Annotated in this window: 31 protein-coding genes, 1 rRNA gene and 1 pseudogene; 26 read left to right on the top strand and 7 right to left on the bottom strand. The window is 63.0% G+C overall.

Annotated elements, in window-relative coordinates; all coding sequences use genetic code 11:
- The first annotated feature begins 673 nt into the window (after positions 1–673).
- Positions 674–10,435 carry a calcium-binding protein gene (locus tag A7X65_RS39960; protein WP_063694896.1) on the top strand — a complete coding sequence of 3,254 codons (9,762 nt, stop codon included), beginning with the start codon at positions 674–676 and terminating at the stop codon, positions 10,433–10,435.
- 148 nt (positions 10,436–10,583) lie between these two features.
- On the opposite strand, the gene A7X65_RS39955 is transcribed toward A7X65_RS39960, so the two are convergent.
- The 3 genes from A7X65_RS39955 to A7X65_RS39945 form a co-directional block, all read right to left on the bottom strand.
- Positions 10,584–10,937 (bottom strand): hypothetical protein, encoded by a 354-nt coding sequence (locus A7X65_RS39955; protein WP_063694895.1) that lies wholly within the window; start codon positions 10,935–10,937, stop codon positions 10,584–10,586.
- Between the two features lie 213 nt (positions 10,938–11,150).
- Positions 11,151–12,080 (bottom strand): response regulator transcription factor, encoded by a 930-nt coding sequence (locus tag A7X65_RS39950; protein ID WP_063694894.1) that lies wholly within the window; start codon positions 12,078–12,080, stop codon positions 11,151–11,153.
- Entirely contained in the window at positions 12,070–15,438 is a 3,369-nt protein-coding gene (locus A7X65_RS39945) for a hybrid sensor histidine kinase/response regulator (RefSeq protein WP_063694893.1), read from the bottom strand. Before A7X65_RS39945 ends, A7X65_RS39950 begins: the two co-directional genes overlap by 11 nt.
- Before the next feature lie 171 nt (positions 15,439–15,609).
- Here A7X65_RS39945 and urtA point away from each other — a divergent pair, with 171 nt between their 5' ends.
- The 8 genes from urtA (at position 15,610) to A7X65_RS39905 (ending at position 23,355) form a co-directional block, all read left to right on the top strand.
- A complete protein-coding gene (gene urtA / locus A7X65_RS39940; RefSeq protein WP_063694892.1) occupies positions 15,610–16,869 on the top strand; it encodes an urea ABC transporter substrate-binding protein in 1,260 nt (419 codons plus the stop codon).
- A 165-nt stretch (positions 16,870–17,034) separates the two neighbouring features.
- Positions 17,035–17,961, top strand: a complete 927-nt coding sequence (urtB, locus tag A7X65_RS39935) for an urea ABC transporter permease subunit UrtB (RefSeq protein WP_027557089.1) — start codon at positions 17,035–17,037, stop codon at positions 17,959–17,961.
- Between the two features lie 24 nt (positions 17,962–17,985).
- Entirely contained in the window at positions 17,986–19,125 is a 1,140-nt protein-coding gene (gene urtC / locus A7X65_RS39930) for an urea ABC transporter permease subunit UrtC (protein ID WP_063694891.1), read from the top strand.
- A gap of 10 nt (positions 19,126–19,135) precedes the next feature.
- Positions 19,136–19,891, top strand: a complete 756-nt coding sequence (gene urtD, locus A7X65_RS39925; RefSeq protein WP_063694890.1) for an urea ABC transporter ATP-binding protein UrtD — start codon at positions 19,136–19,138, stop codon at positions 19,889–19,891.
- 12 nt (positions 19,892–19,903) lie between these two features.
- On the top strand, positions 19,904–20,593 hold the full coding sequence (gene urtE / locus A7X65_RS39920; protein WP_063694889.1) for an urea ABC transporter ATP-binding subunit UrtE: 690 nt from the start codon (positions 19,904–19,906) through the stop codon (positions 20,591–20,593).
- Positions 20,594–20,619: 26 nt separating this feature from the next.
- Positions 20,620–21,849, top strand: a complete 1,230-nt coding sequence (fmdA, locus tag A7X65_RS39915; RefSeq protein ID WP_063694888.1) for a formamidase — start codon at positions 20,620–20,622, stop codon at positions 21,847–21,849.
- Positions 21,850–21,916: 67 nt separating this feature from the next.
- On the top strand, positions 21,917–22,267 hold the full coding sequence (locus A7X65_RS39910; RefSeq protein ID WP_063694887.1) for an FmdB family zinc ribbon protein: 351 nt from the start codon (positions 21,917–21,919) through the stop codon (positions 22,265–22,267).
- Positions 22,268–22,314: 47 nt separating this feature from the next.
- The gene (locus A7X65_RS39905; protein ID WP_063694886.1) at positions 22,315–23,355 is read left to right on the top strand and encodes an aliphatic amidase; all 1,041 of its coding nucleotides are present in this window, start codon (positions 22,315–22,317) and stop codon (positions 23,353–23,355) included.
- A gap of 97 nt (positions 23,356–23,452) precedes the next feature.
- Here A7X65_RS39905 and A7X65_RS39900 read toward each other — a convergent pair whose 3' ends face one another.
- Positions 23,453–24,967, bottom strand: coding sequence for an ATP-binding cassette domain-containing protein (locus tag A7X65_RS39900; RefSeq protein ID WP_063694885.1), 1,515 nt, complete (start codon positions 24,965–24,967; stop codon positions 23,453–23,455).
- Between the two features lie 1,079 nt (positions 24,968–26,046).
- On the opposite strand from A7X65_RS39900, the gene A7X65_RS39895 reads away from it, so the two are divergent.
- The 15 genes from A7X65_RS39895 to A7X65_RS39825 all read left to right on the top strand — a co-directional run bounded on the left by A7X65_RS39895 (position 26,047) and on the right by A7X65_RS39825 (position 52,686).
- Positions 26,047–28,032 carry a tetratricopeptide repeat protein gene (locus A7X65_RS39895; RefSeq protein ID WP_167358349.1) on the top strand — a complete coding sequence of 662 codons (1,986 nt, stop codon included), beginning with the start codon at positions 26,047–26,049 and terminating at the stop codon, positions 28,030–28,032.
- Between the two features lie 40 nt (positions 28,033–28,072).
- A complete protein-coding gene (locus A7X65_RS39890; RefSeq protein WP_156528461.1) occupies positions 28,073–37,954 on the top strand; it encodes a DUF3060 domain-containing protein in 9,882 nt (3,293 codons plus the stop codon).
- A gap of 18 nt (positions 37,955–37,972) precedes the next feature.
- Positions 37,973–39,415: a tetratricopeptide repeat protein gene (locus A7X65_RS39885; protein WP_063694883.1), complete on the top strand. Its 1,443-nt coding sequence runs from the start codon at positions 37,973–37,975 to the stop codon at positions 39,413–39,415.
- A gap of 274 nt (positions 39,416–39,689) precedes the next feature.
- The gene (gene otnK / locus A7X65_RS39880; RefSeq protein ID WP_063694882.1) at positions 39,690–40,976 is read left to right on the top strand and encodes a 3-oxo-tetronate kinase; all 1,287 of its coding nucleotides are present in this window, start codon (positions 39,690–39,692) and stop codon (positions 40,974–40,976) included.
- Positions 40,973–41,620, top strand: coding sequence for a class II aldolase/adducin family protein (locus tag A7X65_RS39875; protein ID WP_063694881.1), 648 nt, complete (start codon positions 40,973–40,975; stop codon positions 41,618–41,620). Before otnK ends, A7X65_RS39875 begins: the two co-directional genes overlap by 4 nt.
- A gap of 11 nt (positions 41,621–41,631) precedes the next feature.
- Positions 41,632–42,420, top strand: a complete 789-nt coding sequence (locus A7X65_RS39870) for a shikimate dehydrogenase family protein (RefSeq protein ID WP_063694880.1) — start codon at positions 41,632–41,634, stop codon at positions 42,418–42,420.
- 110 nt (positions 42,421–42,530) lie between these two features.
- Positions 42,531–43,634: an ABC transporter ATP-binding protein gene (locus A7X65_RS39865; RefSeq protein ID WP_063694907.1), complete on the top strand. Its 1,104-nt coding sequence runs from the start codon at positions 42,531–42,533 to the stop codon at positions 43,632–43,634.
- Positions 43,634–44,509, top strand: a complete 876-nt coding sequence (locus tag A7X65_RS39860; RefSeq protein ID WP_082885254.1) for an ABC transporter permease — start codon at positions 43,634–43,636, stop codon at positions 44,507–44,509. Before A7X65_RS39865 ends, A7X65_RS39860 begins: the two co-directional genes overlap by 1 nt.
- A complete protein-coding gene (locus A7X65_RS39855) occupies positions 44,506–45,300 on the top strand; it encodes an ABC transporter permease (RefSeq protein ID WP_063694879.1) in 795 nt (264 codons plus the stop codon). Before A7X65_RS39860 ends, A7X65_RS39855 begins: the two co-directional genes overlap by 4 nt.
- A 29-nt stretch (positions 45,301–45,329) precedes the next feature.
- Positions 45,330–46,397 (top strand): extracellular solute-binding protein, encoded by a 1,068-nt coding sequence (locus A7X65_RS39850; RefSeq protein ID WP_063694878.1) that lies wholly within the window; start codon positions 45,330–45,332, stop codon positions 46,395–46,397.
- A gap of 45 nt (positions 46,398–46,442) precedes the next feature.
- Complete coding sequence (locus A7X65_RS39845) at positions 46,443–46,787, top strand: N,N-dimethylformamidase alpha subunit family protein (RefSeq protein WP_063694877.1); 345 nt, start codon at positions 46,443–46,445, stop codon at positions 46,785–46,787.
- Between the two features lie 95 nt (positions 46,788–46,882).
- Positions 46,883–49,045 (top strand): N,N-dimethylformamidase beta subunit family domain-containing protein, encoded by a 2,163-nt coding sequence (locus A7X65_RS39840; RefSeq protein ID WP_245324082.1) that lies wholly within the window; start codon positions 46,883–46,885, stop codon positions 49,043–49,045.
- 108 nt (positions 49,046–49,153) lie between these two features.
- Entirely contained in the window at positions 49,154–50,797 is a 1,644-nt protein-coding gene (locus A7X65_RS39835) for a N,N-dimethylformamidase beta subunit family domain-containing protein (RefSeq protein WP_063694905.1), read from the top strand.
- 21 nt (positions 50,798–50,818) lie between these two features.
- Positions 50,819–51,691: a transketolase gene (locus A7X65_RS39830; protein ID WP_082885253.1), complete on the top strand. Its 873-nt coding sequence runs from the start codon at positions 50,819–50,821 to the stop codon at positions 51,689–51,691.
- Entirely contained in the window at positions 51,688–52,686 is a 999-nt protein-coding gene (locus A7X65_RS39825; RefSeq protein WP_208608653.1) for a transketolase family protein, read from the top strand. The genes A7X65_RS39830 and A7X65_RS39825 overlap by 4 nt, the downstream gene beginning before the upstream one ends.
- Positions 52,687–52,697: 11 nt before the next feature.
- Here the strand turns inward: A7X65_RS39825 and A7X65_RS39820 are convergent, their stop codons facing one another.
- Positions 52,698–53,420: a GntR family transcriptional regulator gene (locus A7X65_RS39820; protein ID WP_063694875.1), complete on the bottom strand. Its 723-nt coding sequence runs from the start codon at positions 53,418–53,420 to the stop codon at positions 52,698–52,700.
- A 258-nt stretch (positions 53,421–53,678) separates the two neighbouring features.
- Between A7X65_RS39820 and A7X65_RS39815 the strand changes: the two genes are divergently transcribed.
- Complete coding sequence (locus A7X65_RS39815) at positions 53,679–54,938, top strand: aminotransferase class III-fold pyridoxal phosphate-dependent enzyme (protein ID WP_156528458.1); 1,260 nt, start codon at positions 53,679–53,681, stop codon at positions 54,936–54,938.
- A gap of 47 nt (positions 54,939–54,985) precedes the next feature.
- Here the strand turns inward: A7X65_RS39815 and A7X65_RS39810 are convergent, their stop codons facing one another.
- Both A7X65_RS39810 and A7X65_RS43765 read right to left on the bottom strand, forming a co-directional pair.
- The gene (locus A7X65_RS39810) at positions 54,986–56,365 is read right to left on the bottom strand and encodes an L-serine ammonia-lyase (RefSeq protein ID WP_063694874.1); all 1,380 of its coding nucleotides are present in this window, start codon (positions 56,363–56,365) and stop codon (positions 54,986–54,988) included.
- A 60-nt stretch (positions 56,366–56,425) separates the two neighbouring features.
- A pseudogene (locus tag A7X65_RS43765) lies at positions 56,426–56,925 on the bottom strand (gamma-glutamyltransferase); the annotation flags it as partial.
- A 508-nt stretch (positions 56,926–57,433) separates the two neighbouring features.
- On the opposite strand from A7X65_RS43765, the gene A7X65_RS39800 reads away from it, so the two are divergent.
- A 16S ribosomal RNA gene (locus A7X65_RS39800) occupies positions 57,434–57,671 on the top strand; the annotation flags it as partial.

Below are 57,671 nucleotides of genomic sequence, written 5' to 3'. Positions count from 1 at the left end.
CGATCGAGTCGACCCGGCCGGAGGGAGTTTCGGATATAGCGGCGTGACTTCCGGCGGATCGTCGCCGGGCATTCTCTATCGCGCATTGTGGAAGAGTGTCGGCCAGAGCGACGGGTTCTACGAAAAATTCTACGCACGCTTTGGCGCCTGGTTGGCGACCGGAGCTGTCGGGCAGGGGTTGGATGCGACAGCGCAGAATGATCAGCTCTCGGTGCATTCTGGCGTCGTCAAGCTGGGCTTGCAGGTTGTTCGCGACGCGTTGGGCGTTCAATCCAATGGCTCTGTCATCACCGATGTCGGCATGAATGTATTTGGCGCGGGTGATGCCAACGGCCCAACTGCTGGATACATTCGCATCGATCTTGGTGACATTGACGCCGACCCTGACGATCCAACGCAGCAGGAGACGCTATCCGGTTCTTTAACCCAGGCTTATGGGGTCCGTGACATCAATACGGCGGTTGCAGAGGCTGTCGCGACAGATCTTGTGGACGCAGGGATCGGATTTACCAACGCCGCAATGACGACAATCATTGGGGCGACCAGGAATGAAGTACGCGATGGCTCCAAGGCACTGTCGAATGATTGGAGGATTCTGATCGCGCAGGCTGGGAGCGCAGACGGAGCTATTGCTTACGATGCGAAGCAAGCGGGTGACTCTGGCGACACGTCGTTGTCCCACGTTGTGCTTGGTGGAACGGGAGCCGACGATATCAAAGGCTCAACGGCCGGCGACTATCTTGTCGGCGGCGACGGCAACAACAAGTTCGAGAGTGGCGGCGGAAGCGACGTTATTGTCGGGGGCAAGGACAAAGACACCTACACGGCGCATTCTGGCGGTGCCGCAGACTCGGTCGTCTTTCTGGGCGGTGCCGGCAACGAGGATACGGCCATCTATGGCAGTGATTTCTCCGGGCAGACGCTGACCGTTACATACTCGAAGCTGCAATCCGTTGATCCCTATGCGGGCATAACAGTGCAAGCCGGCGGTCAGGGCCAGGCTGACACGCTGATCGGAGTGGAGACCGTCAAGGTAACCGAGGCCAATACCACGGTTCAAATCAAGGATGATCTCTCCAATCTCAAGACGAAGGTCAAGTTCGAAGCAGATAACGTCCTCGGCAGCGGCAAAGCCACGGTCGATTTCAGCTCTTTGTCAAAAGGAATTTCGCTTTTCTCGATCGGAGACTTGATCCGTTACGGCAATGCGCTCTTTGACGAGTTCTCGAAATTCAAGCTGACGTCCCAGGACGACACTGTCAAGGAAACCGACGACGGATTGACCATCGATCTCGGTGGCGGCAACGACACGGTGAAGACCACCGGCGCTGGTACGATTATTCACACCGGCAGCGGCAGCGACAAGATCGAGATCTCTCATAATGGCCAGTTGCTGATAGAGGACGCAAGCACTGACGACCGAATGACGTTCAACGGAGTGGTGCTCACCGGTGGCGTGCAGTGGGGAACTGAAAGTAAGTACGCTTACGGCAACGGCGTGGGCTACGGCCGAAACCAGCAGGGTGACCTCGTCATCGTTGATGCGCTGGGCAACGAAACCTTCATCCCCCACTTCAACTTCACGACCGACGCGTCAAGCAACCTGACCGCGGGCCTGTTCGTCATCCAGGTCACTTACCGGATCGAACGCAGCAACGGCTGGACCGCCGGCTTCGAGACTGCTGCCTCGGCCCTCACGGCCATGAAGAAGATCGCCCAGGCAACGACTGGCAAGTTGCGGAACTGGACCGATCCGCTGGTCCTCGATCTCAACGGCGACGGGGTGAATCTGTCCTCCATGGCCGGCAACAACGCCTCGTTCGACGTCGACAAGGACGGCTTTGCCGAACGCGTCGGCTGGGTGCGCGGCGGCGATGGCATGCTGGTGCGCGATCTCAACGGCAATGGCAAGATCGACGACATCGGCGAGATGTTCGGCAACGACCAGACGCCGGGCTTCACGCAGCTCGCGACGCTCGACGGCAACCATGACGGCAAGATCAGTGCGCTCGACGACGGCCTTGCCGATTTCAACGGCGACGGCGTCGTCGATGCGAGCGACACCTTCGCCACGCTGAAGGTCTGGGTTGACGCCAATGAGGACGGCAAGACCGATGCGGGCGAGTTGAAGTCGCTGGCTTCGCTCGACATCGTCTCGATCTCGACCGGATCGACTGTCACCAACACGACCGACAGCGGCAACATCATTGCCGCTACCGGTACGTTCGTGCGCGGCGACGGTACCACCGGCACGATCGGCGAGGTGAAATTCGATACCGACAACACCCACACCACCTGGCAGGGCGACAGCTCCGTCAGTCCCGACGCCGCAAGCCGGCCCGACCTCAAGGGGTTTGGCACGCTGACCGATCTGCACGTGGCGATGACGCTCGATCCGGATCTGGTCCAGACGGTCGACGCGGCGCTGCCGTCCCTGAACACGCTGTCGCTTGCGAGCTTGCGCGAGGCCGCCCGGACCATCCTCTACGCCTGGGCGGGCGCCGTGCCGGTGCCGGCAGGCACGCCCGGCACCGAGGCGACGCAGGACTTCTGGTTCGTCGGTGACGTGACCCGAACTGGCGGCATCGCCTACGACTTCCTGGTCAAGAAGGGCGAGTACGGGACTGCCGGTGGGCAGAACGTGCCTTACTACGGCTATGCGAGCGGGCAACCCGTCTACAATGCCGAGAAGACCCTCGTCTATGGTCATCCGACCATCGACATGGTCCTGGCAAGTCCCCCGGCGCAGGGCAGTTGGACCAAGCTCACGGCGCAGGACATCGCTTTCCTCGAGCGCTACACCGGCCTCGATCTCGGCTTCGTCATGAGCGACAACCCGAGTTCCGACGCGGTTCACGTGGTTGCGGACGGTCTCACGGCTTCGTGGAACACCCTGAACAAGCTCGCCGTCCGCCTTGCGGCGCAAGGTCCTCTGGCGCCGTTCTTCGCCGGGATCACCTACGACGTTGCGAGCGACACGTTCCGCCCGAGCACGGACCATCAACTGGTGCCGATGCTGGAGGCGATCTTCCACGCCGCCCCCGCGACGGCCAGCGGCGCGCAGGATTTCCTTGCGCAGTGGCACGACATCATCAACGTCGTGCTGCCCGATTTCCAGCGCGACAACGAGGGCCATCAGCTTACCGACGCGTTCCTGTTCCAGAACCTGGTCGGCGCTTATGAGGACGTGCCGCTTGCGATCTCGCTGCAGCAGGCGGCCGCGATCTTCGACATCCCGGCCTCCGAGATCAAGACGGGTAGCGGGACGCTCGCCGGCAACGACACCAAGACCGACCTGTTCTATCTCGACTCCACCAATCAGTTGGCGCAGGGGCAGGGTGGCTCCGATGCCTATATCGTCGGGTACAATTTCGGCCACGACGTCATCCAGGACGTCTGGCAGGGATTGGGGCAGAACCAGGAGGACAGCATCTGGTTCTCCCACCTCAACGTCTCGGACCTGACTTTCACCCGCGACGGGTTCGATCTCCTGATCACCCAGAACGGGACCAGCAACCAGATCCGCGTGGTCGATGAATTCGCCGGCCGCAGGCCCGGCCTCGTCACCGCGTTCCAGGATTTCGACAAGCAGATCGAGATCATCAAATTCGCCGATGGCACCACCTGGGACCAGCTCGACATCGCCAAGGCGATCGGCATGCCGTCCCATGCGACCGACGACAATCTGATCGGAACGCCCGACGTCGATTTCCTCAATGGTGGCGCCGGGACTGACTTCATGTCCGGCGGCGATTCCGGTGATCACTACTTCTTCGGCCTCGGCTACGGCCACGACACCATCGAGGACAGGGAAGTCTGGGTCTGGCAGGCCTCGAACGACTACGTGCATTTTGGCGCAGGGATCACCGAGGATGACGTTACGTTCCAGCGCGTCGGCGTCAGCGACGATCTCCGGGTCTCGATCAACGGTACCAGCGACGCCCTGACCGTCACCGGCCAGTTCAGCGTCGCCTATGGGCTCCTCAACACCCAGCAGGACAGAATCGAAATCTTCACCTTCGATGATGGCAGCTACATCGGCTGGGAAGACATCATCAAGGCTCTGGACGCCGCTGCCGGCACGGCGGGCAACGACACGATCACCGGCTTCAACTATGACGACCTGCTCGATGGCGGTGCCGGCAATGATTTCATGACCGGTGGCAACGGCAACGACACCTATGTGTTCGGCCGGGGCTACGGCTCGGATACGATCGAGGACCGGGTCAACTACATCCTGAGCGGCACCGACGATACCGTGCAGTTCAAGGAAGGCATCTCCCGGAGCGACCTGACCTTCCACCACGACGGCAATACCAGCGATATCAGGATCACGATCAATGGTACCGACGACAGCCTGATTGTCCGGGGCGAATTCTCCATCATCTACGGCCTGATCGCGACGATGGACGACCGGATCGAGAACTTCACCTTCGCCGACGGCACCGTGCTCGGATGGCACGACATCCTGCTGCAGGTCGATGACGAGGCCGGAACCAGCGGCAACGACACCATCTACGGCTTCGGCTATGACGACACGCTGCAGGGCCGGGGCGGCGACGACTACCTTTACGGCGGTCAGGGCGACGATACTTACGTTTATTCCCGCGGCGACGGGCACGATACGATCTACGACCTCGCCGATGCGCAAGGACCGGAGTTCGACACGCTCGTGCTGCACGGCATCAACCCAGCCGACGTCTCGTTCACCCGCGTCAATTACAGCGACGTCGCGCTGGTCTTTGCCGAGAGCGCACCGGGCGTCGGCGATGGCGGCTCCGTAGTGCTACAGGGTGAGCTCGACAATTGGTTCGCCCAGGGCGTCGAGCAGGTCGTGTTCGACGACGGCACGGTCTGGACCCAGAGCGATCTCCGCGTGAAGGTGCTGGCGCAGGCCACCACGCCAGGAAACGACACGATCGTCGCCTTCAACACCAACGACGTCATCGAGGGCGGCCACGGCGACGACACCATCAGCGGCGGCGCAGGCGACGACACCTATATCTACACGCGCGGTGACGGCAACGACTCCATCACCGAAGTGTTCCTCGGCAACTACAGCAGCTACGATACGCTGAGACTGCGCAACATCGATCCGGCCTCGATCAGGCTGGTGCGTAACGGCAACAGCAACGACGTGACGCTCCAGATCGCGGAGAGCGCGCCGGGCGCGGGCGATGGCGGTTCGATCCTGCTGAAGGACGAGCTCAATGGAGGGCTCGCCGCCGGCGTCGAGCAGATCGTGTTCGACGACGGCACGGTGTGGAACCAGGACCAGATGCGCGTTCGCGTGCTGGCCGACGCTACGACCGACGGCAACGACACGATCTACGGCTTTGCGACCAACGATACGATACGTGGCGGCAAGGGCGACGACGTCCTCTACGGCGCGCCGGGCGACGACACCTATGTCTATTCGCACGGCGACGGCAACGACACCATCTATGAGGTCTGGCTCGGCAATTACAGCAGCTTCGATACGTTGAGGCTGCAGAACATCGCGCCATCGGCGGTTCACCTGACGCGGAACGGGGCCGACATGACGCTCGTCATTGCCGAGAGCGCCCCCGGCGCCGGCGACAGCGGCTCGATCCTGCTCACGGACGAGGAGACCGGAAACCAGACCTCGGGCGTCGAGCAGATCGTGTTCGACGACGGCACGGTGTGGACCCAGGCCGATCTGCGCGCGATGTGGCTGGTGCAGGAGACCGCGTCGACGGACACGTCGATCACGGGCTTCAGGACCAACGACATCATCGTCGCGGGCACGGTGGACCGCTCGCTGCATGGCGCCGGCGGACAGGATACCTATGTCTACAGCTCGTCGGGCGGCAATGTCGTGATCGACGATCCCGGCCGTCTTCAGTCCGAGCTCGACCTGACCGACATTGCGTCGACGGACGTCAGCCTGTCGCGGCCGGTGGCCAATAGCGGCGCCAATCTGGTGATCACGGTCAACAGCACGGGTAAGACGATTACCATTCTGAACGAGTTTACGACGTCCGGAGGCCTGCGCGCGATTTCCTTCTCCGACGGGGTGATCTGGAACCCCGACCAGGTCAAAGCCGTCCTCGCAGGCGGCAGCGGTGACCTCTATGTGTTCAACCGCGGCGACGGTGCGGTGACCATGGACCAGACGGTCGCCAGCGTCCGGCTCGGCAGCGATATCTCGCCCGATGACATCATCCTCCAGGCCAACGGCCGCGATCTCCTGGTCAAATTGCGGGGGACGACCGACAGCCTCACGGTCTACGGCGCGTTGACCGCCAATGCGTGGGGCGTGACGAGCACGCTGTCCTCGCTGAAGTTCAGCGACGGCACGTCGCTGGCCCTCGGCCAGCCGAGCGCCGGACACGGCCTGCCGCTGACCTTCACCTGGGTGCTCAACACCGCCAATTTCGACATGGTTGGGTCAATCTACGGCACCAACGTCTACGAGGTGACGGCCCCCGGCAAACTGAACTTCGCTAATGTCAGCGCGGTCGGCGGCACCAACATCGTCAAGTTCGACAAGGGCGCGCAGAACCTGATCGTCGACACCCACAATTTCGCCGGCAGCCTAGCGCTCGGCCCGCAGATCTCGGCGGAGGACGTCTACTGGCAGACCGACACCTGGGGCAACATGTTCATGAAGCTCCGGGGTGACAACGCGGACAGCATCGCCATTTGGGGCGATCTGCAGCTCGCGAACGGCGTCGTCACGAGTGCGATCAAGACCGTGACGTTCGGTGACGGGACCGTTCTGGACACCAGCCATGGTCCGGCCGCCTTCACCTGGCTCGGTAACACGGCGAACTTCAACATCACCGGCTCCAATTTCGGGACCAACATCTACGAGGTGACCGTTTCCGGCCACATCAGCTTCACCAACGCGGCCGCAGCCGGCGGTACGAACATCGTCAAGTTCGACAAGGGAAGCCAGAACCTCGCGGTCGAGGCCAATAACTTCAGCGGCATCCTCGACCTCGGGCCGCAAATTTGGGCTCAGGACCTGTACTGGCAGACCAACCAGTGGGGCGATCTGATCCTCAAGATCCGCGGCGACGACGCCGACAGCATCAACGTCTGGGGTGACATGCACCTCACCAATGGCGTCGTGACGAGCGCGATCAAGACGGTCAAGTTCGCTGACGGTTCTTCGCTGGACATCAGCCACGGACCCGGCGTCTTCACCTGGCTCGGCAATACCGCGAACTTCACCATCACCGGGACCAATCTCGGCACCAACGTGTACGAGGTCAGCGTCGGCGGCCACATCAACTTTGCCGATGCGGCCGCGGCCGGCGGCACCAACATCGTGAAGTTCGACAAGGGAGGCCAGAACCTCGCGGTTCAGGCCAATAACTTCAGCGGCATTCTTGATCTTGGCCCGCAGATCGCAGCCCAGAACGTGTACTGGCAGAGCAACGGCTACGGCGACCTGATCCTGAAGATCCGCGGCGACGATGCCGACAGCATCAACGTCTGGGGCGACATGCATGTCACGAATGGCGTCCTCACCAGCGCGATCAAGACGGTGAAGTTTGCTGACGGGACGGTGCTCGACATGAGCCACGGTCTCTCGAAGTTCACCTGGCTCGGCAACACCGCGAACTTCAACATCACCGGGACGACGTTCGGGACCAACATCTACGAGGTCACGGCGGCGAACGGGAAGATCAACTTTGCCGATGCCGGCGCAGTCGGCGGCATCAACATCGTGAAGTTCGACAAGGGCGGCCAGGCGCTGAACGTCCAAGCCAACAATTTCAGCGGCGAGCTGGACCTCGGTCCGGCCATCTCGGCGCAGGACGTGTATTGGCAGAGCAATGGCTACGGCGATCTCATCATGAGGCTCCGTGGTGATGACGCCGACAGCGTCAATTTCTGGGGCGACCTGCATGTCGTCAACGGCGCTTTGACGAGTGCGGTCAAGACCGTCAAGTTCAGCGACGGAACCGTGCTGGACATGAGCCACGGTCCTTCCAACTTCAACTGGCTCGGCAATACCGCGAACTTCACCATCACGGGCACGACATTCGGGACCAACATCTACGAGGTCACCGCGGCCAACGGAAAGATCAACTTCGCCGATGCCAGCGCCGTCGGCGGCATCAATATCGTCAAGTTCGACAAGGGCGGCCTTGCGCTGAACGTTCAGGCCAACAATTTCAGTGGCAAACTGGACCTCGGTCCGACCATCTCGGCGCAGGACGTCTATTGGCAGACCAACGGCTACGGCGACCTGATCCTCAAGCTGCGGGGCGATGATGCCGACAGCATCAACGTCTGGGGCGACCTGCATTTCACCAACGGCGTCGTCACCAGCGCGATCAAGAACGTGAAGTTCAGTGACGGCACCGTTCTGGACATGAGCCAGGGACCGTCCGCATTCACCTGGATCGGCACCGCCAACAACTACAATCTCGTCGGCAGCAACATGCGCTCGAACGTGTTCGAGATCACGCAGGGGAACGGTGCGATCAAGTTCGGGAATGCCAGCGCAGGCGGGGATGGCAACAATACGATCAGGTACGACAAGGGCGACGGCTTGGCTGACGTTCAGCTCAATGGCGGCAAGGGCGTCGTGGCGCTCGGCAGCAACGTCTCGGTGCAGGACGTCATCCTGGGCTCGAACAGTGCCGGCGACCTGATCGTCAAATTCCGTAACGACACGACCGACGCGATCACCATCCACAACGATCTCGTCTTCGGGAACGTCAATTCCTACGGGATCAGCGCCATCCAGTTCGCTGACGGGACAGTCTGGGACTACACGTTCATCGCGTCGAACGCCTGGATCAGGGGGACGGCGGGTAACGACTCGATCGGCCTCCCGGCAAACGCCGCCACGGTCGATACGGGGGCGGGCGATGACACGTTCAGTGTCTCGGGCAATGGCTCCGACCGCTTCGTGTTCGGCGTAGGCTCCGGTCACGACCTGCTCGACAACCCCGGCAACGGCTACCAGCGTACCGACGTCCTGGATCTCACGGGGCTTCTGCCGTCCGATATCGTGCTGTCGAGGTCGGGCAACCAGCTGATCGTGAAGATATCCGCGACTGGCGAGACGTTCACGGCGCTCTGGCAATTTTACGCCGATGGTCTCAGTTACGGCATCGGCTCGATCAAGTTTGCGGACGGGACCATCTGGGATCGGACGGCGATTGCGGCGAATGCCTGGGTGCGCGGCACCTCCGGCAACGACTCCCTCACGCTTCCGGCCACCGGCATCACCGCCGATGCCGGTGCGGGCGACGACACGATTTCGGTCTCCGGCAACGGCTCAGACCGGATCATCTTCGGTTCGGGATACGGCCATGACGCGCTGACGAACCCGGGTTCGGGCTACAACCGGGACGACACGCTGGTCTTGAAGAACCTCAATCCCGCTGACGTCCAGCTCAGCCGGAACGGAGATGCCATGCTCGTCAAGGTGCTGGCGACCGGTGACACGTTCAACGTGAACTTCCAGTTCTGGGGAGACGGCAGCCAGATCCAGGGGATTACGCATATCCAGTTTGCGGACGGAACCCTCTGGGACCGGGCGACGATCGCGGCGAACGCCTGGATCCGGGGTACTTCCGGCAACGACTCCCTCACGCTTCCGGCCACCGGCTACACGGCCGATGCGGGAGCGGGCGACGATACGATCTCGGTCTCCGGCAACGGCTCCGACCGCATCGTCTTCGCCAAGGGATACGGTCACGACACGCTGACCAATCCCGGCTCGGGCTACAGCCGCGACGACACGCTGGTGCTCAGCGACATCAACCCGTGGGAGGTGCAGTTCAGCCGCAGTGGCGATGCCATGACGCTGAGCGTGCCGTCGACGGGGGATTCCTTCCGCGTGAACTTCCAGTATTGGGGCGACGGCAGCCAGATCCAGGGGCTCACGCACATTCAGTTCGCGAACGGCAGCAACTGGAGCAGGTCGAACCTGGTCGATGCCACGTCGACCTTCACCTGGACGGGAAGCGCGGCGAACGCCACGCTCACTGGAAACGACTACGGCGCGAACGTCTTCCAGTTCGGTTCGGGGGCGGAGACGGCCTATGGCGGCGCCAGAAGCAATGTGTACCAGGTCACCACGAGCACGGGCCAGGCGCAGATCAATCTGTCGGCCGCGACCGGTTCGAAGAACGAGATCGACTTCCTCAGCGGTATGACCGATCAGAATCTGTGGTTCGAGCAGGCCGGCAATGATCTCAAGATCGATCTGCTTGGCTCCAATACCAGCACGACGATCAGCAATTGGTTCTCGGGCAGCGCAGGTTCGATGCAGGCGATCACGGCTGGTGGTCTCAAGATTGACAGCCAGATCTCGCAGCTGGTGCAGGCGATGGCGACGTATTCGGCGAACAACACCGGATTTGACCCAACCAGCGCGAGCATTCATGTGCTGCCGAACGATACGGCCCTCCAGGGCGCGGTCACGGCGGCCTGGCACGCATAGCAAGACGAAGGCACCACGCCCGTTGGGCGGGGTGCCTTCTCCAATGCCTTGTGAGGCGAAGGCGCGATGCGCAAGTCGCGTACGGCTGCGCGGTCGGTTGGCGTCAGCAGGCTGGAGCTATATGGCGACCGGCTGACAGTTCGACAGTTTACACCGCGTCTGCCGGCACAAAACAGCTGATGATGATGTTGCCGCGGTGATGCACGTACCACACGACGGCCTGGCCGACCGGATTGCCGCGATCGCGGATGATGGCCCGCTCGGGTACAGCCATCCACTGTCCTTCAATCGGGACCCAATAGGTGCCGTCACGATAATCATACTCGGTACGATGACCATCCGAGATGTCGCAGCACGGCACGCCGTTCGGCGCGGTCACGGATTTGAACCATGCGCGGATGTCAGGCGGGACGTTGTCGTATTGTCCACGGTCGAAGGCGAGCGCCGTGCCATTCAGCGTAGAGACGAACACCCAGAGAGCGACCTGCACGAGCTGTCGCATCCGATCCTCCACTGCCTGTCTTATGTCTTACGCACCGTTGGTGAGCACGATTCGACGTTAGCGTGATTAAGCCTGAGCTCAGCCGCTGTTGCATGCTCAAAAAGTGAGCGTTCCAGGGGGCGGGGATGGTGCGACGCAAAACTGGCGCTTGGCTTCGCTCCGCGGTCAGGCAGTGTGTCTGACAACCTCAGATCAGATCAACGGAATGCGTTTCTACGAATTGCGCCGGTTTGCGTTGACCGCGATCGCCGCCGCCGCCGTGCGGTTCTCGACGCCGAGCTTGGCATAGATCTGCTCGAGATGCTTGTCGACGGTGCGTGGAGAGAGGCCCAGGATCTGCGCGATGTCGCGATTGGTTTTGCCTTTCGCCAGCCAGGACAGCACTTCGCTCTCACGTGTCGTCAACCCGAGCTCACGCGGGAATTCCGCCGGCGAGTCTGTGCCTGTGTCCTTTGCCAGCCGCAGCAATAGTTCGTTCGGGCCGAGCTTGCCCACATATTGCAGCCGAAGCTGCTCGTTGGCGGTAGACGACGCCATCGCGACAGTCTTCGAGGCGGCTTTGCCTTTCTGGATCTGATCGATCCATTGCGGTATCGGGTCGGGCAGAACCAGGTTATCGTCGGCATCGACCGCGAGGGCATCCGCCAGCAGCTTCTGCGCCTGCGGCGTGGCCCACTTGATCTTGCCGGCATCGTTCACCGCGAGCAGATAGCGGCCGGAGACGTCGTGCGCTGCGCGCGCACTCTGGGTCAGCCGCGCGTTGGCAAGGTGGACGCGAATGCGTGCCAGTATCTCCTCAATCGCGATCGGCTTGGTGACATAGTCGACGCCGCCGGCTTCGAGCCCGCGCACGATGTGCTCGGTCTCGGCCAGGCCGGTCATGAAGATGATCGGCACGCCGTCGAGGCCGGCATCGCGCTTGAGCCGCTTGCAGGTCTCGAACCCGTCCATGCCTGGCATCACCGCATCAAGCAGCACGATGTCTGGCGTGATCTGGTCGACGATCCGCATCGCGGATAAGCCATCGAGTGCGACCATCACGGTCATGCCTGCGCCATCGAGTGCATCGGTCAGGAGCCGGAGCGTCTCGGGAGAATCGTCGACGACGAGGGCGACGTCGCGTTTTTTGGGGTCAGTGATCATAGCTGTGCAGGGTTTTCAGCGTCGCCATGTATTGGTCGAGATCGAAACGGTCGAGCAGTGCGCGCATATGGGTGACGAAGTCGGCGTGCTCCGGCAGCTCGGTGCCGATTTCGTCGAGCTTGAGCTGGATCGCCCGGACATAGCCGAGCCGGCCAAGATCGATCAGCTCTTCGACATATTTCCCCGGAGGCCGCGAGCCGCTCTCCGGTTTCCACAGCGGCGCCGGCGCCTGCTCGGCGTCGTACTGCCAGTCGAGCTTGAGCAATTGGCGGATGGTTTCCAGCAGCCGCGGGATGTCGATCGGCTTCATCAGATAGCCGTCGTGGAACGGCTGTGCCAGCGGCGCGCCATGCGCTTCGAGCGCGCTTGCCGACACCATCAGGATGCGCGCGGTGTGATGGCCGTTGGCGCGCAAGGTCTCTGCCACCGTCCAGCCGTCCATGCCCGCCATGGAGATATCGAGCAGGAACAGGTCGGGCCGGCAGTGCTGCGCCAGCGCGAGGCAGCCGGGACCATCGGGGGCGCTGAGCAGGATGAAGCCGAGCGGCGCCAGCACCTCGCGCAGGAGATCGCGATGCGTCGGGTCATCGTCGGTGATCAGGATCGTCTTGCGCGGGCCGAGATAGCCGTAGATCGGCGCCTCCACCGGTGCATCGCGCCGGGGATTGGTGACCTCGGAGAGCAGGAGCTTCACGCGGAAGGTCGCGCCGGTCCCGACCGTGCTCGTCACCTTGATGTCGCCGCCCATCACGCCCGCGAGCAGGCGGCTGATCGTGAGACCCAGGCCGGTACCGGTCTGCGGCTGCGCCACGCCGAGCGCGCCGCGCTCGAAGGGGGCGAAGATGCGTTCGAGATCGTCCTGCCGGATGCCGGGGCCGGTATCGACGACCTCGAATTCGGCGACGGGGCTGCGATAATGCACGACGAACTTGACGCTGCCGGTCTGCGTGAACTTGATCGCGTTCGACAGCAGATTGATCAGGATCTGCCGCAACCGCTTCTCATCCGCATAGACCACGACCGGCAGAATCGCCGGCCGCTTGAACATGAAGTCGATGCCCTTGGCTGCAGCCTGCAGGCGGAACATGCCGACGAGCTGATCGAGGAAATCGTTGAGGCGAACCTCGTCACGGGAGAGGTAGAGCCGTCCGGCCTCGATCTTGGAGATGTCGAGGATGCCGTCGATCAATCCCGACAGATGATCCGCGCTGCGGCGGACCACGCGAACCTGATCGCGCGGCCGCGCCTGCAGACTGTTGTCCTGCTCGAGCAACTGCGCATAGCCGGAGATCGCGTTCAGCGGGGAGCGAAGCTCGTGGCTCAGTCCGACCACATAACGGCTCTTGGCGAGGTTGGCGGACTCCGCGACCTCCTTGGCGCGCTGCAATTCGGCGTCGGTGCGCTTGTGCGCGTCGATCTCCTGGATCAGCAGCGTGGTCTGTCGCCGCGTTTCCTCCTCCGCTGCGCGACGGCTCTGCTGCGCAAGCACGAAAAGCCAGGCAACGACTCCGATGATGATGATCAGCGAGAAGAACACTTTCCATAGCACGTCAGCCAGCAGTGCGTCGGCATGCACGGTCGCTGAGGTCTGCAGGTACACCAGTCCGAGCACGAGCCCTACGAGCCCGGCCGAGACAGCGAATACGCCGATATACTGGCCGAACTGCGAGTTGATCCGGGTATGGATCGTCTCGGGCAGCATCTTGCCGAGGGCTTCCGACACCTGTGCACCGGCCCGAGCGTGCGGCTTGCAGAGGTCATGACAGCGGGCGTCGAGCGAGCAACACAGCGAGCAGATTGGTCCGGCATAGGCGGGGCATGATGCCATGTCCTCTGGCTCGAACGAATGCTCGCAGATACAGCATTGGATGGCCTCGACGTTCTGCCAGCCCCGCTTCGGCTTCCGGGCGATGTAGTACTTGCCGCCGGTGGCCCAAGCGATGAGCGGCGCGGAGACGAAGGCGGCTGCGAGGGCGACGAAGGCCGACAGCGCCTTCGCTGTCGGGCCAAACACGCCATAGAACGCGCTGATCGAGGCAATGGTCGCGATCGTCATGGCGCCGACGCCGACCGGGTTGATGTCGTAGAGATGGGCGCGCTTGAACTCGATTTGCGGTGGACGCAGGCCAAGCGGCTTGTTGATGACGAGATCGGCGACCAGAGCGCCGACCCATGCGATCGCAACGTTGGAGTAGAGCGCCAGTGTCTGCTCGAGCGCCTTGTAGACACCGATTTCCATCAGGAGCAGCGCCACCACGACGTTGAACACGAGCCAGACCACGCGACCGGGATGGCTGTGCGTCAATCGTGAGAAGAAGTTCGACCAGGCGATCGAGCCGGCATAGGCGTTGGTGACGTTGATCTTGACTTGCGACAGGATCACGAAAGTGCCGGTCAGCGCCAGCGCGAGGTCCGGCTGTGACAGCACATAGCGAAAGGCTTCGAGATACATGTTGGCCGGCTCGGCAGCCTGTTCGAGCCCGACGCCATGGCTCAGCGCGAAATAGGCCAGGAAGGAGCCGACCAGCAATTTGAGCGCGCCGAAAACGATCCAGCCGGGGCCGGCGCTGAGCAGGGCGATCCACCAGGAGGTTCGAGAGGTACGGCGGTCGCGCGGCAGGAAGCGCAGGAAGTCGACCTGCTCGCCGATCTGCGCCACCAGCGAGAACACCACCGACGCTGCGGTACCGAACAGCAGGAGATCGAGATGCCCGTTGGGATCGCCATGCTCGCCGGCGAATGTCCGCCACTCTGTAAACGAATGCGGATTGGCCCAGGCGATCGCCAGGAAGGGGAGCACGTGCAGGACGATCCAGATCGGCTGTGTCCACAGCTGGAAGCGGCTGATCAGGGTAATCCCGTGGGTGACCAGGGGGATGATGACGATGGCGCTGATGAGATAGCCGAGCGGGCGGGGGATTCCGAAGCACAGCTCCAGCGCCGCGGCCAGAATGACCGCCTCAAACGCGAAGAAGATGAACGTGAAGGACGCGTAGATCAGCGAGGTAATGGTCGAGCCGATATAGCCGAAACCGGCGCCTCGGGTCAGCAGGTCGATATCGGTGCCGCATTTTGCGGCATAATAGGCAATCGGCAGGCCACAGAGGAAGATGATGACGCTGACCACCAGAATGGCGGCGATTGCGTTGGAGGCGCCGTAGTTCAGCGTGATGGTGCCGCCGATCGCTTCCAGCGCCAGAAATGAGATCGCACCAAGTGCGGTGTTGGCGACACGGGCGGCGGACCAGCGCCGTGCGCTCTTGGCGGTGAAGCGCAGCGCGTAGTCTTCCAGCGTCTGGTTGGCGACCCATTGGTTGTACTGGCGCCTGACGCGGTCTATTCGCTGCCGCCCTGCCACTCGAACCCCACTTCCGAAACTGTCGCCGGATCCCTCGCAAATCCCGTACCAAAAGCCTACGTCGGTATTTTGCGGTGCAGTATACGCGATCTTGCGTATGCTTGCGCTGCACAAATTCGAGCCATCCTCACGGCACCAATCGCGTGTCCTCGAACAAAAAGTGGGGTGCTCATGTCAGACGAAGCCAACAAGGGCCTATTGTCGCCGCTCCGGCGCAAATTATTGATGGGAATGGCGGCCGTGCCGGCCGTCACCATGCTGCCGCGGGCGTCCTTCGCCCAGGCCCCGGCGACCTCGGCGGTCAACACCACGGGTCTTGCGGTCACCGACACCGAAGTGACGGTCGGTATCCTGCATTCGGCGACCGGTACCATGGCGATCTCCGAGACCGGGTCGATCGAGGCCGAAAAGCTCGCCATCGAGCAGATCAACGCCGCCGGCGGCGTGCTCGGGCGCAAGATCAAGTTCATCCAGGAAGACGGCGCCTCCGATTGGCCGACCTTTGCGGAAAAAGCCAAGAAGCTCCTCGTCAACGACAAGGTCGCGGCGATCATGGGTTGCTGGACTTCGGCCTCGCGCAAGGCGGTGCTGCCCGTGATGGAGCAGTACAACGGCATGCTCTACTACCCGACCTTCTATGAAGGTCTCGAGCAGTCCAAGAACGTGATCTACACCGGCCAGGAAGCCACCCAGCAGATCCTCGCCGGCCTGAACTGGATCGCCAAGGAGAAGGGCGCCAAATCGTTCTTCTTCATCGGCTCCGACTACATCTGGCCGCGGACCTCGAACAAGATCGCGCGCAAGCATGTCGAGAACGTGCTGAAGGGCAAGGTCGTCGGCGAGGAGTACTACGCGCTCGGCTCGACCCAGTTCAACTCGGTCATCAACAAGATCAAGCTGACCAAGCCTGACGTGATCTTCACCGACGTCGTCGGCGGCTCCAATGTCGCCTTCTACAAGCAGCTGAAGGCTGCCGGTATCGACCTCTCCAAGCAGCCGCTGCTGACGATTTCGGTGACCGAGGACGAGATCGACGGCATCGGCGGCGAGAACATTGCGGGCGCCTATGCCTGCATGAAGTACTTCCAGTCGCTCGACAATCCCAACAACAAGGCGTTCGTGCCGGCCTTCAAGAAGGCATGGGGCGAAAAGACCGTGATCGGAGACGTCACCCAGGCTGCCTATCTCGGCCCGTGGCTGTGGAAGCTGACGGTCGAGAAGGCGGGCTCGTTCGACGTCGACAAGATCGCGGCGGCCTCGCCCGGCGTCGAGTTCAAGGGCGCGCCGGAAGGCTATGTGCGCATCCACGAGAACCATCATCTCTGGTCGAAGACCCGCGTCGGTCGCGCCAAGCTCGATGGCCAGTTCGAGCTGATCTACGAGACCGCAGATCTGGTCGAGCCGGACCCGTTCCCGAAGGGCTACCAGTAAACGCGCGGAATTTCCCGCAAGCTTCCCCAGCAAGAGCTCCCTGGCGTGGATTGCAAGTCCATGCCCACGACCCCCGCGTCGCGATGTCAATCGCGACGCGGGACCCTCGGACGCGGGACGCTGTTCCCCGGACGCGCGACGCTGTCCCCTCGACGGAGAAACCAGATGTTCGGCGACTATTCGATTGGCGACCTCGGCTCGATCTTCGTCATGCAAGGCTTTGCCGGCCTGATCCTGTTTTCCGTCTACGTGCTGATGGCGCTCGGGCTCGCGATCATCTTCGGCCAGATGGGCGTCATCAACATGGCCCATGGCGAGTTCATGATCCTGGGCGCCTACGTGACCTGGATGACGTCGAACTTCTTCCAGTCCTATCTGCCCAGCCTGTTCAGCGGCTACTTCTTCCTCGCCATGATATTGGCCTTCCTGGCCTCCGGCGCGCTCGGAATGCTGGTCGAATGGGTGTTGATCCGGCACCTCTACAAGCGCCCGCTCGACACGCTGCTTGCGACCTGGGGCCTGAGCCTGATGTTGCAGCAGGCCTATCGCTCGATCTTCGGCGCGCGCGAGGTCGGCGTCGAGCTGCCGCAATGGATGCTCGGCTCGCTGCACGTCACCGACTCGATCGAGGTGCCGATCAACGGCGTCTTCGTGATGGGCCTGACGGTGCTGATTACGATCGGCGTCGCCTACATCATGTTCCGTTCGCGCTGGGGCCGCCAGGTCCGCGCCGTCGTGCAGAACCGCATCATGGCGGGCGCCGTCGGCATCAACACGGCCAAGGTCGACCGCTACACCTTTGCACTCGGCTGCGGCATCGCCGGCGTCGCAGGCAGCGCCTTCACCATGATCGGCTCGACCGGGCCGACGTCGGGGCAGCTCTATATCGTCGATACCTTCCTGGTCGTGGTGTTCGGCGGCGCCGCCAGCCTGCTCGGCACCATCGCCTCCGCCTTCTCGATCTCGCAGACCCAGTCGACGCTCGAGTTCTTCATGTCGGGCTCGATGGCGAAGGTGCTGACGCTGCTCGCGGTGGTCGGAATTCTGATGCTGCGGCCGCAGGGGCTGTTTGCCCTCAAAGTCCGCAAATAAACGGAAGTGCAGGGGGCTAGACTCATGAACGACAGTCGTTTTGCCACGCGATCTGAGTTGATCGGCATCCTGGTGCTCGCGGTCTTTCTGGTCGTGATCCTGCCGCTCTGCCTCGACGTCTTTCGCCTCAACCTGGTCGCCAAATATCTCACCTACGCCTTCGTGGCGCTGGGGCTGGTGATCTGCTGGGGGTACGGCGGCATCCTGAGCCTGGGGCAGGGCGTATTCTTCGGCCTCGGCGGCTACTGCATGGCGATGTTCCTTAAGCTCGAGGCGTCGAGCGTCGAGAACACCAAGATCCAGTCGACGCCGGGCATTCCTGACTTCATGGACTGGAATCAGATCACCGCGCTGCCGTTCTTCTGGAAGCCGTTCCACAGCCTGACCTTCACCATCCTCGCCGTCATCCTGGTGCCGGGCATCTTCGCCCTGATCATCGGCGCTGCGATGTTCAAGCGCCGCGTCGGCGGCACCTACTTTGCGATCATCACGCAGGCGGTCGCTGCGATCCTGACCATCCTGATCGTCGGGCAGCAGGGCTACACCGGCGGCATCAATGGCATGACCGATCTGCGCACCCTGAAGGGATGGGATATCCGTCCCGACCACGCCAAGGTCGTGCTCTACTTCTTTGAGGTCGGCCTGCTGTTTGCCTGCATCTGCATCGCCCAGCTGGTGCGTCACTCCAAGCTCGGACGGATCCTGGTGGCGATGCGCGACCAGGAGGACCGGGTTCGGTTCTCCGGCTACAGCGTCGCCAATTTCAAGATCTTCGCCTTTTGCATCGCCGCGATCTTTGCCGCGATCGGTGGCGCCATGTTTGCGCTCAATGTCGGCTTCATGTCTCCGTCCTTCGTCGGCATCGTGCCGTCGATCGAGATGGTGATCTACACCGCCGTCGGTGGCCGGCTCTCGATCCTCGGCGCGGTCTACGGCACTCTTCTGGTCAACTTCGCCAAGACCAGTCTCTCCGAGTCCTTTCCCGAGCTCTGGCTGTTCGGCCTGGGCGGTCTGTTCATCGCCGTGGTGCTCGCCTTCCCGAACGGCCTTGCCGGCATCTGGGGAGATTACGTCCAGCCGCGCATCGGCAAGCTGATGGGCACACGCAAGCCGAAGGCTGGCTGGACCGACAATTCGGTCGCCGACGGCGCACCGGCAGAGTGAGGAGGATTTCATGCTCGTCGGACATCAGCCCAAGCCCTTCCTGCTCTCGGTCGAAGGTCTCACCGTCTCCTTCGACGGCTTCAAGGCGGTCAACGATCTCTCCTTCTACGTCGAGGAGAACGAGATCCGCGTCATCATCGGCCCCAACGGGGCGGGCAAGACCACCGTGCTCGACCTCATCTGCGGAAAGACCAAGGCGACGTCAGGCTCGATCGAATTCCGCGGCAAGGACCTGACCAAGCTGAAGGAGAACCAGATCGTCAAGGCCGGCGTTGGCCGCAAGTTCCAGACACCCTCGATCTACGACGACCTCACGGTGTTCGAGAATTTGGAGATCTCCTATCCGCGCGGCCGCACCGTGTTCGGCGCGCTCACCTTCACGCGCGATGCTGCCGTGCGCGACCGCGTCCATGAAGTGGCCGAAATGATCTTCCTGAAGGACCGTCTCAACATGAGCGCGGCGCTGCTCAGCCACGGTCAGAAACAGTGGCTCGAGATCGGCATGCTGCTGATCCAGGACCCGGACCTGCTGATGCTCGATGAGCCCGTCGCCGGCATGAGCGTCTCCGAGCGCGCCAAGACCGCGGAGCTGCTCAACCGTATCATCAAGGACCGCTCGGTGCTGGTGATCGAGCACGACATGAAGTTCGTGGAGGACATTGCCCACAAGGTCACCGTGCTGCACCAGGGCCAGATCCTCTCCGAGGGCACCATGGAGAAGGTGAAGAACGATCCGAAGGTCATTGAAGTGTACCTCGGTCACTGAGGAGCGACATCCATGCTGACAATCAATGATCTCCACGTCGCCTATGGCCAGAGCGAGGTGTTGCACGGCCTCAATGTGCAGGTCGCGCCCAACGAGATCGTCGCGATCATGGGCCGCAACGGCATGGGCAAGACCACGCTGATGAAGTCGCTGATGGGCATCGTGCCGACGAAGAGCGGCAAGGTGACCATGGACGGCACCGAGCTCGGCTCGCTGCCGAGCTACGACCGGGTGGCAAAAGGCCTCGCCTATGTGCCGCAGGGTCGCATGATCTTCTCGGCCATGACGGTGAAGGAGAACATCGAGACCGGCCTCGTCGTCTCCGGCGGCTCGGAAGTGCCCGCTGACATCTACGAGCTGTTTCCGGTACTGCTGGAGATGAAGGGCCGCCGCGGCGGCAATCTCTCAGGCGGGCAACAGCAGCAGCTTGCCATCGCTCGGGCACTCGCCACCAAGCCGAAGGTGCTGCTGCTGGACGAGCCGACCGAGGGCATCCAGCCGTCGATCATCAAGGAGATGGCGCGTACGCTGAAGCGCATCCGCGACGAGCGGGGGCTCTCGATCGTCGTCTCGGAGCAGGTCCTGAGCTTCGCGCTCGACATCGCCGACCGCGTGCTCGTCATCGAGAACGGCGAGATCGTGCGTGACGATCCGCGCGACAGCGTCGATGCCGCGCAGATCTCGAAATTCCTGTCCGTTTAACCGCGTAAACCAAGGGGAGCATCTCGATGCCAGATACATTGATCAAGGTCGATCTCACCAAGTCGGCCTATGAAAACGACAAGATCCACAACCGTTGGCATCCGGAGGTTCCAATCGTCGAGTGGGTCAGCCCCGGCGACGACTTCATCATCGAAACCGTCGACTGGACCGGCGGCTTCATCAAGAACAACGACTCGGCCGACGACGTGCGCGATATCGACCTGTCGATCGTGCACTTCCTGTCCGGCCCGATCGGCGTCAAGGGTGCCGAGCCCGGCGACTTGCTGGTTGTCGATCTGCTCGACGTCGGCCCTCTCAAGGAGAGCCTGTGGGGCTTCAACGGCTTCTTCTCCAAGCAGAACGGCGGCGGCTTCCTGACTGATCACTTCCCGCTGGCGCAGAAGTCGATCTGGGACATCAAGGGCCTTTACACGTCGTCGCGCCATGTGCCCGGCGTCAACTTCGCCGGCCTGATCCACCCCGGTCTGATCGGCTGCCTGCCGGATGCCAAGATGCTCGCGGCCTGGAACGCGCGCGAAGCTGAGTTGATCGCGACCAACCCGACCCGGGTCCCGGGCCTTGCCAATCCGCCGTTCGCGCCGACCGCCCATGCCGGCCAGGCCAAGGGTGACGTCAAGGCCAAGATCGGCCTCGAAGGCGCCCGCACGGTGCCGCCGCGCGAGCATGGCGGCAATTGCGACATCAAGGATCTGTCGCGCGGCTCGAAGATCTATTTCCCGGTCTATGTGCCCGGCGGCGGCCTCTCGATGGGCGATCTGCACTTCAGCCAGGGCGACGGCGAGATCACCTTCTGCGGCGCCATCGAAATGGCCGGCTGGCTGCACATCAAGGTCGACGTCATCAAGGACGGCGTGGCGAAATACGGCATCAAGAATCCCGTGTTCAAGCCGTCGCCGATCACGCCGAACTACAAGGACTATCTGATCTTCGAGGGTATCTCGGTCGACGAGGCCGGCAAGCAGCATTACCTCGACGTCCACATTGCCTACCGCCAGGCCTGCCTCAACGCGATCGAGTATCTGAAGAAGTTCGGCTACTCCGGCGCCCAGGCTTATTCGATTCTGGGCACCGCACCGTGCCAGGGCCACATCTCCGGTGTGGTCGACGTGCCGAACGCCTGCGCGACGCTGTGGTTGCCGACGGAGATATTCGACTTCGACGTGATGCCGTCGTCGGCAGGGCCGATCAAGCACATCACGGGCGACATCCAGATGCCGATCTCGCCCGACAAGTAGCGCCTGCGCAAAATGGATGCGGGGCGGTGCGCCCCGTATCCGACGTGCAATAGCGAAGGGAGCGACGATGCCTGTCTATGAATATCTCTGCAATGATTGCGGCCCGTTCACCGACATGCGGCCGATGGCCGAATGCGACGACCCGCAGGACTGTCCACGCTGTGAGATGGAATCGCAGCGCGTAATCCTGACCGCGCCGGCGTTCTTCTGCATGCCCAGTGACAAGCGCAAGGCGCACGCGACCAACGAGAGCAGCAAGCATGCGCCGAAGACGCTCGATCAATACAAGGCCGCGCATGGTCCGGGCTGCGGCTGCTGCGGGACCGGAACGAAGAAGAAACCGGGGCGGCTCGTGACCAAGAGCAAGAGCGGTGCCGTCGGCTTTCCGACTGCGCGGCCCTGGATGATCAGCCACTGACGCAGCCGACTGAAAGACAAAGAACCAGAAATAGAAGGGCGTTCCAAATGCTTCACGGTGACATCTCCTCCAGCAACGACGTGGTCGGAGTCGCGGTCGTCAATTACAAGATGCCGCGGCTACACACCAAGGCCGAGGTGCTCGACAACGCCCGCAAGATTGCCGACATGGTCGTCGGCATGAAGCTCGGTCTGCCCGGTATGGATCTCGTGATCTTCCCGGAATATTCCACCCACGGCATCATGTACGACTCCAAGGAGATGTACGAGACCGCCTCGCAGGTGCCGGGCGAGGAGACAGCGATTTTCGCCGAAGCCTGCCGCAAGGCCAAGGTGTGGGGCGTGTTCTCGCTGACCGGCGAGCGTCACGAGGAACATCCGCACAAGGCGCCCTACAACACGCTGATCCTGATGAACGACAAGGGCGAGATCGTGCAGAAATATCGCAAGATCATGCCCTGGGTGCCGATCGAGGGTTGGTACCCCGGCAAATGCACCTATGTCTCCGACGGCCCGAAGGGGCTGAAGGTCAGCCTGATCATCTGCGACGACGGCAATTATCCGGAGATCTGGCGCGATTGCGCGATGAAGGGCGCGGAGCTGATCGTGCGCTGCCAGGGCTACATGTATCCGGCCAAGGAGCAGCAGGTGATGATCTCCAAGGCGATGGCCTGGGCCAACAACGTCTATGTCGCGGTCGCCAATGCCGCGGGCTTCGACGGCGTCTACTCCTATTTCGGCCACTCCGCGATCGTCGGCTTCGACGGACGCACCCTGGGCGAGACCGGCGAGGAGGAATACGGGATCCAGTACGCCGGCCTGTCGAAGAGCCTGATCCGCGATGCCCGCCGCAACAATCAGTCGCAGAACCATCTCTTCAAGCTGCTGCACCGCGGTTACACCGGTATGATCAATTCCGGCGAGGGCGCAAAGGGCCTCGCGGCCTGTCCCTATGACTTCTACACCAAGTGGATAGCCGATCCCGAAGGGACGCGCGACATGGTCGAGGCGCTGACGCGCCCGATGGTCGGCACCGAGGAATGCCCGATCGACGGCATTCCGAACGAGAAGTCCGGGACGAACTATTAGATCGTCCTGCGGGGCCTCGGCTAGGCGGCGACCGGGGGGCGCCGCTTAGCCGCTTTCGCTGTGTCGCACGCCAGCCATTGGGCCGGCAACGCGGGCTTCAATTGGACATCAGCTTCTCGAAGACCGGCGCCGGGTCATCGACCTCGGCAAGCCGCTTGCCGGTGATGACCCAAATTCGTGTCGCCACGGCCTGGACAAAGGCTCGATCGTGGCTGACCAGAAGGCAGGCCGCACCGTGTTCGATCAGCTCGCTCTCCAGCATGTCCTGGCCCTCGATATCGAGATGATTGGTTGGCTCGTCCAGCAGATAGAAATTCGGCTGCGCCAGCCGTAGAAGCAGCATTGCAAGCCGCGCTCGCTGGCCCCCCGAGAGACGCGTGAGGGGTGCGGTTTGGGCGTCGATGCCGACCCCGGCGCTTGCGAGCTGGGAACGCGTCAGATGATCCGGAAGATTGCTCAGACGCTTGACCGCCTCCCAAGGCGTCGCAAACGCGTCGAGCTGGGACAGCGCCTGATCGGAGTATCCCAGCTTGAGGCTCGTCGCCCCTCGCATGTCCGGATCCGATCCCGTGAGGGCTGCCCGTAACCTTTCGACCAGCCTCGTCTTGCCGGTGCCGTTGGCCCCGAGCAGAACGACCCGGTCCCCGTTCTCGATCCAGCTCGGTCCGATACGGAACAGGAGTCTCCCGTCCGGCGTGGTGATCGCCGTATCGCTGATCGTTACCAGCGCCTTGGCGTGGCTGCCACTATTGGTCAGGCGGATCGTTCCTGCCGAGCGCTCCAGATGAGCTGGTCGGGCGCGCTCTTCGAGCTTGTCGGCCCGCTCGGAGAGCTGCTTGGTCTTCACCACCAGCAGGTCGGACCCGGAATTGATTCCGATGTTCTTGAGCTTCGCCGCTTGCTGCCGGAGCGCCTTGACCTTGCGCATATCGTTCTCGAACCGCCTTTCTCGCGCAGCGTCGCGTTCTTCCAATGCCTGCACGGCGCGAGAATAGGGCAGGGCGAAATCGGCGCTTTCCTGCGGGCGCAGGAATAGCGTGCGGTTGGTCACGTCATCGAGAAAAGCCCGGTCATGGCTCGCCGTGACCACGGCGCAGTCGCGCGGCAAGGCGGCGAGAAACGTCTCGAGCACACCGATCCGACCGATGTCGAGATGGTTTGTCGGCTCATCCAGCAGGAGTAGATCTGGCTCGATCACGGCGGCTCGCGCCAGGAGCATTGTCCGCTGCCAGCCGCCGGACAGGCCGCGAACGGCGCGGCCCCTTGTGGACTCCTCCACCGCGAGATCATCGAGCAGGACATCGACGCGCCAGCTCTCAGTCTCGGCAACCTCGGGCGCGAGAGCATCGCGCACGGCGTCATAGAAGCTGAGGGATTGGAGCCGTTCGGGTGGATCTTGTGGGGCGACCGCGACGACCAGCCCGCGCAAGCGGGTGACGGTTCCGGTCGTTGCATCGTCCTCGCCCGCCAAAATACGAAGCAGGGACGACTTGCCGCGTCCATTGGCGGCGACAAGGCCAAGGCGATCGCCTTTGGCGATCGAAAAGCTCAGTCCGGTAAAGAGCTGCTCGGTTCGAGTCAGGGAAGCGTCTTTGATGGCGATCAGGGTCATTGCAGTCTCATGAAGTCAGTGAGCGCGACAAAACGCGCAGAAGCGGCTGACAACGAGACGGCGATGCGCTCCCTGGTCAGCCCCGCGAGATCAGACGCGGGGCGGAGACAGGTCCGCGGGTTGGATTCTGAAAGGTGAAACAGGTCACTGGTTCTTGCACGCCTTCAACCCCAGGATATGAAATATTAACGACTCAATCGGGGTGACGCAAGGCGAACGTCCTTGCAGCCGATGATGTTCGCTTCGTCATGTCGCTGTCAGGCCGTTCGATGCGGCCAATCCTTCCCTCCAACGGCTCGGCTTCGGCGCTGCCGCGATTGAAGGGCTGCAGGGTAGCGGTGCTCTCTCGAAAGCAAGGCACCACGCCAAATGGTAAGCTGGAGGCGAACTCAACGTGGACGTTGGTCTGGAGACAGAAGCATCTGTCGCTCGCCTTGGCGCGTGAGGTGGTTGGCTGCATATGCCTGCGAGGATTACCCCACATCGCTCGGGCCGAGCTGACGTTCAGTGCCTCACAAGAGATCCAGATCAAGTTTCCTGGTGCACGGAAAAATCCAAACGCGAGAATGCGCGCGCGATGGCGGATTTCGTTTTGTTGCCAAATCAGTTTCTTATCGCGAGCGAATTAATTGACTCCGATCTTGCGCCGAAGGTGGTCATCGATCGCAAGGAGTCTCCGCGTCGATCGCCGACACTCTCCGCGTGTGAGAATCTTTCTGAAAATTTCCGAATGCATCTTGCTCTCTTTCCGCGGTTGCGACATTCTGACTTCGCACACGCAGGTAGAGGCAGTGAGGGAAGTTGATCGGCTTGGAATGAATGTTTCTCTCTCCCTCTCTCTCGCACATGTAGCGGCCGCGATCGGATAGCGATACTCGCCCGGCCGCTCCTGCGGGCTTCTAAAACAATCAAAAGCAGAAATCTCGAGTCAGCTGGTGCTGACGCGCGGACGCTCGACTGCGTCCAGGTTCGCTCAAGGTTGTTGCAGGATGATCCGGCGCGGGGCGCGAGCGAAATGCGATAGCTGGTCAGCGTTCAGGCGCCCCTACGTCATCTCATCGACGATGGGTCACATCGTAATGTATGTTGAAGGACCGTCAGGTTTTGTGTCGTTCGAGGCCGGTCTTGCGCACCATCGCGCAGGCCGCCTTGCGCAGGCCGAGACGATCTATCGGCGCATCCTGGCATCCGAACCGAATCATGCGGATAGCATTCACCTCCTGGGGGTCGCGTCGTTCCAGGCTGGTGACGCCGCGAGGGCGCTTGAGCTCATCATCCGTGCCGTCAGGCTCCAGCCGGGCAACAGCGTCTATCACGGCAACATGGCGGCCGTTCTGCGCGCGCTCGGACGGCTGGACGAGGCCATCGCGAGCTACCGGGACGCGTTGTTCTACAAGCCCGACAATCCGGATGCGCAGAACCAGCTTGCCATCCTGCTCGGTGAACGCGGCGACCTCGCGGGGGAAGAAGCGCATTACCGCTTCGTGCTGCGTTATGCGCCTGATCATGTCGACGCCCGCTTCAATCTCGCCAACCTGCTGGTGAAGCGAAAGCATTTCGACGAGGCGATCAACGAATTCCGCCAGTTGCTGCTGCAGAAGCCGGATCATGCGGCGGCTCATAGCAATCTCGGCGCCGTGCTGTTCGATCTCCGCGCCTTCGAGGAGAGCGAGCGCTGCTATCGGGAGGCCTTGCGCCTCAATCCCACATTCGCGCAGGCCTACAACAATCTCGGCATTCTTCTCGCCGCCTTGGGGCGCCACGACGAAGCAGAGCTTAGCCTTCGCGAGGCCTGCAAGCTCAACCCGGGCTTCCCCGAGGCCTTGAACAATCTCGGCGATCTGCTGCGAGTCCGCGGGCGATCGGATGAGGCGGAAGCATGCTGCCGCGAGGCGTTGCGTCTGAAACCGGACTATGTTTCCGCGCAGCTCAACCTGGGCAACGCGCTTCGCGAGTCCGGCCGTTTTCAGGAAGCGGAGCCGTGCTATCGCACGGCGCTCGATCACAATCCGGTCTGGCCGGAGGCGCTGAACAATCTCGGCAGCCTGCTGTTCGATCTTGGACGGCCTGACGAAGCCGCCCGAAGCATCCGGACCGCGCTGGCGCAGAAGCCGGATTATCCCGACGCCCATACCAACCTGGCGATCACGCTGCTGCTCGATGGCCGGTTCGACGAGGGTTGGCGGGAATATGAGTGGCGTTGGAAGCAGGAGAAGAACAAGCCTCACCTGCGTGGCTTCAGCCAGCCGCTCTGGGACGGCGGAGACATCGGCGACCGGGTCCTGTTGCTGCATGCCGAGCAGGGTCTTGGCGACACGCTCCAGTTCTGCCGCTTCGTGCCGGACATCGCCGCAGGGCGGCGGGTCGTTCTCGAGGTGCAGCGGCCGCTGGTGCCGTTGCTGGCGGGGCTGCCGGGAATCGCGCGCATCGTCGCCCATGGTGATCCGCTGCCGGCATTCGATGTGCATTGCCCGCTGCTCAGCCTGCCGCTTGTGCTCGGCACCACCCTCGAAACCATACCGCGGAAGACGTCCTATCTCCGGGCCGATCCGCAGCGCGCGGCTGCCTGGCGCCAGCGGCTCGGACATCTCGACGGCCCGCGCGTCGGTCTCGTCTGGGCCGGCAATCAGGCGATGGGCGCCGATCGGCGCCGGTCTATCCCGCTCGAGCGATTTTCAGCGCTGGCGGACCTGCCGGGCGTGAGCTTCGTCTCGTTGCAGAAGGGGCCGGCGGCCGGCGAGCCGACGCCGCCCGGTCTGTCCTTGCACGATTGGACCGAGGATCTCCACGACTTCGGCGAGACCGCCGCGCTGGTCGAGGCGCTCGATCTGGTCGTCAGCGTCGATACCGCGGTGGTGCACCTTGCGGGCGCGCTCGGTCGGCCGGTCTGGTTGCTCAACCGCTTCGACCGCTGCTGGCGCTGGTTGCTGAACCGCGACGACAGCCCCTGGTACCCGACGCTGCGGCAATTCCGGCAGGCCGAGCCCGGCGACTGGGGCGGCGTGCTCCAGCATGTGCGCGCCGAGCTCCAGAAACTCAGTTTGACCCGAACCACCGTCCAGTGACCGCCACGCACCCAGATTTTGCAATTCAGGAAATGAAGTCATGACAACGACAGTGACGAGCACCGTTTCGAACACGAGCCTCACGGTTTCCGCCAATGACCAGAGCCTCATTCTGATCGGAAACAGCGATGTCGTGACCGTCACCGGCATAAGCGACAGCGTCACCATCACCGGCGTTGCCGATACGGTCATCGCCAGCTCGACGCAGGTGACGCTGACGGGCACGGCCTCCAGCGCTACCGTGATCGGTGCCGGCAATATCGTGACCGTTACCGGAACAAACGACTCGGTGACGCTGTCGGGCGCGCTGGATACCCTGGTGGCCAGCTCGTCGGCGGTGACGCTGACTGGGACGAGCACCTCGGTGGTGGTGACGGGTGACGCCAATGCGATCGTTGTCGCCGGAGCAAACGATACGCTGACCGCGGGCGGCGGCACGATCGCGATCAACGCCGCGGGCGCCGTGTTGACGACCACGGCCGACACGAAGCTGACGCTGGGGAACGGCGCGAGCGCGACTGTGAACGCGGTCGGGTTCGTGGACCAGGTGACGCTGGGTGCGTCGAATACGTTCATCCTCGCCAACAACGGCGATGGCGTCCACATCCTGGCCACCGGAGCGACCGGCACGGGCGACGTGATCACGGCCAGCAATGTGTCGGTGGACTTTACCGGCGTGAACACAGGAACGACGTTGATCAACAATTCGATCACGGGCGTCCATGATCAGGTGACCGTGAGCGGCAGCAAGCAGGCCGTGACCGTCAACGGTGTTCCCTTTGGGCAAATATTGGTCAGTGGCTCCAATGACAGCCTGACCGTCAATGCCGGCGGAGCAGCCGGCAGCGTGCTGGTCAGTGGCACGAATGACACTGTGAACGTGACCAACACCGCGGTGACCCTGACGGGCACGTCGTCCGCCTTGACCATAACTGGCGCCAACAACACCGTTCAGGTGACGGGACCGAGCGAGACTGTCAATCTGGCGGGCACGAGCAGCTCGGCGGTGGTGACAGGCAGCCCGGTCGCGATCTACGTCTCAGGCACGAACGATACGTTGACGGCGGGAGGCGACGCGATCACGCTGACCTATGGTTCGTCGGCGTTGATTGACGCCACGGGATTGGCCGATCAGGTGACCCTGAGCGGAAACAACCGCCTGACGCTGACCAACAACGCTGCGGGCAGCAGCATCACGGCCAGCGGCAACGACACGATCACCGCAAGCAATGCGGCGGTGACGTTCCTGGGAGCGAGCGGCGTCGCGACAGCAGCCACGCTGACCGGATCCAACGATCAGGTGACGGTGACCGCGAACAGTCTGGCAGTGGTGGTCAATGGGGCTCCGACCGGCCTCGTGGTGGTCAGCGGGAACGACGACAGCGTGACGATCAATGCCGGCGGCGTGAGCGGCAACGTGCTGGTCACCGGCCTGCGCGACGGCGTCGCTGCGTCCAACACGGCGGTGACGCTGGCGGGGACGTCATCCAGCCTGTCAGTGAGCGGCGTCAACAACACGGTTCAGGTGACCGGAGCGAGCGAGCAGGTGACGCTGACGGGCACAAGCAGCTCGGCGGTGGTGACCGGCTCGCCGGTTGCGATTTACGTGACGGGCACGGCCGACACGTTGACGGCGGGAGGCGACTGGATCGCGCTGACGAGCAGTGCTTCGGCGACGGTGGATGCCCAGGGAATGGTCGATCAGTTCGCCCTGTACGGCAGCAACAGCCTGACTCTGATCAATAACGCTGTCGGCACCACCATATCGGCCGGCGGCAATCAATGGATCAGCGCAAGCAACGTCTCTGTGAATTTCACAGGAGCGGCCACCCCGTCAGGCGCCACGCTGACAGGATCGAACGATCAGGTGACCTTAAGCGGGAGCAGCGAGGCGGTCACCATCAACGGTGCCACGAGCAGCGTGCTGGTCGGTGGATCCAAGAATGGCGTCACACTCAACACCGGTGGGGCGAGCGCCAGCGTCGCGATCACCGGTACCGACGACCAGGTGACAATCAATGCTGGTGGCGCGAGCAGCAACGCAGTGGTCAGCGGCGTGCGCGGTACCGTCCTTGCGAGCAACACGGCGGTCACACTCACGGGAACGGGTTCCAGCGTCTCGGTGGGCGGCACCAGCAACACGATCGCGGTCACGGGGACGAACGAGAGCGCCACGGTGTCGGGCTCGTCGAACACGGTGATCGCCAGTTCGTCGGCGCTGACGATGTCGGGCACGAGCACTTCCGCGGTCGTGACGGGGACAGGAAATGCAATCACCATTGCGCAGGATGCAAGCGTCGCACTGACAGGAAGCGGTAACACGATCTCGCTGGCGGTCGGCTCTACGGCGACGATCGATGCCGCAGGAATGACCGACCAGATATGGCTCAGCTTTTCCGACAGGCTGACGCTGATCAATAATGCGGCGGGCTCGACCATCACGGTTTCCGCCAACTATGGCTACAGCTATTACGATATCATCAACGCCAGCAATGCGTCGGTGGTGTTCGCCGCTACCGGCCATAGCGGCTACCCGGCGGTCATGACCCTGACCGGCGACAATGATCAGGTGACGGTGAGCGGGACTTATCAGAGTGTCACCATCAACGGCGTTCCTGCCGGCCCGGTGATCGTCACCGGCTCCAACAACTGGGTCCAAGTCAACGCGGGCGGCGTAAGCGGCACCATGGTTGTGAGCGGCGTAAACGATGCGCTGTACGTGAACAACACGACGGTGACGCTGTCGGGAACCGGATCCAGCGTGTCGCTGAACGGCACCAACAACACGGTTCAGGTGACGGGATCGAACGAGGGGGTCGTGCTGGCAAGCTCGAGCAGCTCGGTGGTGGTCACGGGGATGTCTGCTTCGATTGTCGTTGCCGGCACGAGCGAGATGGTGACAGCGGGAGGTGACGCGATCACGCTGACGTTTGGTTCTTCGGCGCTCATCGACGCCGCGGGATTGGCGGATCAAATTACCTTGTACGGCAGCAACTGGCTGCAGCTGACTAATAATGCGGCAGGCTCGAGCATATGGTCCGGCGGCAATGACGTCATCCTCGCAAACAACGCGTCGGTCGTGTTCGGCGCAAGTGGCGCACACGCCACGCTGACCGGCTCGAATGATCAGGTGACGGTGAACGGAACGAACTCCGCGGTGACGGTCAATGGGGCTCCGGTCGGTCCCGCGCTGATCGGCGGGTCGGGCAACAGCGTGTTGATCAATACCGGCGGCGCAAGCGGCAACGCGGTCGTCAGCGGAGGCAGCGACGTCGTGGTGATCAACACCGGCGGCGCGGCCAGCAATGTGACGATCAGTGGATCCTACGACCAGGTGACGGTCAATGCCGGGGGCGCGAGCGGCACTGCGCTGGTCACTGGCACGAACGAAACACTGGTTATGGCCAACACGGCGATAGCGCTGGCGGGGGCGGCGTCCGGCGCGACGCTCTACGGCGCCAACAACACGGTTCAGGCGTTGGGAACCAGCAACTGGCTGGTCTTGGGAGGAACGAGCAGCTCGGCCGTGGTGACGGGCACTATGACGGCCGGGATTGCCGTTACAGGAGCAAACGATACGCTGACCGCCGGCGGCAGCACGATTGCGCTCAATGGATCGGGCGCTGTATTGACGACGACCGCGGCGACGACCGTAACTCTGGCGAACAGTGTTCTTGCAACGGTGGACGCCGGCGGGTTTGCCGATCAGGTGACCATCGGAGCCGGCGACAGGCTGACGCTGACCAACAACGGGGCAGGCACGACCGTCACGGCCACAGGCGGTGGCGATACGATCGCGGTCAGCAACGCTACCGTGACGTTCGGCGGCAATGGCGCGGGTGTCGCCAGCACGCTCAACGGGTCGAACGACCAGGTCACGTTGAGCGGCACGAGCCAGGTGGTGACCGTCAATGGTACGCCCAATGGCCCGGTCGTGGTCAGCGGCACCAAGGACAGCTTGACGATCAACGCTGGCGGGGCGAGCGGGAACGTCGTGGTCAGCGGCGTGAACGACACGATCAGTGTGACCAATACGGCGGTGACCCTGGTATCGGGATCGTCCGGGACCGTGATCACCGGAACCGGCAACTCGATCTCGACGAGCGGCATCGGGGTCAGCGTCACGTTGACCGGTGCAAACCAGAGCCTGAACGCCACAAGCAGCTTTGTGACCTTGACGGGAACGAGCAGCTCGGCCGTGCTGACGGGCGCGGGAAATGCGATCCTCGTGACGGGGGCGAACGACACGCTGACCACCACCGGCGGCGCGATCACGCTCAACGCGACAGGCGCCGTGGTCACGTCCACCGCGGCGGCGACCGTAACCCTGGCGAGCAGTGTCGCGGCAACGGTGGATGCCGGCGGCTTTGCCGACCAGGTCACGCTTGCAGCGAACGACGCGCTGACGCTGACCAATGCCGCGGGCGCGACGATCACGGCCACCGGCACCGGCGATTCGATCGCCGCCAGCAACGTCACGGTGTCGCTGTCGGCAAGCTCGGCGACCCTCGCGGTGACCGGAAGCAACGATACGGTGGTCGTGACCGGGACCAAGGATACGCTGACGCTCTCTGGCGTGTCGGAGAAGGTGACAGCGAGTTCAACCACGCTGAGCCTGACGGGGACGAGTAGCTCGGCCGTGGTGACGGGAACGGGCAACACCATCGTCGTCGCGGGCACGAACGATACGCTGACCGCCGGGGGCGGCACCATCGCCGTCAACGCGACGGGCGCTGCGGTGACGACGACTGCGGCGACGGCGCTCACCTTTGCCAGCGGTTTGGCCGCGTCGGTGAATGGCGGCGGCTTTGCCGATCAGGTGACGCTCGGGGCGAGCGACACGATCACGCTAAGCAACGCTGCGGGCTCGGTGATCACGGCCACCGGGACTGGTGACGCGATCAGCGTGAACAATGCCGCAGTGACGCTGACGGCCAGCTCGGCGACCCTTGCCGTGGCCGGAGCGAGCGATTCGGTGGTCGTAACAGGCACGAAGGACATTGTGACGGTGTCCGGGACGTCGAACACCGTGACCGCCACCTCGACGACGGTCACGCTGAGCGGGACCGGCAGCTCGGCCGTGGTGTCGGGTACGGGGAATACGATCGTCATTGCGGGTGCGAACGACACGTTGACCGCCGGCGGCGGCTCGATCGCGATCAATGCGACCGGCGCCGTCGTGACGACCACCGCAGCGACGCCCGTGACCCTGGCAAACGGTGTTGCCGCGACAGTCAATGCAAGCGGCTTTGCCGAGCAGTTCAGCCTCGGGGTGAACGGCGCGCTGACGCTGACCAACGCCGCGGGCTCGACGGTGACAGCCACCGGGACCGGCAACGGGGTCGCCGCCAGCAACGTCGCGGTCACACTGTCCGCGAGCTCGGCGGCCCTGTGGGTGACGGGATCGAGCGATACGGTGGTCGTGGCCGGAACGAGCGATACGGTGACGGTGTCGGGAACGTCGGACACAGTGGTGGCAAGCTCGACGGTGGTGACGCTGACCGGAACCAGCAGTTCGGCCGTGGTGGCCGGGACGGGCAATGCGGTCGCCGTTACGGGGGCAAACGACACGTTGACCGCGGGGGGCGGCACGATCGCAGTCTATGCGACGGGCGCCGTGCTGACGACCACCGCGGCCACGACCATTGGCCTGGCGGATAGTGTGGCCGCAACGGTGAACGCTGGCGGCTTTGCTGATCCGGTGACGATTGGAAAGTACGACACGCTGACGCTCAACAACAATGCGGCAGGCACTGTCATCACGGTCACCGGCGGCGGCGATACGATCGCCGCCAGTAACGCCGTGGTGACGTTCAGCGGCGACGGCAAAGGTCTCGCCAGCACGCTGACCGGGTCGAGTGATCAGATCACGCTGAGCGGCGCAAGTCAGGTCTTGACCGTCAACGGGGCACCCAATGGCCCGGTCGTGGTCAGCGGAGCCAACGATGTCCTGACGATCAATGCCGGCGGTGCGAGCGGAACGGTGCTGGTCAGCGGCACGTCGGACGTCCTGAATGTCACCAATACGGCGGTGACGTTGTCCGGGAACGGGTCCAGCGCGACGGTAAACGGATCCGGCAATTCGGTGGTGGTGACGGGAACGAACGACGCCCTCGCGGTGTCCGGATCCTACGTGCCGGTGACGGCAAGCTCGACGGTCATCACGCTGATGGGAAACAGCACATCGGCGGTGGTGTCGGGGACGGCAAACGCGATCTACGTTACGGGCACGAACGACACGCTGACGGCGGGCGGCGGCGCAATTGCGCTCAACGCGACGGGCGCGGTGCTGACGACCACCGCGGCCACGGCCGTGACGCTGGCAAGCAATATTACCGCGACGGTGGATGCCGGCGGCTTTGCCGATCAGGTCACGATTGGGTCCAACGACGCGCTGACGCTGGTCAACTATGCCGCCGGCACCGGACTCACGGTCAACGGCGGCGGCAATACGATCGGCCTCAGCAATATCGCGGTGAACTTCAGCGGCAATGGCGCGGGAGTTGCCAATACGCTGACGGGATCGAACGATCAGGTCACCCTGAGCGGCACGAGCCAGATCGTCACTCTCAACGGGGGCGCGAATGGGCCGGTGCTGGTCAGCGGCACGGGCGATACGCTGACGGTCAATTCCCCTGGCTCCGGCGGAACCTTCGTGGTCAGCGGCGTGAGCGACACGTTGACGATCAATGCCGGTGGAGCGAGCGCGACGGTTCTGGTCAGCGGCAGGCAGGACGTCCTCAATGTCACCAATACGGCGGTGACGCTGTCCGGAACCTCGTCCAGTGCGACGGTGAAGGGCGAAGGAAATACGGTTGTCGTCACCGGAACGAGCGACTCGGTCACGGTGTCCGGATCGTTCGTGCCGGTGACGGCTAGCTCGACGGCAATCACACTGACCGGCACGAGCAGCTCGGCCGTGGTGACGGGTGGCGGTGACACGATCGTCGTCACGGGCGTGAACGATACGTTGACCGCGGGAGACGCCACCGTGGCGCTCAATGCCACGGGCGCGGTGCTGACGACGACTGCGGCCACATCGGTGACGCTGGCGAGCAACGTCGCAGCCGCCATTCATGCGGGGGGCTTCCTGAATCGGGTGACGCTGGCCAGCAACGATACGGTGGTGATCGATGATCCCGCCAATTTGTCGTTCGTGACCGCCACGGGCGGCGGAGATACGATCAACGTCGACAATGCGAACGTCATCTTCAGCGGCAATGGCGGGGGCGTCACTAACGTTCTGAACGGCGAGAACAACGTCATCGTCGTGAGCGGCAACAACGAGCTCGTCGTCGCCAACGGCGTGCCGTTCGGGTCGGTCCTCGTCAGCGGGTCCGACGACGTCGTGACGATTAATGCCGGAGGCGTGAGCGGAACGCTCCAGATCACCGGCACGCGCGACCTGGTCAATGTCGACAACACGGATGTGACATTGATCGCAACCACCTCCACCGCGACCGTGAACGGGTCCGGCGACCATGTCACGGTCCTCGGAACAGGCAACGCGCTGACTGTCTCGGGCACATCGAATGCTGTGACGGCAAGCGGGACGGCGGTGACGTTGACCGGCACCGGCAGCTCCGCCGTGGTGACGGGGGGCGGGGACGCCATCGTCATCGCGGGCGTGAACGACACGTTGACCGCGGGGGGCGGCACGATCGCCGTCAACGCCACGGGCGCCTCGGTGACGACCACCGCGGCGACGGCGATAACGCTGGCAAGCAATATCGCGGTGACCCTGGATGCCGGCGGCTTTGCCGACCAGGTGACGCTCGGCGCGAACGATACGCTGACGCTGCTCAATGGCGCCAACACGGTCCTCAAGGCGACCGGCGGCGGCACGATCGCCGCCAGCGGTGCCGTGGTGACGTTGTCTGCGAGCTCGGCGACGCTCGCCGTCACCGGGTCCAGTGACACGGTGGTGGTGACCGGGACGGGCGATGCGGTGATCATATCGGGGGTATCGGACACCGTTTCGGCGAACTCGACCGCGGTGACCCTTACCGGAACCGGCAGCTCCGCGGTGGTTACCGGAACGGGGAACGCGATCGTCGTTGCGGGTACCAATGACACGTTGACTGCGGGAAGCGGCACGATCGCTGTCAACGGCACGGGCGCGGTGGTGACGACCACCGCAGCGACGGCGATAACCCTGGCAAGCAACATCGCCGCGACGGTGGATGCCGGTGGCTTCGCCGATCAGGTGACGCTCGGCTCGAACGACACGCTGACGCTGCTCAATGCCGTCGCCGGCACGCACGTCAAGGTGACCGGTACTGGCGATGCAATCACGGCCAGCAATGCCGGCGTGACACTCACGGGAACCAGCAGTTCTGCCGTCGTGACGGGAACGGGCAATGCGATCGTCGTTATTGGCGTCAACGACACGCTGACCGCGGGAGGCGGCACGATCGCGCTCAACGCGACCGGCGCCGTGGTGACGACCACCGCGGCCACGAGCGTAACCCTGGCGAGCAACGCTGCCGCGACCGTGGATGCCGGCGGCTTTGCCGATCAGGTCACGCTCGGGGCGAATGACACGCTGACGCTGCTCAATGCCGGCGCCGGCACGCACGTCAAGGTGACCGGCAGCGGCGATGCGATCACGGTCAGCAATGCCGGCGTGACGCTGTCGGGAACGGGTAGCTCCGCCGTGGTGACGGGAACGGGGAACGCGATCGTCGTCGCAGGCACCAACGACACGCTGACCGCAGGAAGCGGCACGATCGCCGTCAACGGCACGGGTGCCGTGGTGACGACCACCGCGGCGACGTCCATGACCCTGGCGAACAATGTCGCGGCGACGCTGAATGCCGGTGGCTTTGCCGACCAGGTGACGCTCGGGGCGAACGATACGCTGACGCTGCTCAATGGTGCCAACACGGTGGTGACAGCCACCGGCACCGGAGACACCGTCGCCGCGAGCAATGCCGTGGTGACGCTGTCGGCAAGCTCGGCGACGTTCGCCGTGACCGGCTCCAGCGACACGGTGGTGGTGACGGGGACGGGCGATACAGTGACCGTATCGGGCGTCGCGGAGAGCGTGACGGCGAACGCGACGGCGCTGACACTCACCGGCACCGGCAGCTCCGCCGTGGTGACGGGAACGGGGAACGCGATCGTCGTCGCGGGTGCCAGCGACACGCTGACGGCCGGGGGCGGCACAATCGCGCTCAATGCGACAGGTGCCGTGGTGACGACCTCCGCGGCCACAGCCGTAAACCTGGCGGACAATCTTGCCGCAACGGTGGATGCCGGTGGCTTTGCCGATCAGATCACGCTCGGCGCGAACGACACGCTGACACTGATCAACAACGGTGCCGGCACGAGCATCAATGCGACCGGCAGCGGCGATGCGATCACCGTCAGCAATGCCGGCGTGACCCTGTCGGGAAGTGCGTCCAGTGCGACGGTGGTCGGATCGGGCAACACGGTGGCGGTCACGGGCACGAACGATACGCTGACGGCCACCGGTGACGGCAACACGCTGGTCGCCAGCGCCGGCGTCACCACGCTGATCGGCAACGGCGATCAGACCATCTATCTCGCCGGAAACGGCGACACGACCATCGACAACAGCGCGTCATCGAGCTCGCCGAGCGGCGAGCTCGAGCTCCAGGGCGGCGTGAACCACGACAGTCTCTGGTTCGTGCAGTCCGGCAACGACCTCGTGATCGATGTCATGGGGACGACCCGGCATATCACCGTGGCAAACTGGTTCAGCGACCAGAGCAACCAGCTCGAGGATATTCTGGCCGCGGACGGAATGAAGATCGACAGCGGTGTCTCGCAGCTCGTCCAGGCCATGGCGACGTTCGGACAGAACAACCCCGCGTTCGATCCGACTGCCGTGACCAACAGCCAGATTCCCAACGATCCCACCCTGCAGACGGCAATCGCTGCCGCCTGGCATTCATAAAGCGAGTCTGAGAACCCGATGACTGTGCGTGTCGATCAGTTCCCGGAGGTTCAGGGCGTTGTATCCGAACCTCCGGTCCAGGCCCGGAATCTCTCCGTAGGGGAGGTTCTCGGGCAGGTGACCGAATTGGTCCAGGCCAAGAAGTATGACGAGGTCCACGCACTGCTCCAGAACGCCATAGGTCAGCATCCGAACAACGGCGATCTGATCAACGCCAATGGCTATGTGCTGACGGCGATGAAGCGACAGTCCGATGCGCTGAGATGGTATCGGGACGCCCTTGAGTTCAGTCCGATGGGCTCCGGCATTTGGAACAATCTGGGCACCGCGTTCAAGCATCTCAAGTTCTACAATGTCGCGATCGCCTGCCACCAGCGGGCGATCGCGCTTTCGAGCAATGAGGCTTTTCTTCATCACAATCTCGGCCTGTGCTACGCGGAAGTCGGACAGCACGGAGAGGCCATCATGGCCTTCGACCGGGCGCTGGCGCTGCAGCCGGATTTTCACCTCGCCCGATGGGACAGGGCCCGCAGCTATCTTCATCTGGGAAATTATCGAAAGGGTTGGGCGGATTATGAAGTCCGTCTCGTTTCCGGTCAGATCCCCGCAAGGTCGGTGTCCGGTCGCCAATGGACAGGAACCCCGTACGCCGGCAGCCGGCTCCTCGTGCTCGCCGAGCAGGGGTTCGGCGACACGCTGTGGGCGCTGCGATACCTGCCGCGGGTGAAAGGATTGGGCGGCGAGCTGATCGTTGAATGCCAGCCGGCGCTCTGCTCCCTGGTCGCCTCTCTTGGCGTTGCCGACCGGGTCGTTGCAAAAGGTGAGCCGTTGCCGGAGGCCGACTACTACTGCTCCTTCTGCAGTCTTCCCGGACTTTTCACACCGGATCTGTCCCTGCTTCCAGCCCAACCCTATCTTTTAAAACCGGCGGAGCGAGAGGCAAAATTCGAACCCTATCTTCGCAAAGGAGCAGGTTGCCTGAAGGTCGGTATCGTCTGGTCGGGCAGCGTGACATTCGAAAGGAATGCCGAGCGCGCCATTTCCCTCGAGCGCCTTCTGCAGAGCGTCGATTTTCCGGGCGTGCAGCTCTACAGCTTGCAAAAGGGATCGCCCGAGCAGGAGCTGCAAGGCGTCGAGCTGCGCAGGCCGATCATCGATCTCGCACCCGAGTTGAAGGATTTTGCAGATACGGCAGCCGTCGTCGCGAACCTTGACCTGGTCATCATGACGGACAGCGCTGTTGCCCACCTTGCTGGCGGGCTCGGCGTCCCTGTCTGGATCTTGCTGGGCCATTCGGCGCATTGGCTGTGGCTTCTCGATCGTGCCGATAGTCCCTGGTATCCATCGGCTCGATTGTTCCGCCCCCGTATCGAGGGCGACTGGGATCATGTTCTCGACAACCTCGCCATCGAGCTGATGAAGTTGGCGACCGTCAAGGTGCCGTTGTCCAGCGTCGGATAGCCCCGTGACGAGCTTGCCGCTGCTCCCCGTTGAATGATCGACCACAGATGTCGTCGAGCGATTTGTCGGCGCCAGCCAGAAGGTCGGTCGGTACGCGTCGGCAGATCCCGGCGGGATTTCCGTGGCTGATGACTGCGGCGTAGATTCTTAAGCTGACGCTCGGCCTCCTCGAAATCGAACCCTGCAGGCTCGCCCGCTTCCGAAGAACTTGTCTTGCAATATTTGATATATCATGTATCAAGTTTCTGCGGGTTCTGGGAGGCCTTTCGGGCGAATGACCAAGCCGATCTTTGGGGTGATAGCGGACGATCTGACCGGCGGCATGGAAACGGCCGCCATGCTGATTGCTGCCGGCATCGATTGCGGCTTTGTGACTGACCCCGACCTGGTTGCCAGCCTCGGAGATTCTCCCGCCATTGTGGTTGCACAGAAGACGCGCGTCATTCCCGCGGACCAAGCCGTCGCCAAGACCGAGAGCGCGGCGAGGGCGCTGCTTGCGCGAGGCGCGAGGCAGATTTTCTTCAAGTATTGCGCAACGTTCGATTCCACCGACCGGGGCAATATCGGTCCGGTGTCGGACCTGCTGATGCAACTGTCAGGTGCGGAATACACCGCATTCTGTCCGGCTTCTCCTGCGCTCCGACGGACCGTCTACAACGGCCATCTGTTTCTCGGCACCGAGTTGATCTCGGAATCGCCCAAACGCAACGATCCGCTGACGCCAATGACCGATCCGGATCTGGTCCGGGTTCTGCAGCGGCAGACCCCAACCAAGGTCGGCCTTTTGGCTCACCCACTCTTGGATGCGGGGCTCGATCACCTGAAACGCGCGATCGCGGAGGAGGCGGCGCGAGGTGTCCGCTACTTCATTGCGGACACAATCTACGATCGCGACCTCGCGATGCTTGCCGCGCTCACCAGTGATTGGAAGCTGATGACCGGTAATGCGACAATCGTCCAGCACTATCCGGAGATATGGAGGACGCAGGGGCTCATCCCGACGGCGAAGACGCGACCGAGTCTGCCTGCGGTCGGCGGAGCCGGCGTCGTTCTTGCTGGGAGTTGCGCCGAGCGGACATTGGAGCAACTCGCCGAGTTCGAGAAACGCCATCCCGTGCTCCGTATTGATCTTCTCAAGGCGGGTGGCGTCGAGTCGGTGGTTGCTGCCGCGCTCGACTGGGCACGGCCGCGGCTGGAAAACGGTCCAGTCGGCATCGCTACGTCGGAGTCTTACGCCGCCGTCAACTTGGCCCAGCAGCGATATGGCCGCGAAGGCGCGGCGCAACTCGCTGAAAGCATCCTTGGTCGACTGGCCGTCTCGCTTCGTAGCGCTGGCGTGCGGCGCTTCGTCGTGGCCGGCGGCGAGACGTCCGGCTCTATCGTCGATCACCTCGGCATTCGGCGCCTGCGAGTCGGTCCCTATGGCGGGCCCGGCATCGGCACGGCCGTGACCGAAGAAGACGATCCGGTCGCTCTCTGTCTCAAATCGGGCAAGCTGGGTCCGGTCGACCTGTTCACGAGAACACTCGAATCCATGCTGCATCCGGAGGGCGCCAATTGACCGAACGTGAGCTCAGGCACTCCGTGCTGGATGTCGTTGCGCGCCTGGAAAACATGGGTTTCAATCACGGCAGCAGCGGAAATGTCAGCTGCCGCATGGGCGAAGACATTCTCATCACGCCGACCGGTGGCAATAGCGGCAATACGACGCCCGACAGGCTGGTTCGTCTGAAGCGCGACGGGACGGTGGTCGGAGACGGCTTGCCGTCCAGCGAATGGCACATGCATCTGGCCATTCTGAATGCCTATCCGCACGTGAACGCGATCGTGCACACCCACGCCGATTGCTGTGTCGCGTTGTCCTGTCTTGCAAAACCAATTCCGGCTTTCCACTACATGATCGCCAGTTTTGGTGGAAACGATGTGCCTTGCGCGCCCTATGCGACCTTCGGCACCCGAGCCCTCGCCGACGGCGCCGTCGCTGCGCTGGAAAAGCGCAAGGCGTGCCTGTTGGCGAACCACGGCATGATTGCCGCAGGCAAAGGGTTGCAGGCAGCCTTCGACCTCACGGTGAAGCTTGAAACCCTCGCGCGGCAATATCTGCTGGCCTGCCAGGCCGGCGCGCCTGCGATCCTTCCCGACGATGAAATGGCGCGGGTGCTCGAGCGCTATGGCAGCTACGGCCGCGCTGCCTTGCCGGCCTGAGGAGAGCAATCATGGAGATCACCGGCAAATCCAAGATCATGTTCGTGTTGGCCAACCCGGTCGACCATGTTCGGGCGAGCGCGGTGATCAACGCCTATTTCCAGTCGATCGACGATGACGTCGCGGTGTCGCCGCTCCATATCTTGCCCGGCGATCTCGGAGCGGTCGTCGCGAGCATCAGGTTGATGCGCAACGTCTTTGGTTTCGGCGTGACGATTCCGCACAAGACGCAGGTGATCGAGCATCTGGATGAGATCACGCCCGCAGCGTGGATGATCGGTGCCGTCAACTTCGTCAAGCGAACGGCGGAGGGCCGGCTCGTCGGCGACAATCTCGATGCGAGGGGATTCATCGCGAGCCTCGCCCAACACGAGATCGTGGTGCGCGGCCGGAAGGTGCTCCAGGTCGGGGCGGGTGGAGCGGGGCGCGCGACCGCCTTCGGCCTGGCGGAAGCCGGCGCGCGCGAGCTTACGATCATGAATCGCGACGAGGAGAAAGCTCGCGCACTCGCGGCCGCCGTGGCCGAGCATTATCCCGCCACCAAAGTCAGCGCCGATCATGCAGAGGCGCGGTCATTCGATCTGATCGTCAACACGACGTCGCTCGGCATGAAAGCGGATGATCCGTTGCCCCTGGATATCGACGGTCTCGGTCCGAGCGCTGTGGTCAGCGACATCATTGTGCATCCGGCCGTCACACGACTTCTTGCCAGGGCTGCCGCGCTGGGCGCGAGGACGATCGGCGGAAAGCCGATGCTCGATGCGCAAATGGCCCTTGTCGCACGGTTCATTGCACGCTAGCCTGATATATCAAATATTATATCGAGGAAGTTCCAGGCAAATACGAGGGTTGGCCCGAGGGCGCGACGCTTCTCGACGGTAACGGAAGAAGGAGATGGGTCTCCGTGAATATTGCATCGGCCAGACAAGCGGTATCGGGCGCATCGATCCGCATCAGTCGCCTGGAGAAACGCTTCGGCGCGGTGTCTGCCGTCGATGGCGTCGATATCGATATCGCGGCCGGTGAGTTCATCGCCCTGCTCGGGCCGAGCGGCTCCGGGAAGACCACGATCCTGATGAGTGTCGCCGGATTCGAATTTCCGACCAGCGGAAGCATTCACGTCGATTCCGAAGACCTGACCTACGTTCCTTCGAACAAGCGCAATCTGGGAATGGTTTTCCAGAACTATACGCTGTTCCCCCACATGTCGATTCTCGACAACGTCGCCTTTCCCCTGAAGATGCGTGGCCTCGAGAAGGCCGAGCGTCATGCGCGTGCGGAAGCCGCGCTTGAAACGGTGCGTCTCGGAGGCTATGGCAAGCGCCGTCCGAACGAGCTCTCGGGCGGCCAGCAGCAGCGTGTGGCTCTGGCCCGCGCGATCGTCTATCGCCCGCGCGTCCTGCTGATGGACGAGCCGCTCAGCGCGCTCGACAAAAATCTGCGCGAGGACATGCAGCTCGAAATCAAGCGGTTGCATGCCGAGCTTGGCATCACAGTGATCTTCGTGACCCATGATCAGAGCGAAGCCCTGACCATGGCGGATCGGATCGCTGTTCTGAAGGACGGCAGGATCCAGCAGATCGGGCCAGCGCGCGAGCTCTATGAGCGTCCCGCCAATCTCTTCACCGCGGGCTTTATCGGCGAGATGAACTTCGTCGACGTTACCGTCGAACGCGCGACCGATGCCGTCGCGGTGAGGCTGCCGTGGGGCGAGACATGGAGCCTTCCGGCGAGTGCGGTCGTCGAGCCGGTGAGGGCGGGCGAGTCGGCAGTCCTGGCGGTGAGGCCTGAGCGCCTGCAATTTGGTGCCGGCACAGCGCCCGTCGTCAAGGTCACGCTTAGCGATATCGTCTATGCCGGATCGGCGCTGCTCCTGATCGGGCGCCTTGCCGATGGCACCGAGATGCGTGCACGCATCGCCGGTGCCTCCGATGTAGGTCACCTGGCCCCGGGTGATATCGCGTCCTTCTCCGTGCCCATGGAGGCGCTTCTGCTCTATCGAGGGCGTGATTGATGAAGCCGGTGCGATCGGATTTTTGGCATTCTGACGGCCACCGGCTGAGCGGCCTTTCGACATTGTTTCTGCTCGCGCCGTTCTTCGCCGTCATCGCTTTCGTCTTCATCTATCCGATCGTGCAGCTCCTGGTGATCAGCGTCACTGAGCCACATCCGACCCTCGACAATTACGCCCGCGTCGTCGGCAATCCGGTTTACGCACGCGTTTTGGCCCGCACGCTCTGGACCGCGACGCTGGTGACGGCTCTGTCGGTGATTCTCGGATTTCCGGTGGCCTACTATATGAGCCGGGCAAGGGGCGCGGTCGCCGCCCTCGTTGCGGTGTGTGTCATCCTGCCGCTCTGGTCCAGTGTGCTTGTCCGCACGGCAGCCTGGTCCATTCTGTTCCAGCGCAACGGGTTGATCAATTCGGCGCTGATGGGGCTCGGCCTGACTTCGCAGCCCTTCAAGCTGCTCTATACCCAGAGCGCGGTGGTCATCGCCATGACCCACGTGCTGCTGCCGTTCATGATATTGCCGATCTATGGTGCCTTGCGCAGCATTCCGAACGATTACACGCGCGCCGCCGCCGTGCTGGGCGCAACGCGCTGGCGGACCTTCATCGAAGTCATCCTGCCGCTCAGCCTACCGGGCGTCGTCAGTGGCTCACTTCTGGTGTTTCTCACCGCGCTTGGCTTCTTCATCACGCCGGCGCTCTTGGGCTCGCCGCAAGAGATGATGGTCTCGACACTGGTTTCGCAACAGATCCGTGAGGTGCTCGATTGGCCCTTTGCGGCGGCCCTCGTGGGCGTGCTCACCCTGTTCGTGACATTGCTGGCCGTCATCTTCAGCAAGACCCTGCGTTTTGACCGGTTGATGGGGGCAGCGTCGTGAAGCCGCCCGCCGACAAGGGATCGCTTGCGCTCGGCGCCTGTGTTTACGCCGTGCTGGCCTTCATCATCGTGCCGCTGGTCATCGTCATTCCGATGTCGTTTGGGCAAAACGATTATCTGGCGTTTCCGCCGTCCGGCTTCACCCTGAAATGGTACGCCGAATATTTCGACAGCCGGCAGTGGCGCGCGGCGACCTGGCTCAGCCTGCAGGTGGCCTTCCTGACTGCGATCTGCGCTTCGGTGATCGGGACCGCGGCGACCTATGCCATGGTACGCGGCCGCAGTCGGCTCGTGACCCTGTTCCAGGTCCTGCTGATCGGTCCGATCATCGTGCCGCATATCGCGATCGCGGTCGGTCTTTATCTCTTCTTCCAGACCATCGGGCTCTCCGGCACCATCCCCGGTTTCGTGCTGGCACATACCGTGCTTACGCTGCCCTTCGTCGTCTTCACGATGGCTGCCGCATTGGGAAAAGTGGATGCCAATCTCGAGGCCGCGGCCATGAGCTGCGGCGCGACGCGCTTTGCCGCCTTCCGCTACGTCACGCTGCCGCTGATCCTGCCGAGCCTGGCGAGCGGTGCGTTGTTTGCCTTTATCATCTCGTTTGATGAGCCGGTCGTGTCATTCTTCCTTTCGGGCGTGCGTCAGAAGACCCTGCCGCGCCGGATGTTCGAGGACATCGAGCAAAACCTGACACCCATCATTCCCGCAATCGCCACGTTGCTGATCGTCCTGTCCATCGCGATTCTGCTCGGGGCTCATGCCCTCAGATCCCGCAGCAAGACCCCTTAGTCCGTGCAAGCCAACAGAGGAGTACGCCGATGTCGAAGAACATGTGGAAGTTGACGGCAGCCGCTTGCGCAATGACCGTCGTCTTTTCCGCGACGTTGCCGGCCGCTGCTCAAAAGCTCGAGGATCAGGTGGTGATCGCCACGACCGGCGGCCTGATGGGCAACACGCTCGCCAAGCACTTCTACGAACCCTTCAACAAGGCCAAGAACGTGGAAGTCGTTCCCGTTGCGATCGAGGTTCCCGATCAATGGGCGCGCGCCAAGGCGATGCAGCGAACCGGCAAGATCGAGTTCGACATCGTCACCGCAACGGGGCCCGACCTCGTCGGGCGAGCCGATATGCTGGAGAAGATCGATTGTGCCAAGCTGCCGAACGTACAGAAGTTCGGCGTCTCCGACGCATGCCAGCCTTATGGCGTCGCGCGCACGACCGGCGGCATGCTGATCACCTACAACACGGAGGCCTTCAAGGAGAAGGCGCCGAAGAATTGGGCCGACTTCTGGGACGTGAAACAGTTTCCGGGGCCGCGCGGCCTGCCGGACACGGGCGATAGCGACTGGTGGGTGCCGGCGGCGGCGCTGCTTGCCGACGGAGTCAAGGCAGACCAGCTCTTCCCGTTGGATCTCAATCGCGCCTACAAGAAGCTTGATCAGATCAGGCCCAATGTCTCCGTCTGGTGGAAGACCGGCGACCAGGTGCAACAGATCATGCGCAGTCGCGAGGTGGTCATGGCAATGAGTTACTCCGGGCGCGCGCTGGCCGTCGTGAAGGAGGGGGTGCCGGCTGCGTTGTCCTGGGATCAGGCGATCCGGGACACCGGCTATATGGCCATCCTGAAAGGCGCGCCCGACGTCAATGCGGCCATGGCTTATCTCGACTTCTTCTATGCAAACTCGGAGGCGCATGTGCCGTTCATGCGTGCCGTCAATTATGCCACCGCCAGCAAGTCGGCCATCGAATTGATGAAGCCGGAAGAGCGCAATCTCTATGCGACGTCACCGGAAAACTACGAAAAGCTCGTGAAGCCGGACTTCGCCTGGATCGGCGAGAACCGCAACGCACTGCGCGAGCGCTGGATGGCTTGGCTGACCCGTTGATGCCGACGCGGCAGCCGTATTGCGCGCGCAAGACAGGAGCCGACGATGGATCACACCAGTGACCCGAACGCGATGCGCTACGTCATCGATCCCAATAGGCTCGATCTCGTGGAGGAATTTCGCGCAAGCCCGCTCGGGGTCCACAGTCCGGACCTGCGCAAGCTGCTGGCGCGGATGCGGTGGGGGCGGCCGGAAGGCCGGTTGGTCCTCATCGTGCTTGAGCCCGGAAAGGCGTGGCGGCTGTCGCGAATCCCCAGGCGTCGCGGCGATCCGATGCCTTTTGTCGACGATCGCGTCTTCACCTCGCTCGCCGAGGCTGAATGGCATGTTTTCAAGCTGCGCTGGCAGGAGATGACCAGCGTGGCGCTACCGGCGGAGATGCTGGGGTGATCTACAAGACCAACGAGTATCTCGGCTATCCCGATCGCATCAGCGTGCCGGCGGGAGAGCAGGTGAAATTCCAGCTCAGCAGCAAGCGACCGAAGGTGAAGGTCGAGGTGCTGCGGCTGCGCTGCGGCGACGTCGACGCCAACGGTCCCGGCTTCAAGTACGAGATCATGGCAAGCAACATCGACGGCGAGCATGCTTGTCTCGATCAGCCCATCCGGCCCGGCTCCAACGCCGTCATCGAGCATGATGGTGTGCTGGTGCCCGCCGCTGCGCACTGGTCCTTCGGCGCCTACGTCTATCCCACGCGCATTGCCGACAATCCCAGGGCCGTGATGGGGAATTGGTGCCAGGGTTCGGGACGGGGTTATGCGCTCGAGCTCGACGAGGATGGGTGCCCGGTGCTGGTCCTGGGCCGAGTAGAGGGCGGGCCGGTTCGTTTCGTCCTCGACGTCAAGCTGCGTGAACGCGTCTGGGCTTTCATAGCGTGCGCGCTCGATTTCGGGGAAGCGTCGGCCACGGTTTCGCTGATCGTTCCGGCAGATGGCGTTCGCCCGGCGGCGGCCCACTCCCAATCGTTTGCACTGCCGGCGACCCTTGATGTCGACTCCGGACTGCCCTTCCTGATTGCAGCCCATCATTTGAACGGCGATCGGCAATATACCGCTCACTTCGACGGCAAGATCGAGGCTCCGCGAATCCTTTCGCGACAACTCGACGCGGAACAGTTGCGTGTATTCGAGTGTGGTCAGCGGACGGGCACGACCGAGGCCGGGCTCGTTGCGTTCTGGGACTTTTCCAATGGAATCTCGACGCTAGCAATCAAGGACATCTCGCCGAACTGCCTGCATGGCGGCTTGCACCAATTGCCTCGCAGAGGCGTCACCGGCTTTCACTGGTCCGGCGCCGTACACGACTTCCGGCTTTCGCCGCGCGAATATGCCGCCATCCATTTCCACAGTGACGACATCTACGATTGTCAGTGGCAGACCACTTGCGCGCTCGATGTGCCCGGTGATTGGCGATCGGGCGTCTATGCGCTGCGGCTCACGCCGGCGAGCGGTGACCCCGACGGGCAGTGTGAAAGCTATGTCACCTTCTTCGTGACACCGGGCAGGCAGACCAAGCGCGCCGATCTTGTCGTAGTCGCGTCGGTTGGGACCTATCTCGCCTATGCCAACAGTGCGCTACGGCTCTATCAGGTTCATTTCGAGACGCTAATGGAGCACGTGTTGTGGCTGCCGCTCGACGATGTCTTCATGCAGGAGAACCCCGAGATCGGCCAGTCGACCTATGATTGTCATGTCGACGGATCGGGCCGCGCCTACAGCTCCTGGCTGCGCCCCATCCTCAACATGCGGCCGCGCGGTTACTGGTTCAACCTGATCAACGATACCCACATCCTCGACTGGCTCGAGGAGAAAGGCATCGCCTACGACCTGATCACGGATGTCGAGCTCGACCGGGAGGGCGCGCGGGCGCTTTCGCCTTACCGAGCGATGATGACGCCGACCCATCCGGAATATTTCAGCTTCAACATGATGAACGCGATCATGGCGTATCAGAACGCCGGTGGGCGGCACATCTCCATGGGCGGCAATGCGTTCTACTGGCGCTGCGGCTTTCATCCGGCAGCACCGGCCGCCCTCGAAGTGCGTCGCGGCATGGCAGGGACACGGACTTGGGAGTCCGAACCGGGCGAGGTGCATCTTGCCGGCACCGGCGAGCCGGGCTCGCTGTGGCGGCACTCGGGTTTTGCGCCGCAGAAGCTCGTCGGCGTCGGATTTTCCGCGATGATCAACGACACCTGCGGCTATTACCTGCGCACCGCCGAAAGCGAGGACCGGCGCGTTGCGTTCATTTTCGAGGGGACGGGCCGCCACGAGAAGTTCGGTGATTTCGGCTTTCGCTACAACGGCGCGGTCGGCAGCGAGATCGACCGGTATGACCTCGAACTGGGAACGCCGCGGCATGCGTTGCGGATCGCGACCTCCGAGGGACTGGGAGCCGGCGCGCTGCCGACGCCGGAAGAGTTTCGCACAGTAGTCGATGGACTGGACGGCACACAGAACGCGCTTGTGCGCGCCGACATGGTGTTCTTCGAGACCGGCAATGGCGGTGCCGTCTTCGCAACGGGATCGATCACCTACGGCATGTCGCTGAGTCACAACAGTTACGATAACAACATCAGCACGATCACGTTGAACGTCGTCAACCGGTTCCTCGATCCAAGGCCCATCGTCATGCCTGCTGGCGCCTAGCAGGCTGGCGACTTCGGCTTATCAAGTAATATCGCCATCCCCGGTTGGGCATGGCACTTCGAACAAGAGGCTGTCATGTCGGACAAGCGCGAGTTTCAATCGCCGGAAATGGGATCCGTCAACGTCGCTCCCCGCAAGACGCGTCCGATGCATGCGGACGAGCACTGGGGCAGCCAGCCATGGTACGAGGCGCCGCGCGGCGATCCCGCCATACCCGAGGTCTACACCTACACTGCCGCGATGTCGTACGATCCCGGCGACGAGGTCGTCTTCCATTCGACGGCAACGGCCAAGGCCTGGCGGCTGCAAATCTATCGCGACGGTCTTGAGCCGGAAATGGTGCACGAGGTGAGCGGGGTTGATGGTGTGTTCGCAGCCACGCCGCCCGATGCTTATCGCGACGGCTGCAACTGGCCGGTCTCTCATCGTTGGACGATACCGCCGGATCTGCGCTCGGGCTTCTATCGTGTGGTGTCGTCCTGCGAGCGGGCGAATGGAGCCCGCTTCGTCCAGCACCATTTCTTCGTCGTGCGGCCGACGGAGAAGACACGACGAGCCAGGATCCTGATGATCCTGCCGACCGGAACCTGGACCGCCTATAACGATTTCGGAGGTGCCAATCACTATTTCGGCGTCGAAGGACCGAACCGCGATGAGCCTTCGCCGGTACTGTCGCTGCAGCGGCCGTGGACGCGTGGTGTGGTCTGGCTGCCCGCAGGCGCGCCGCGCATCTGCGCTGATCCTGCGCCCGAGATGGGCGATGCACCGCGCTATCCGATGAAGGAGTGGGCCTTCGCCAACGGCTTTGGCCAATACTACGCCGCCTCGGGCTGGGCTCAGTACGACCGCCATTTCGTGCTCTGGGCAGAGAGCGAGGGCTATCAGCTCGACATGATCACCCAGACTGATCTGCACTATCGGCCGGAGCTGCTCGACGCCTATCCGTGTGTGACCATCATCGGCCATGATGAGTATTGGACCTGGGAAATGCGCGAAGCGATCGAGCGCTACGTCGAAGCCGGTGGCCGGCTGGCGCGCTTCGGCGCCAACTTCCTGTGGCAGATCCGTCTCGAGGATGGCGGCCAGCGGCAGGTCTGCCACAAGTTCAAGGCCGTCCACAGGGATCCCGTGGCCGGCACCGACAAGGCGCGTCGGATGACGTCGGCCTGGGAAGACCGCAATGTCCGCTGGCCCGGGGCTTCGACCGTCGGAGTGAACGGCGTGCACGGCCTCTATGCGTCCTGGGGCGGCTTTGCGCCGAACGGCCAGAGAGGTTTCACGGTGTATCGTCCCGAGCATTGGGCCTTTGCCGGCACCGGACTGCACTATGCCGACATCTTCGGCGACAAGCAGCGCATCTTCGCCTACGAGGTCGACGGGCTCGACTATACGTTCCGTCACGGCCTTCCGTTTCCTGTTCCCGTCGAAGGTCAGCCCGAGTCCATCCAGATTCTCGCCATGGCACCGGCGGTGCTGGCGGAGGACGAGCCGCCGGGCGAGGGCTTCCGGTACTACGTGCGCAGCAGCGACCATGAAGGTCTGGTGGAATGCGTCACCGGCGAAGTCACGCCTGAGGGGCTCGCCCGCTACAAGTACGGCTCGGGCATGATGGTGCACATGACGCGCGGCAAGGGCGAGGTGCTGACGGCCGCCACTTGCGAGTGGGTGATGGGACTGAAGCGCGGTGATCCCTTCACGCAGCGCATTACCCGCAACATCCTCGATCGCTTTACCGCGGCGACGCGCGGCTGAAGTCGCGGCAAAGGAGAAGAAATGCACGATCGAGCCAGCGGCGACCGACAGCCCGCGCCGCGAACAACCGATGTCGAGGAGCTGGCGCGCATTGCCAGGAGCCTTCGGCGCGACGTCATCAATCTGGTCGCGCCCACCGGGCAAGGTTATGTGCAGCAGGGATTGGGAGCGGCCGACCTGTTCGCAATCCTGTATTTTTCCGAGCTGCGTCTCGATCCGTTGGACCCCGAATGGCCGGATCGCGACCGCTTCCTGCTGTCCACGGCGCACAACACGGCCATCTTCTATGCCACGCTTGCGGCGCGCGGTCTGGTCGACCGTGAAGCACTCCATTCCTATTGCGGCGACGGATCGCCGTTCGAAATCAATGCATCGGAGCGCGTCGGGACCGTCATCGAAGCGACGCTCGGCTCGCTGGGGCAGGGGCTGTCTGTCGGGATTGGCATGGCGCTCGCGGCGCGCCGCCGGCGGTCTCCGGCACGGACCTATGTGCTCCTGGGCGACGGCGAATTGCAGGAAGGGCAGCTCTGGGAGGCGGCGCTGTTTGCAGGGAGCGCGCGTCTTTCCAACCTCTGCCTGATCGTCGACGACAACCAGATGCAGGTCGAAGGGCATATCGATCAGGTCGTCACGGTGGCGCCGATCGACGCGAAGTTCGCCGCGTTCGGCTGGTCCGTCGAGACCGTCGATGGACACGACATCTCCGCGCTGCTCGCCGGCCTCGAGCGCGCGCGCGGCAGGGAACGTCCGACATGTCTGGTGGCCCGCACGCTTGCCGGCAAGGGTGTGCCGTCGCTCGAAGGGCTGCTTGCCCACAATCTGAAACTGCCATCGCCGGTCGCGGCGAAGGCGCTGAGCGAACTGTCGCAGATTGCCGGGGAGGGACCGAGATGATGGCCGGGAACGATCGGACCTCCCTCGAGGTTCTCGATTTCACGGCGCGCGACGCCGCCGCCGCTCCCGCGGTCAAGCACTATGGAGAAGCCCTCGTCGAGGCCGCTCGGCGCGATCCGCGTATCGTTTGCCTGACGGCTGATCTGACGCTACCGACCGAGACCGATCTGTTCCGGGATACTTTTCCCGAACGGTTTCATCAGGTGGGCATAGCGGAAGCCAACATGGTGGGGATCGCGGGGGGATTAGCCCGATGCGGCGAAATTCCCTTTGTCCATAGCTTCTGCGTGTTCGCTACCCGGCGCTGTTACGATCAGATTGCCATGCAGGTCGCCTATCCGCGTGCGAACGTGAAGATCGTGGGTGTCATCCCGGGTCTCACGACGCTGCTCGGGGTCTCGCACCAGGCGATCGACGATCTCGCGCTGATGCGTGCCTTGCCGAACATGACCGTGATCGAGCCCTGCGGTCAAGGCGACGTACGCGCCGCCGTCGCTGCAGCCGCTGCGCATGAGGGACCGGTCTATCTGCGGCTCAAGCGTGCGGACGGTTCAGACGAGCCGGCTCCGGCAACGTCGGACTTTCGGATCGGCAAAATGCAGGTGTTGCGTCGCGGCGCGGATGGCTTGCTGGTGGCCTGCGGAATGATGGTGGCGATTGCGCTACGCGCTGCTGAGACACTCGCTCGCGAGGGCATATCGTTGACGGTGGTCGATATGTCGACGGTAAAGCCGCTCGATCCGGAGCTCGTGGCGCTGGCGCGCACGGTACCGCTGGTGGTCGCGGCCGAGAACCATTCCATTATCGGCGGATTGGGCAGCGCGGTTGCTGAACTGTTGCTGGAAGAGGGCGTGGATGTCGCGTTTCGCCGCGTTGGCGTCGGCGATACTTTCGCCGAAGGCGGCTCGACCGGCTATCTGTTCGAGAAATACGGCCTCTCCGAGCGCGCGATCATCGACACAATCAAGAGCCTGCGCCAGAGGCGGCGTCGTTGAGGCGCTGCTGCTCAGTCTTCGTCCGGTGGGATATTGGAGGTGCCGCCATGCTTTTCCAGAAGCCGGACGAGATTCTGGCCGCCTTCCATCATGTCGGCCTGGATCGCCTCGCGAACCTTGTCCGGCCGGCGCTGCCGAAGAAATCTGAGCACCGCTAGATGTTGATGTTCGTTCGGATAGGTCGGTGGCGCGTGCGGATAAAGAAAATTCAGCAACGGACCGTTGCGCATCCAGATGTCGTCGAGGATGGCGAGGACCTCCGGAAGTCCCGATCCATCATAGAGGCTGCGGTGAAACTGCCAGTTGACGCGAACCGCATCGGACCATCTGTGCTCCTTTTCGGCACTGACTAGCTCGCGATGGATCGCCTCCATCCTGTCAATGTCGGCCTCGGAAATGCGCGTCGTCGCGTGCTCCGCGGCGAGGCCCTCGAGAAACAGCCTGACGGTTCGGAGCTCGATATATTGCGCGGCTGTCATGTGAGCGACCATGATCGAGCGCCCGGCCTGCATTTCCAGCGCGCGCCCGCGCACGAGCTGCATCAACGCTTCGCGAATGGGCGTCTCCGACACATTCATGGTCGCGGCAAGTTCGCGGATCTTGAAACGGTGACCAGGCGAGAACCGGCCTTCCATCAGCGCCTGGCGCAGATTGTTGTAGACAAGGCTCGTCAAGCTGTCGCGGGCGACTGGTCCCACCCCGCGATCACCCAGTCTCAGGTCAACATCAGCCATTTAGGTCCTCAAACCGGTCTTGGTCTGCCTGCCGGTCCGGCCCAGCCCCTTGTCCATTTTATATATAATATAGGGCGGGCTGGTTGTGCACCATGGCGAAAACTTCCGCGCACTCGCAACTCACTGATCTCTCGTTTCAGTTTCGGATGCAATCTGGTCGCGGAACATTGCACGAGCGTGCCCACCGGCGCGCCAAATCGCTTGGCTCGCGGCATCTTTTTAGATATATGATATATCATCGTTGATCAGGAGGCCGATATGTCGGGATTGAACAGGACGCGGGACGCTGCGTTGCGCGCTCGCGCTGAAAAGGTCGTTCCGAGCGGGATGTGGGGACATCTTCATGCCGCCAAGTTGCCGGACGCCTACCCGCAGTTCTTTGGCCGCGGCGAGGGCGGGGTGCTCTGGGATGTCGACGGCAACCGGTACGTCGACTTCATGTGCAGTTGGGGTCCCAATCTGCTCGGCCACCATCATCCCGAAGTGGATGAGGCTGCCGAGCGCCAGCGGCGCGAAGGCGACTGTCTCAACGGTCCCGCCGAAGTGATGGTCGAATTGGCCGAGTTGGTCGTGGACATGGTTGGGCATGCCGACTGGACGCAGTTCCAGAAGAACGGCACCGACGCGACAACGGCTTGCGTTACCATCGCGCGGGCGGCGACGGGGAAGCGGAAGATACTGGTTGCGAAGGGCGCCTATCATGGAGCTGTGCCGTGGTGCTCACCCTCGCTTCTCGGTGTGACCGCGGAAGATCGCGCCCATCTGTCGTATTTCAAGTTCAACGACGTCGAGAGCCTTGAGGAGGCAGTGAAGGCAGCAGGGGATGATCTTGCAGGCATCCTGGTCTCTGCTTATCGCCATGACATGGGCTTCGACCAGGAACTCCCCTCTGCGGAGTTCGCCCAGGCTGCACGGCGTCTGTGCAGTGACAAGGGAGCTGTGCTGATCATCGATGAAGTCCGCGCGGGCTTTCGTCTCGATATGGCCGGGAGCTGGGAAGCGCTGGGCGTCCGTCCGGACATGTCGGCGTGGAGCAAGGCGATCGCAAACGGCTACGCTCTGGCAGCCGTCACTGGGGCCGACTGGCTACGTCGTGCGGCGTCCCAGGTCTTCGTGACGGGTTCGTTCTGGGCGGGGGCGGTCTCGATGGCGGCCGCCGCCGCGACACTGAAGATCGTGCGCCGGGACGATGTTCCGAACCGCCTGGCCTATTTGGGGCGATTGTTGCGGGAGGGCCTGGAAACACGCTCGCGGCAGTTCGGCTTGTCAATTCGCCAGTCGGGCCCAGCGCAAATGCCGACAGTTCTATTCGACGACGATCCGGATTTCGGGAAAGGCTTTGCCTTCTGCAATGCCATGCTCGAGCGTGGCGTTTACTTCCACCCGAAGCACAACATGTTCCTCTGCGCCGCCCATACCGAGGCCGACATCGCCGCGGCGCTCGATGCAGCCGAGCACAGCTTTTCAGTTGTGGCGGCACTTGGCACGGGGAGCGAGGGGCGGATGGGTCGATCTTGAACACCCGCCATCGGGCCATGCATCAAGACGTTGGCGAATAGTAAAGTTCAGCACTCCGGCAAGTTGACCGCCAACCCGCCGAGGCTCGTCTCCTTGAACTTCGCATTCATGGCTTCGCCCGTCTGCCGCATTGCCTCGATGCAATTGTCCAGCGGCATGAAATGCGATCCGTCGCCGCGCAGGGCGAGCGAGGCCGCCGCCACCGCCTTGATGGCGCCGATGCCGTTGCGCTCGATGCATGGGACCTGGACCAGGCCCGCTGCGGGATCGCAAGTCATGCCGAGATGGTGCTCGAGCGCGATCTCCGCGGCATTCTCAATCTGCTCGGGCGATCCGCCCAGCGCCGCGCAGAATCCGGCCGCAGCCATCGCGGCCGCTGACCCGACTTCGCCCTGACAACCTGCCTCGGCACCGGAGATCGAGGCGTTGTGCTTGATCAACCCGCCGATCGCCGCAGCCGTGAGCAGGAAGTCGGCAATCTTGTCGGGCTCCGCCCCGATGCAGTGATCCAGGTAATATCTCAGCACCGCGGGCACGACGCCGGCGGCCCCGTTGGTCGGTGCGGTCACCACTCTGCCTCCGGCCGCGTTTTCCTCATTCACGGCCATCGCGTAGACGCTCAGCCAGTCTGCTGCCGCGTGCGGCTGAGCGCGATTGGCCTGCCGCTCAGCCATCAATTGCCGATGGATCCGCGCGGCCCTGCGTCGGACGTGCAGCCCGCCCGGCAGTTCGCCTTCCTGGCTCAGTCCCCGTTCGATGCACCCGTTCATGACCGACCAGAGGCGGGCGAGGCCGTGTTCGACTTCTTCAGGTGTACGGAGGTGGATCTCATTCGCGCGCTTCATGTCCGCGATGGACAGCCCGCTCTCGCGCGCCATGCGCAGCATCGCGCTCGCGTGCGCAAATGGATAGGGCCACGGTATCGCGTCGGCGGCAGCCGGCGCTGCTTCGCGCTCCCGCGCCGTCACCACGAAACCGCCGCCGATGGAGTAATAGGTCTCGTCCAGCATCACCGCCCCGGTGGAATCGCGGGCGGACAGAACGAGTCCGTTGGCATGACCGGGCAATGGTGGCCCGTAGTCGAAGACGATGTCGAGGGCAGGGTCGAATCTGAGCGGCGGCAGGTCTTTGGGGCGCAGGAGACGGCTGCGGCGGAGATCCACGAGCTGGCGTTCGGCTGCGTCGAACTCGAACTCGGCGGGCGTCCAGCCGAGCAGGCCGAGCGTCACGGCGCGATCCGTGGCGTGGCCTTTCCCCGTGAATGCGAGCGACCCATGCAGTGTCGCTCCGACGGCGGTTGCTTGGCGAGCGGACGGATGTTGCCGCAGGAGATTCAGGAAGTGCCCCGCGGCCGTCATGGGTCCCATCGTATGCGACGACGAGGGACCGATGCCGATCTTGAAGACGTCGAATACGCTCAGAAACATCACACGCCTCTGGTCGAACCTGTCTCCTGCGCGACAAGCTCTGCGGTAGCAGTCCAGCCCCTAGACGGCAATTGCCATTCCATCGCGCTGCGGATCAGCCCCTCCCGAGCAAACACCATTGACGATGCCGATGGCGTGAAGAGCGGCGAAAGGAAAAGTCTGGGGCGAACGCTTGACGTCATAGCCCGCAGCGGTGAGCTCGTCACTGACATTGCGACGTATGCGGTTCGAGATGTCGATCGCGTTCGAAACGCCCATGATCCGTGGCGCCGCCACGGCTTCGAAGGTCGACATGCCGAAATCGAGCATGTTCATGATCCCTTGCGCCACGGCCGGCGCGACGTAGCTGCCGCCCGGCGCGCCGATCACGATCCGTGGTGTTTCGCCATCGAAGACGATGGTCGGCGCGCAGCGGAAGATGCACGGCGCTTGCCGGGCGCGATCGAGGCCGCTCGACCGGGCCGCGGATCGAAGCGGCTCATCGTCCCGTTGTGGATGAAGCCGAGGCCGTCGGAGATGGCGCCAGAAGAGCTACCCAGCGTGTGGGTCAACAGATGGGCCACTCCGCGGAGGTCAGAAAATTAGCGCAGTGAAATTTCATTTTTTCGCTTGCAGTCAGGTGAATGAGCATCTAAAGCCTCTTCCGCGTTGCCCGCCTGTCGGGCGCTCCCTTGGCTTTGAGGCAAAGGCGAGCGGACGCATAACAGATGCTTCTCACCTTGTTGAGTGCACAACAGCCGACACCAGTCGGTTGGAGTTCATCCATCGTCGGTAAGGGTGTCGGAACCCTTCCTCTCAGGAAGGTTGGGGCCTCTGCGGGTCCCGGGCTGTTTGACAAGTGAAGATGAAGAAAGAGAAACGTGGACGGCGGAGTCCTTGCGGGTCTCGCTTCTGAAGAGCTTCGGCTTTTTGGATCGAGACCGGACGAAAGACTTCGGCGGTACACGTTTTAAAGGAAACACCATCGTTGCCAGCGATGTGAATCGCAGGCAGCTCGGCGGCTTCGGCCGTCGGAAAAATGGTGGGACCTCGTCAAACGTTGTGATCAGCCGGTTCAAAGTTCAAGTCCAACTTGAGAGTTTGATCCTGGCTCAGAGCGAACGCTGGCGGCAGGCTTAACACATGCAAGTCGAGCGGGCGTAGCAATACGTCAGCGGCAGACGGGTGAGTAACGCGTGGGAACGTACCTTTTGGTTCGGAACAACACAGGGAAACTTGTGCTAATACCGGATAAGCCCTTACGGGGAAAGATTTATCGCCGAAAGATCGGCCCGCGTCTGATTAGCTAGTTGGTAGGGTAATGGCC

Origin of the sequence: Bradyrhizobium stylosanthis (genome assembly GCF_001641335.1) — a bacterium.
Lineage (GTDB): Bacteria > Pseudomonadota > Alphaproteobacteria > Rhizobiales > Xanthobacteraceae > Bradyrhizobium > Bradyrhizobium stylosanthis.
This window is presented reverse-complemented; position numbering and strand designations above follow the sequence as displayed.

Bases quoted from the DNA above. Each gene is read 5' to 3' on its own strand.
- A7X65_RS39860 (WP_082885254.1), top strand. From the start codon at position 43,634: ATGAAGCCGGTGCGATCGGATTTTTGGCATTCTGACGGCCACCGGCTG.
- A7X65_RS39900 (WP_063694885.1), bottom strand. From the start codon at position 24,967: ATGACCCTGATCGCCATCAAAGACGCTTCCCTGACTCGAACCGAGCAG.
- A7X65_RS39810 (WP_063694874.1), bottom strand. From the start codon at position 56,365: ATGTTTCTGAGCGTATTCGACGTCTTCAAGATCGGCATCGGTCCCTCG.
- A7X65_RS39905 (WP_063694886.1), top strand. From the start codon at position 22,315: ATGCTTCACGGTGACATCTCCTCCAGCAACGACGTGGTCGGAGTCGCG.
- urtC (WP_063694891.1), top strand. From the start codon at position 17,986: ATGAACGACAGTCGTTTTGCCACGCGATCTGAGTTGATCGGCATCCTG.
- urtD (WP_063694890.1), top strand. From the start codon at position 19,136: ATGCTCGTCGGACATCAGCCCAAGCCCTTCCTGCTCTCGGTCGAAGGT.
- A7X65_RS39910 (WP_063694887.1), top strand. From the start codon at position 21,917: ATGCCTGTCTATGAATATCTCTGCAATGATTGCGGCCCGTTCACCGAC.
- A7X65_RS39835 (WP_063694905.1), top strand. From the start codon at position 49,154: ATGGGATCCGTCAACGTCGCTCCCCGCAAGACGCGTCCGATGCATGCG.
- A7X65_RS39830 (WP_082885253.1), top strand. From the start codon at position 50,819: ATGCACGATCGAGCCAGCGGCGACCGACAGCCCGCGCCGCGAACAACC.
- A7X65_RS39890 (WP_156528461.1), top strand. From the start codon at position 28,073: ATGACAACGACAGTGACGAGCACCGTTTCGAACACGAGCCTCACGGTT.
- A7X65_RS39825 (WP_208608653.1), top strand. From the start codon at position 51,688: ATGATGGCCGGGAACGATCGGACCTCCCTCGAGGTTCTCGATTTCACG.
- A7X65_RS39850 (WP_063694878.1), top strand. From the start codon at position 45,330: ATGTCGAAGAACATGTGGAAGTTGACGGCAGCCGCTTGCGCAATGACC.
- A7X65_RS39885 (WP_063694883.1), top strand. From the start codon at position 37,973: ATGACTGTGCGTGTCGATCAGTTCCCGGAGGTTCAGGGCGTTGTATCC.
- A7X65_RS39950 (WP_063694894.1), bottom strand. From the start codon at position 12,080: ATGATCACTGACCCCAAAAAACGCGACGTCGCCCTCGTCGTCGACGAT.
- A7X65_RS39845 (WP_063694877.1), top strand. From the start codon at position 46,443: ATGGATCACACCAGTGACCCGAACGCGATGCGCTACGTCATCGATCCC.
- A7X65_RS39895 (WP_167358349.1), top strand. From the start codon at position 26,047: ATGTATGTTGAAGGACCGTCAGGTTTTGTGTCGTTCGAGGCCGGTCTT.
- A7X65_RS39955 (WP_063694895.1), bottom strand. From the start codon at position 10,937: ATGCGACAGCTCGTGCAGGTCGCTCTCTGGGTGTTCGTCTCTACGCTG.
- urtE (WP_063694889.1), top strand. From the start codon at position 19,904: ATGCTGACAATCAATGATCTCCACGTCGCCTATGGCCAGAGCGAGGTG.
- urtB (WP_027557089.1), top strand. From the start codon at position 17,035: ATGTTCGGCGACTATTCGATTGGCGACCTCGGCTCGATCTTCGTCATG.
- A7X65_RS39870 (WP_063694880.1), top strand. From the start codon at position 41,632: ATGGAGATCACCGGCAAATCCAAGATCATGTTCGTGTTGGCCAACCCG.
- fmdA (WP_063694888.1), top strand. From the start codon at position 20,620: ATGCCAGATACATTGATCAAGGTCGATCTCACCAAGTCGGCCTATGAA.
- A7X65_RS39820 (WP_063694875.1), bottom strand. From the start codon at position 53,420: ATGGCTGATGTTGACCTGAGACTGGGTGATCGCGGGGTGGGACCAGTC.
- otnK (WP_063694882.1), top strand. From the start codon at position 39,690: ATGACCAAGCCGATCTTTGGGGTGATAGCGGACGATCTGACCGGCGGC.
- A7X65_RS39815 (WP_156528458.1), top strand. From the start codon at position 53,679: ATGTCGGGATTGAACAGGACGCGGGACGCTGCGTTGCGCGCTCGCGCT.
- urtA (WP_063694892.1), top strand. From the start codon at position 15,610: ATGTCAGACGAAGCCAACAAGGGCCTATTGTCGCCGCTCCGGCGCAAA.